46 protein-coding genes, 5 tRNA genes, 3 rRNA genes, 1 other RNA gene and 1 other annotated feature are annotated in these 55505 nt (G+C 37.7%); of the genes, 17 read left to right on the top strand and 38 right to left on the bottom strand.

What is annotated here, in order from left to right; translation table 11 throughout:
- The first annotated feature begins 26 nt into the window (after positions 1 to 26).
- Both HU235_RS01145 and HU235_RS01140 read left to right on the top strand, forming a co-directional pair.
- Positions 27 to 1576: ribosomal RNA gene (locus HU235_RS01145) — 16S ribosomal RNA — on the top strand.
- A gap of 280 nt (positions 1577 to 1856) precedes the next feature.
- Positions 1857 to 4788, top strand: a 23S ribosomal RNA gene (locus tag HU235_RS01140).
- Between the two features lie 121 nt (positions 4789 to 4909).
- Here HU235_RS01140 and HU235_RS01135 read toward each other — a convergent pair.
- The 8 genes from HU235_RS01135 to HU235_RS01100 all read right to left on the bottom strand — a co-directional run bounded on the left by HU235_RS01135 (position 4910) and on the right by HU235_RS01100 (position 13324).
- Positions 4910 to 6268, bottom strand: a complete 1359-nt coding sequence (locus HU235_RS01135) for an IS1182 family transposase (protein WP_174879140.1) — start codon at positions 6266 to 6268, stop codon at positions 4910 to 4912.
- Between the two features lie 306 nt (positions 6269 to 6574).
- Positions 6575 to 7741 carry a D-alanyl-lipoteichoic acid biosynthesis protein DltD gene (dltD, locus tag HU235_RS01130; protein ID WP_174879138.1) on the bottom strand — a complete coding sequence of 389 codons (1167 nt, stop codon included), beginning with the start codon at positions 7739 to 7741 and terminating at the stop codon, positions 6575 to 6577.
- Complete coding sequence (gene dltC / locus HU235_RS01125; RefSeq protein ID WP_095301639.1) at positions 7741 to 7977, bottom strand: D-alanine--poly(phosphoribitol) ligase subunit DltC; 237 nt, start codon at positions 7975 to 7977, stop codon at positions 7741 to 7743. Before dltC ends, dltD begins: the two co-directional genes overlap by 1 nt.
- Positions 7978 to 7995: 18 nt before the next feature.
- Positions 7996 to 9153 (bottom strand): D-alanyl-lipoteichoic acid biosynthesis protein DltB, encoded by a 1158-nt coding sequence (dltB, locus tag HU235_RS01120; RefSeq protein ID WP_095301640.1) that lies wholly within the window; start codon positions 9151 to 9153, stop codon positions 7996 to 7998.
- Positions 9150 to 10652 carry a D-alanine--poly(phosphoribitol) ligase subunit DltA gene (dltA, locus tag HU235_RS01115; protein ID WP_174879136.1) on the bottom strand — a complete coding sequence of 501 codons (1503 nt, stop codon included), beginning with the start codon at positions 10650 to 10652 and terminating at the stop codon, positions 9150 to 9152. The genes dltB and dltA overlap by 4 nt, the downstream gene beginning before the upstream one ends.
- 17 nt (positions 10653 to 10669) lie before the next feature.
- A complete protein-coding gene (locus tag HU235_RS01110) occupies positions 10670 to 10816 on the bottom strand; it encodes a teichoic acid D-Ala incorporation-associated protein DltX (RefSeq protein WP_095301642.1) in 147 nt (48 codons plus the stop codon).
- 14 nt (positions 10817 to 10830) lie between these two features.
- A complete protein-coding gene (locus HU235_RS01105; RefSeq protein WP_095301643.1) occupies positions 10831 to 11502 on the bottom strand; it encodes a response regulator transcription factor in 672 nt (223 codons plus the stop codon).
- A gap of 79 nt (positions 11503 to 11581) precedes the next feature.
- A complete protein-coding gene (locus HU235_RS01100) occupies positions 11582 to 13324 on the bottom strand; it encodes a sensor histidine kinase (protein ID WP_174879134.1) in 1743 nt (580 codons plus the stop codon).
- A gap of 854 nt (positions 13325 to 14178) precedes the next feature.
- Here HU235_RS01100 and HU235_RS01095 point away from each other — a divergent pair.
- Positions 14179 to 15360: a NupC/NupG family nucleoside CNT transporter gene (locus HU235_RS01095; RefSeq protein ID WP_174879133.1), complete on the top strand. Its 1182-nt coding sequence runs from the start codon at positions 14179 to 14181 to the stop codon at positions 15358 to 15360.
- A 75-nt stretch (positions 15361 to 15435) separates the two neighbouring features.
- Here the strand turns inward: HU235_RS01095 and rlmH are convergent, their stop codons facing one another.
- The 26 genes from rlmH to HU235_RS00965 form a co-directional block, all read right to left on the bottom strand.
- On the bottom strand, positions 15436 to 15915 hold the full coding sequence (gene rlmH / locus HU235_RS01090; RefSeq protein ID WP_174879132.1) for a 23S rRNA (pseudouridine(1915)-N(3))-methyltransferase RlmH: 480 nt from the start codon (positions 15913 to 15915) through the stop codon (positions 15436 to 15438).
- Between the two features lie 72 nt (positions 15916 to 15987).
- Positions 15988 to 16143 (bottom strand): CxxH/CxxC protein, encoded by a 156-nt coding sequence (locus HU235_RS01085; RefSeq protein WP_095302065.1) that lies wholly within the window; start codon positions 16141 to 16143, stop codon positions 15988 to 15990.
- Between the two features lie 185 nt (positions 16144 to 16328).
- The gene (locus tag HU235_RS01080; RefSeq protein ID WP_145582737.1) at positions 16329 to 17552 is read right to left on the bottom strand and encodes a S1C family serine protease; all 1224 of its coding nucleotides are present in this window, start codon (positions 17550 to 17552) and stop codon (positions 16329 to 16331) included.
- 256 nt (positions 17553 to 17808) lie between these two features.
- Complete coding sequence (locus tag HU235_RS01075) at positions 17809 to 18603, bottom strand: MBL fold metallo-hydrolase (protein WP_145582738.1); 795 nt, start codon at positions 18601 to 18603, stop codon at positions 17809 to 17811.
- A 1-nt stretch (position 18604) separates the two neighbouring features.
- The gene (locus HU235_RS01070) at positions 18605 to 19429 is read right to left on the bottom strand and encodes a two-component system regulatory protein YycI (RefSeq protein ID WP_174879130.1); all 825 of its coding nucleotides are present in this window, start codon (positions 19427 to 19429) and stop codon (positions 18605 to 18607) included.
- On the bottom strand, positions 19416 to 20750 hold the full coding sequence (locus tag HU235_RS01065; RefSeq protein ID WP_095302061.1) for a YycH family regulatory protein: 1335 nt from the start codon (positions 20748 to 20750) through the stop codon (positions 19416 to 19418). The genes HU235_RS01070 and HU235_RS01065 overlap by 14 nt, the downstream gene beginning before the upstream one ends.
- The gene (gene walK / locus HU235_RS01060) at positions 20747 to 22585 is read right to left on the bottom strand and encodes a cell wall metabolism sensor histidine kinase WalK (protein WP_095302060.1); all 1839 of its coding nucleotides are present in this window, start codon (positions 22583 to 22585) and stop codon (positions 20747 to 20749) included. Before walK ends, HU235_RS01065 begins: the two co-directional genes overlap by 4 nt.
- Positions 22586 to 22589: 4 nt before the next feature.
- Complete coding sequence (gene yycF / locus HU235_RS01055) at positions 22590 to 23294, bottom strand: response regulator YycF (RefSeq protein ID WP_095302059.1); 705 nt, start codon at positions 23292 to 23294, stop codon at positions 22590 to 22592.
- A gap of 203 nt (positions 23295 to 23497) precedes the next feature.
- Positions 23498 to 24943, bottom strand: coding sequence for a peptidoglycan DD-metalloendopeptidase family protein (locus HU235_RS01050; RefSeq protein ID WP_174879128.1), 1446 nt, complete (start codon positions 24941 to 24943; stop codon positions 23498 to 23500).
- Between the two features lie 305 nt (positions 24944 to 25248).
- Positions 25249 to 25321, bottom strand: a tRNA-Phe gene (locus HU235_RS01045).
- Between the two features lie 261 nt (positions 25322 to 25582).
- Positions 25583 to 25659: transfer RNA gene (locus tag HU235_RS01040), tRNA-Asp, on the bottom strand.
- Between the two features lie 23 nt (positions 25660 to 25682).
- Positions 25683 to 25754: transfer RNA gene (locus HU235_RS01035), tRNA-Glu, on the bottom strand.
- A 21-nt stretch (positions 25755 to 25775) separates the two neighbouring features.
- Positions 25776 to 25851, bottom strand: a tRNA-Lys gene (locus tag HU235_RS01030).
- A gap of 325 nt (positions 25852 to 26176) precedes the next feature.
- Positions 26177 to 27463: an adenylosuccinate synthase gene (locus HU235_RS01025; RefSeq protein ID WP_095302055.1), complete on the bottom strand. Its 1287-nt coding sequence runs from the start codon at positions 27461 to 27463 to the stop codon at positions 26177 to 26179.
- A gap of 295 nt (positions 27464 to 27758) precedes the next feature.
- The gene (dnaB, locus tag HU235_RS01020) at positions 27759 to 29120 is read right to left on the bottom strand and encodes a replicative DNA helicase (RefSeq protein WP_095302057.1); all 1362 of its coding nucleotides are present in this window, start codon (positions 29118 to 29120) and stop codon (positions 27759 to 27761) included.
- A 156-nt stretch (positions 29121 to 29276) separates the two neighbouring features.
- A complete protein-coding gene (gene rplI, locus HU235_RS01015) occupies positions 29277 to 29723 on the bottom strand; it encodes a 50S ribosomal protein L9 (protein WP_095302054.1) in 447 nt (148 codons plus the stop codon).
- Positions 29720 to 31696, bottom strand: coding sequence for a DHH family phosphoesterase (locus tag HU235_RS01010; RefSeq protein ID WP_174879126.1), 1977 nt, complete (start codon positions 31694 to 31696; stop codon positions 29720 to 29722). Before HU235_RS01010 ends, rplI begins: the two co-directional genes overlap by 4 nt.
- Before the next feature lie 39 nt (positions 31697 to 31735).
- Positions 31736 to 32668, bottom strand: a complete 933-nt coding sequence (locus HU235_RS01005) for a YybS family protein (protein WP_174879124.1) — start codon at positions 32666 to 32668, stop codon at positions 31736 to 31738.
- A 303-nt stretch (positions 32669 to 32971) separates the two neighbouring features.
- Entirely contained in the window at positions 32972 to 33211 is a 240-nt protein-coding gene (rpsR, locus tag HU235_RS01000) for a 30S ribosomal protein S18 (protein ID WP_046588211.1), read from the bottom strand.
- 35 nt (positions 33212 to 33246) lie between these two features.
- The gene (ssb, locus tag HU235_RS00995; RefSeq protein ID WP_095302051.1) at positions 33247 to 33768 is read right to left on the bottom strand and encodes a single-stranded DNA-binding protein; all 522 of its coding nucleotides are present in this window, start codon (positions 33766 to 33768) and stop codon (positions 33247 to 33249) included.
- A 44-nt stretch (positions 33769 to 33812) separates the two neighbouring features.
- Complete coding sequence (gene rpsF / locus HU235_RS00990) at positions 33813 to 34100, bottom strand: 30S ribosomal protein S6 (protein ID WP_095302056.1); 288 nt, start codon at positions 34098 to 34100, stop codon at positions 33813 to 33815.
- A 308-nt stretch (positions 34101 to 34408) separates the two neighbouring features.
- Entirely contained in the window at positions 34409 to 35509 is a 1101-nt protein-coding gene (gene ychF / locus HU235_RS00985; RefSeq protein WP_095302050.1) for a redox-regulated ATPase YchF, read from the bottom strand.
- Between the two features lie 300 nt (positions 35510 to 35809).
- Positions 35810 to 37816 carry a molybdopterin-dependent oxidoreductase gene (locus tag HU235_RS00980; protein WP_174879123.1) on the bottom strand — a complete coding sequence of 669 codons (2007 nt, stop codon included), beginning with the start codon at positions 37814 to 37816 and terminating at the stop codon, positions 35810 to 35812.
- A 20-nt stretch (positions 37817 to 37836) separates the two neighbouring features.
- On the bottom strand, positions 37837 to 38046 hold the full coding sequence (locus HU235_RS00975) for a DUF951 domain-containing protein (RefSeq protein ID WP_095302048.1): 210 nt from the start codon (positions 38044 to 38046) through the stop codon (positions 37837 to 37839).
- Between the two features lie 3 nt (positions 38047 to 38049).
- Positions 38050 to 38919 carry a mechanosensitive ion channel family protein gene (locus tag HU235_RS00970; protein WP_411828257.1) on the bottom strand — a complete coding sequence of 290 codons (870 nt, stop codon included), beginning with the start codon at positions 38917 to 38919 and terminating at the stop codon, positions 38050 to 38052.
- A gap of 111 nt (positions 38920 to 39030) precedes the next feature.
- The gene (locus HU235_RS00965) at positions 39031 to 39978 is read right to left on the bottom strand and encodes a YaaC family protein (RefSeq protein ID WP_174879121.1); all 948 of its coding nucleotides are present in this window, start codon (positions 39976 to 39978) and stop codon (positions 39031 to 39033) included.
- A gap of 120 nt (positions 39979 to 40098) precedes the next feature.
- Between HU235_RS00965 and guaB the strand changes: the two genes are divergently transcribed.
- From guaB to HU235_RS00935, 6 genes are all read left to right on the top strand, one after another.
- Complete coding sequence (guaB, locus tag HU235_RS00960; protein ID WP_174879120.1) at positions 40099 to 41562, top strand: IMP dehydrogenase; 1464 nt, start codon at positions 40099 to 40101, stop codon at positions 41560 to 41562.
- Positions 41563 to 41806: 244 nt separating this feature from the next.
- The gene (locus HU235_RS00955; protein ID WP_174879119.1) at positions 41807 to 43150 is read left to right on the top strand and encodes a D-alanyl-D-alanine carboxypeptidase family protein; all 1344 of its coding nucleotides are present in this window, start codon (positions 41807 to 41809) and stop codon (positions 43148 to 43150) included.
- Positions 43151 to 43345: 195 nt separating this feature from the next.
- Positions 43346 to 44233, top strand: coding sequence for a pyridoxal 5'-phosphate synthase lyase subunit PdxS (gene pdxS / locus HU235_RS00950; protein ID WP_095303213.1), 888 nt, complete (start codon positions 43346 to 43348; stop codon positions 44231 to 44233).
- An 18-nt stretch (positions 44234 to 44251) separates the two neighbouring features.
- Positions 44252 to 44827: a pyridoxal 5'-phosphate synthase glutaminase subunit PdxT gene (pdxT, locus tag HU235_RS00945; protein WP_095303214.1), complete on the top strand. Its 576-nt coding sequence runs from the start codon at positions 44252 to 44254 to the stop codon at positions 44825 to 44827.
- 62 nt (positions 44828 to 44889) lie between these two features.
- Positions 44890 to 45110 (top strand) — a binding site (T-box leader).
- A gap of 50 nt (positions 45111 to 45160) precedes the next feature.
- The gene (gene serS, locus HU235_RS00940) at positions 45161 to 46444 is read left to right on the top strand and encodes a serine--tRNA ligase (protein ID WP_174879117.1); all 1284 of its coding nucleotides are present in this window, start codon (positions 45161 to 45163) and stop codon (positions 46442 to 46444) included.
- Positions 46445 to 46612: 168 nt separating this feature from the next.
- A tRNA-Ser gene (locus HU235_RS00935) sits at positions 46613 to 46705 on the top strand.
- Between the two features lie 202 nt (positions 46706 to 46907).
- Here the strand turns inward: HU235_RS00935 and HU235_RS00930 are convergent.
- The 4 genes from HU235_RS00930 to HU235_RS00915 all read right to left on the bottom strand — a co-directional run bounded on the left by HU235_RS00930 (position 46908) and on the right by HU235_RS00915 (position 50361).
- Positions 46908 to 47579, bottom strand: coding sequence for a deoxynucleoside kinase (locus HU235_RS00930; RefSeq protein WP_174879116.1), 672 nt, complete (start codon positions 47577 to 47579; stop codon positions 46908 to 46910).
- A 14-nt stretch (positions 47580 to 47593) separates the two neighbouring features.
- Complete coding sequence (locus tag HU235_RS00925) at positions 47594 to 48217, bottom strand: deoxynucleoside kinase (RefSeq protein WP_145584891.1); 624 nt, start codon at positions 48215 to 48217, stop codon at positions 47594 to 47596.
- Positions 48218 to 48372: 155 nt separating this feature from the next.
- Positions 48373 to 49662, bottom strand: coding sequence for a glycoside hydrolase family 18 protein (locus tag HU235_RS00920; protein WP_174879114.1), 1290 nt, complete (start codon positions 49660 to 49662; stop codon positions 48373 to 48375).
- Positions 49663 to 49812: 150 nt separating this feature from the next.
- Positions 49813 to 50361, bottom strand: coding sequence for a cysteine hydrolase family protein (locus HU235_RS00915; RefSeq protein WP_174879113.1), 549 nt, complete (start codon positions 50359 to 50361; stop codon positions 49813 to 49815).
- Positions 50362 to 50582: 221 nt separating this feature from the next.
- Here HU235_RS00915 and tadA point away from each other — a divergent pair, with 221 nt between their 5' ends.
- The 8 genes from tadA to HU235_RS00875 form a co-directional block, all read left to right on the top strand.
- Positions 50583 to 51068 (top strand): tRNA adenosine(34) deaminase TadA, encoded by a 486-nt coding sequence (gene tadA / locus HU235_RS00910; RefSeq protein WP_174879111.1) that lies wholly within the window; start codon positions 50583 to 50585, stop codon positions 51066 to 51068.
- Between the two features lie 92 nt (positions 51069 to 51160).
- Positions 51161 to 51424, top strand: an RNA gene (ffs, locus tag HU235_RS00905) — signal recognition particle sRNA large type.
- A 182-nt stretch (positions 51425 to 51606) separates the two neighbouring features.
- The gene (dnaX, locus tag HU235_RS00900) at positions 51607 to 53298 is read left to right on the top strand and encodes a DNA polymerase III subunit gamma/tau (RefSeq protein WP_174879110.1); all 1692 of its coding nucleotides are present in this window, start codon (positions 51607 to 51609) and stop codon (positions 53296 to 53298) included.
- Positions 53299 to 53316: 18 nt separating this feature from the next.
- Complete coding sequence (locus tag HU235_RS00895) at positions 53317 to 53640, top strand: YbaB/EbfC family nucleoid-associated protein (RefSeq protein ID WP_145584898.1); 324 nt, start codon at positions 53317 to 53319, stop codon at positions 53638 to 53640.
- A gap of 14 nt (positions 53641 to 53654) precedes the next feature.
- Positions 53655 to 54251 carry a recombination mediator RecR gene (gene recR, locus HU235_RS00890; protein ID WP_095303222.1) on the top strand — a complete coding sequence of 199 codons (597 nt, stop codon included), beginning with the start codon at positions 53655 to 53657 and terminating at the stop codon, positions 54249 to 54251.
- Positions 54252 to 54271: 20 nt separating this feature from the next.
- The gene (locus HU235_RS00885; protein WP_095303223.1) at positions 54272 to 54493 is read left to right on the top strand and encodes a YaaL family protein; all 222 of its coding nucleotides are present in this window, start codon (positions 54272 to 54274) and stop codon (positions 54491 to 54493) included.
- 135 nt (positions 54494 to 54628) lie between these two features.
- Positions 54629 to 54895 (top strand): pro-sigmaK processing inhibitor BofA family protein, encoded by a 267-nt coding sequence (locus HU235_RS00880; protein ID WP_095303225.1) that lies wholly within the window; start codon positions 54629 to 54631, stop codon positions 54893 to 54895.
- 509 nt (positions 54896 to 55404) lie between these two features.
- Positions 55405 to 55505, top strand: a 16S ribosomal RNA gene (locus HU235_RS00875); the annotation flags it as partial.

The following is a 55505-nucleotide window of genomic DNA, read 5'->3' as shown; positions in this document are numbered from 1 at the left end:
AGTACACAATGAGCAAGTCAAACACTTTATTGGAGAGTTTGATCCTGGCTCAGGACGAACGCTGGCGGCGTGCCTAATACATGCAAGTCGAGCGAATCTGAGGGAGCTTGCTCCCAAAGATTAGCGGCGGACGGGTGAGTAACACGTGGGTAACCTGCCTGTAAGATTGGGATAACTCCGGGAAACCGGAGCTAATACCGGATAACATATCGAACCGCATGGTTCGATATTGAAAGATGGTTTCGGCTATCACTTACAGATGGACCCGCGGCGCATTAGCTAGTTGGTGAGGTAACGGCTCACCAAGGCGACGATGCGTAGCCGACCTGAGAGGGTGATCGGCCACACTGGGACTGAGACACGGCCCAGACTCCTACGGGAGGCAGCAGTAGGGAATCTTCCGCAATGGACGAAAGTCTGACGGAGCAACGCCGCGTGAGCGAAGAAGGCCTTCGGGTCGTAAAGCTCTGTTGTTAGGGAAGAACAAGTACGAGAGTAACTGCTCGTACCTTGACGGTACCTAACCAGAAAGCCACGGCTAACTACGTGCCAGCAGCCGCGGTAATACGTAGGTGGCAAGCGTTGTCCGGAATTATTGGGCGTAAAGCGCGCGCAGGCGGTTTCTTAAGTCTGATGTGAAAGCCCACGGCTCAACCGTGGAGGGTCATTGGAAACTGGGGAACTTGAGTGCAGAAGAGGAGAGTGGAATTCCACGTGTAGCGGTGAAATGCGTAGAGATGTGGAGGAACACCAGTGGCGAAGGCGACTCTCTGGTCTGTAACTGACGCTGAGGCGCGAAAGCGTGGGGAGCGAACAGGATTAGATACCCTGGTAGTCCACGCCGTAAACGATGAGTGCTAAGTGTTAGAGGGTTTCCGCCCTTTAGTGCTGCAGCAAACGCATTAAGCACTCCGCCTGGGGAGTACGGTCGCAAGACTGAAACTCAAAGGAATTGACGGGGGCCCGCACAAGCGGTGGAGCATGTGGTTTAATTCGAAGCAACGCGAAGAACCTTACCAGGTCTTGACATCCTTCGCTACTTCTAGAGATAGAAGGTTCCCCTTCGGGGGACGGAGTGACAGGTGGTGCATGGTTGTCGTCAGCTCGTGTCGTGAGATGTTGGGTTAAGTCCCGCAACGAGCGCAACCCTTGACCTTAGTTGCCAGCATTCAGTTGGGCACTCTAAGGTGACTGCCGGTGACAAACCGGAGGAAGGTGGGGATGACGTCAAATCATCATGCCCCTTATGACCTGGGCTACACACGTGCTACAATGGATGGTACAAAGGGCTGCAAGACTGCGAAGTCAAGCCAATCCCATAAAACCATTCTCAGTTCGGATTGCAGGCTGCAACTCGCCTGCATGAAGCCGGAATCGCTAGTAATCGCGGATCAGCATGCCGCGGTGAATACGTTCCCGGGCCTTGTACACACCGCCCGTCACACCACGAGAGTTTGTAACACCCGAAGTCGGTGGGGTAACCGTAAGGAGCCAGCCGCCTAAGGTGGGACAGATGATTGGGGTGAAGTCGTAACAAGGTAGCCGTATCGGAAGGTGCGGCTGGATCACCTCCTTTCTAAGGAAAATGAGGCACACTTGGTTTTTGTTTAGTTTTGAGAGATCATTCTTCTCTCTATGAAAATACTCATAGGATGAAAACATTCTGCATACGTTAGGTTCCTTTTTTAAAGGTACACCTGCTAAATGCGCCACGTCCTGTGGCAACGCATGTGTTAGCACATCCTGTGCGTCATGTTCCTTGAAAACTAGATAACGATAATATTCAAGTAATTCACTGAGTTTAAATGCTTAAATTAGTGATTCTCTTAATAATGAAAAGACATGAAAATGTCGAAGGTTAAGTTGTTAAGGGCGCACGGTGGATGCCTTGGCACTAGGAGCCGATGAAGGACGGTACTAACACCGATATGCTTCGGGGAGCTGTAAGTAAGCTTTGATCCGGAGATTTCCGAATGGGGGAACCCACTGCTCGTAATGGAGCAGTATTATTACCTGAATCAATAGGGTAATAAAGGTAGACCCGGGGAACTGAAACATCTAAGTACCCGGAGGAAGAGAAAGCAAACGCGATTTCCTGAGTAGCGGCGAGCGAAACGGAATTAGCCCAAACCAAGAGGCTTGCCTCTTGGGGTTGTAGGACACTCTATACGGAGTTACAAAGGAACGGAGTAAATGAAGAGGTCTGGAAAGGCCCGTCAAAGAAGGTAACAACCCTGTAGTTGAAACTTCGTTCCCTCCAGAGTGGATCCTGAGTACGGCGGGACACGTGAAATCCCGTCGGAAGCAGGGAGGACCATCTCCCAAGGCTAAATACTCCCTAGTGACCGATAGTGAACCAGTACCGTGAGGGAAAGGTGAAAAGCACCCCGGAAGGGGAGTGAAAGAGATCCTGAAACCGTGTGCCTACAAGTAGTCAAAGCCCGTTAATGGGTAATGGCGTGCCTTTTGTAGAATGAACCGGCGAGTTACGATCCCGTGCAAGGTTAAGTTGAAGAGACGGAGCCGCAGCGAAAGCGAGTCTGAATAGGGCGAAAGAGTACGTGGTCGTAGACCCGAAACCAGGTGATCTACCCATGTCCAGGGTGAAGTTCAGGTAACACTGAATGGAGGCCCGAACCCACGCACGTTGAAAAGTGCGGGGATGAGGTGTGGGTAGCGGAGAAATTCCAATCGAACTTGGAGATAGCTGGTTCTCTCCGAAATAGCTTTAGGGCTAGCCTTGAAATGAGAGTCTTGGAGGTAGAGCACTGATTGGACTAGGGGCCCCCATCGGGTTACCGAATTCAGTCAAACTCCGAATGCCAAAGACTTATATTCAGGAGTCAGACTGCGAGTGATAAGATCCGTAGTCAAGAGGGAAACAGCCCAGACCACCAGCTAAGGTCCCAAAGTATACGTTAAGTGGAAAAGGATGTGGAGTTGCTTAGACAACCAGGATGTTGGCTTAGAAGCAGCCACCATTTAAAGAGTGCGTAATAGCTCACTGGTCGAGTGACTCTGCGCCGAAAATGTACCGGGGCTAAACGTATCACCGAAGCTGTGGATTGTTCTTTCAGAACAATGGTAGGAGAGCGTTCTAAGGGCTGTGAAGCTAGACCGTAAGGACTAGTGGAGCGCTTAGAAGTGAGAATGCCGGTATGAGTAGCGAAAGATGGGTGAGAATCCCATCCACCGAATGCCTAAGGTTTCCTGAGGAAGGCTCGTCCGCTCAGGGTTAGTCGGGACCTAAGCCGAGGCCGAAAGGCGTAGGCGATGGACAACAGGTTGATATTCCTGTACCACCTCCTCACCATTTGAGCAATGGGGGGACGCAGAAGGATAGGGTAAGCGCGCTGTTGGATTAGCGCGTCCAAGCAGTTAGGCTGACAACGAGGCAAATCCCGTTGTTATCTAAGGCTGAGCTGTGATGGCGAGGGAACTATAGTACCGAAGTTCCTGATTCCACACTGCCAAGAAAAGCCTCTAGCGAGGTGAGAGGTGCCCGTACCGCAAACCGACACAGGTAGGCGAGGAGAGAATCCTAAGGTGAGCGAGAGAACTCTCGTTAAGGAACTCGGCAAAATGACCCCGTAACTTCGGGAGAAGGGGTGCTTTTTCAAGGTTTATCCTTGCGAAAAGCCGCAGTGAATAGGCCCAGGCGACTGTTTAGCAAAAACACAGGTCTCTGCGAAGCCGCAAGGCGAAGTATAGGGGCTGACGCCTGCCCGGTGCTGGAAGGTTAAGAGGAGAGGTTAGCGCAAGCGAAGCTTTGAATTGAAGCCCCAGTAAACGGCGGCCGTAACTATAACGGTCCTAAGGTAGCGAAATTCCTTGTCGGGTAAGTTCCGACCCGCACGAAAGGCGTAACGATCTGGGCACTGTCTCAACGAGAGACTCGGTGAAATTATAGTACCTGTGAAGATGCAGGTTACCCGCGACAGGACGGAAAGACCCCGTGGAGCTTTACTGTAGCCTGATATTGAATTTTGGTACAGCTTGTACAGGATAGGTAGGAGCCTTAGAAGCCGGAGCGCTAGCTTCGGTGGAGGCGTCGGTGGGATACTACCCTGGCTGTATTGAAATTCTAACCCGCACCTCTAATCGAGGTGGGAGACAGTGTCAGGTGGGCAGTTTGACTGGGGCGGTCGCCTCCTAAAATGTAACGGAGGCGCCCAAAGGTTCCCTCAGAATGGTTGGAAATCATTCGTAGAGTGTAAAGGCACAAGGGAGCTTGACTGCGAGACCTACAAGTCGAGCAGGGACGAAAGTCGGGCTTAGTGATCCGGTGGTTCCGCATGGAAGGGCCATCGCTCAACGGATAAAAGCTACCCCGGGGATAACAGGCTTATCTCCCCCAAGAGTCCACATCGACGGGGAGGTTTGGCACCTCGATGTCGGCTCATCGCATCCTGGGGCTGTAGTCGGTCCCAAGGGTTGGGCTGTTCGCCCATTAAAGCGGTACGCGAGCTGGGTTCAGAACGTCGTGAGACAGTTCGGTCCCTATCCGTCGTGGGCGTAGGAAATTTGAGAGGAGCTGTCCTTAGTACGAGAGGACCGGGATGGACGCACCGCTGGTGTACCAGTTGTCTTGCCAAAGGCATAGCTGGGTAGCTATGTGCGGAAGGGATAAGTGCTGAAAGCATCTAAGCATGAAGCCCCCCTCAAGATGAGATTTCCCATCACATTAGTGAGTAAGAACCCTGAAAGATGATCAGGTTGATAGGTCTGAGGTGGAAGCGTGGTGACACGTGGAGCTGACAGATACTAATCGTTCGAGGACTTAACCTAATCAGATTGAAGACAAAAGGCATTTGGGAAAGCTTTCTTTCCCAAATGCCTTTTTAATTTTTGATTTTCTTCTTAGAATCTATCTTAAAAATAAGTGTAAATTGCCTATTATTCATATTTTTTATGCCATTTTTGGACTTCCCCAAGTCCAATTGGCTAATTTCTTAAGATTTATTGCAGCAAAAGTTAGCATCGCCTGCATGGACAATTTTTTAAGTCCCCGTAGGGTTGTCCATCGCATACCATGCTTTTCTTTTGCATCTGCAAAGACTCGTTCAATGGATTCCTTTCGACGTGCATATATTTCTTTTACTTCTTGTTTATGACGAAGGTGTTCGGCTTCTTCTAAATAGTCTTCCCAGATATGGCGTTGGATTAACTTTTGATGATTTTGACTCTGAGTACACTGTTCTAGTAAAGGACACTTTGAACACTTCAAGGGATTGGATTTGTACTGCCGATATCCTTCCTTCGTGGTTGTTGTGTATGATAATATCTCTCCTTGCGGACAGATATAGCAATTATAGTGCTCATCATAAACGTATTCATGTTTACGGATGAACCCTTCCTTTGTTTTTGGTCGAGTATAAGGAAGTGCAGGAGTGATGCCATTCTCTATTAGAAAATTACAAATCGCAGGAGTCTTATAGGCCGCGTCAGCAGCAATAGCTAAAGGTTTCTTTACTTTATCCATTATTTTTTCTACTAATGGTTGAAGTATATGACTATCATGAATGTTTCCAGGCGTTACAATGGATCCTAACACAAAACCATTTCGGTCAGTAGCAGCATGAAAAGAATAAGCAAACTGTTTTGTTCTTTCATCTTTTACGTAGTACCCACTTTCAGGGTCAGTAGTACTTTCCTTAATTTCCTTTATCTCTTCCTTTTCAAACTTTTCAGGTGGAAAAGGCTTCTTTCCGTTATCAATACGGTCTTGATTTAATTCAGCCTGAAGTTTCGCTTCATAAGCTCGAGTTTCTTTTCTCACTGTTTTCTTTTCAAATTTACGTTTATTAGCACTAGCTTTAACATGAGTTGAATCAATAAATACATGATCTGCGCTCAATAAACCTTTATCTGTAATCTCTTTTAGAATCCGATAAAAGATTTGTTCAAATAAATCCGTTTCTTTAAAACGACGCTCATAATTCTTACCAAAGGTAGAGAAATGAGGAACTTCTGTATAAAAACCGAATCCCAAGAACCAGCGATATGCCACGTTTGTTTCAATTTCTTTAATGGTTTGCCTCATAGAACGAATACCAAATACATATTGAATAAATGTCATTTTAATCAATACAACAGGATCAATACTCGGACGGCCTAGTGTTGAATAGAGTTTTTCAACCAATGGATAAATGAAGGAGAAATCAATAGCAGATTCAATTTTACGCACCAAATGATCTTGTGGTACTAATTGGTCAATTGCGATAACTTCTAACTGATCTCTTTCAGTATTATTGTTTCTTGTCATCATTATCCATCACCTCTAAAATATCTATTAATAAATATTTTAAATAAAAAAAGACTGTATGCAAACTCGATTTTATCGAGTTTGTCTACAGTCTGAGGCATTGTTCCGAAGAACAATGCCTTTTTTAGATTAGAATATTGTTAGTTTAGAATGTACAAATGAAGGAACCTCATTTACTTATGAAGATTCACCTTAACGTTGGATAATGTAGAAAACAACCAAATGGGTAGCATGTTATCGTCACCATTTTATATTGTTAAGCAGTTTCTTTATAAAACTAGCTACTTTACTGGGATTAAAATTGCCTACCTAGTGTTTTTCAAGGAACTTCTGCATATCCTCATCTAAATAAACCCAGCCTTTCCAGCCGATATGAATCGTGTCACGCATAAAGTAAGGATCGTATTCATGGTCGGAATAATCGGCGTAGGTAAAGCCGCTATCATTAATTTGCTTCTTTATACGAGTGTAGTAGTCTTGCCGTCCTTTTTCCGTGAAGCCTGTGTAGTCATAATACGCCCCGTTCACTGGGATAATAACAAAAAGTGGTTTAGCCTCAGCTTCCTTAAGAATATGAAGCATCAGCTGGAAATCATCGTACTCAGGTGATTCTGCATAGGAATGTCCTTTGTTCTTTCCTTCCATACTCTTGATATAGTGCTTCTTATGATTATACACTTTGTCATCAATATAAAATTTGGAATGCTGTGTCCGTTTCTCGCCATAAGAATCAGCTTGTGCCTTCAGTTCTTCCCATGTCTTATCCTTCACTTCGTCTGACTGATGACGATTAGTTGGTTTATCTTTCAGAAGTGTGAAATACAGATCCTTTTTCTCAAGGATAGATATATATGCCTTTGCAGGAACTGATAAAGTATTAAACATAACCTTTTTGTCATTCAGGTAAGCATCGTAAAGCTGATAAAGTATCGGGTCGTTCTTGACCGCGTTATACGTCATCAAACGCTGCATTAATTTTCGTTTCACCTGCTCGTTAACTTCCTTATTGAAAGGAAGCTGGTACGCTTGCAGGGAGGAATAGTTTGGTGCAAAATGCTGCTCGTCTGTACCATGCTTTACAAACCATTGCGGCGATACGATGATGACCATTTGCTTATTCTTCAATTGATCGGCGTGTGTTGCAAAATTTACATCATGAATAATAGAGGTCATTCCGCCTTTTCCTATTAAATAAGGTGTAAAGGTAGCGTCATTCGTTTCGAAATAATTCGATGGATGGAATGGATCCCAGCGCGACAATTCAGAAGAACCATAGATTGGAACATACGTTGAACGTTTAAGCATTTCACTTTGCAAATAAGTTCCTTGGAACATATTTGGCTCCAGGCTTGTAGCCGATTCCGCCAAACGATCCGCTGGAACTAACTTAACCAGCCATGATACGGGTACGAATACGACCCCGGCAAACAAGACCAATGCAAGAATGATCGGTCCAAACAGATACTTCTTCTTCATTATTTCAGCTCATTCAGACGATCAACAATAGCATTTGGTGTATTCCATGTATCACGGTCGAATTCTGTAATCGGTACATTGATATCAAGCTGCTCATCGAATTGAACAAGTAATTCTACTGTCGCAAATGAATCAATCAGTCCTGCGTCGAATATATCCAAATCATGCTCTTCTTTCACAACATCATCTTCACAAACTTCTGCAATAATTTGTAGTACTTTCTCTTTAAAATTCATATTTATATTCCCCTTTTATTATTGAAATGGTTTGCCAGAAAACAGGTAAAAGCCGAAACAAACGACATGGAAAGTGATGACGATAGACACAAATGTCATTACTCTCCCTGTTGGCCAGCGTTTATGTTTTTTATTCCAGGTCTCGAAGAAATTAAATCCTACCATCATCAAGGCATGATATGCTCCATAAATGATGTACTGAATCGCTACTCCATGCCATATTCCCATCAGCAGGAACAGCAGGGCATAACCTAGATTCGAAACGAGCATTTTGTTCTGTATCCATTTTTTCTTCTTCATCAGAAAGACGAAGCGCATAAACACATAATCACGGAACCAGAACGACAGTGACATATGCCATCGATTCCAGAAATCCTTGATGTTTCGGCTGATGAATGGCTTATTAAAGTTCTCCGGTGATCGGATTCCCATTATATAACTGACTCCGACTGCAAACGCCGTATAGCCGGCAAAGTCAAAGAATAGATACAAGCTATAGCTGTACATGTATAACAGATGATAGCTAAACTTGCCATCTGCTATATAATCTAGATTCATAATGAAGTATGTATTGATGCTATAGCCAATTATAAATTTATACAAAAAACCAATGAAGATTTTATTAATCCCTTTATAAAGTAGTTCCTTGTACTCCTCAGGTGTCCAACACTTTTCTTCATCCTTCTGAAATCGACGGAAGCGATCAATTGGACCTGATGAAATTGTCGGGTAAAATAGCATAAAATTGACAAGCTGAAAAATTGAGAGCTGCTCCTTAATCAACCCATCTCTTGTTTCAATAATGATTTGGACAGCTCGAAATGTCAGATAGGATATTCCTAGAAAGCTTGCCCAGTTATCCACTGCCAATATCGGTAAAACCTTCGATAAAATCAAAGGTAGGATCGATAGAAAACTTATTACATAGAATACGAGGCTGCTATTCTTTGTCTGTCGATAAGTAATATAGCCTTTGACTAGTACAACCTGAAGGATGGTGAAGGCTACTAACGAGAAGAAGCCTGCGTTCCCTTCTGAAAATATAATAGCCAATACAACAATGGAGACGAACACATTGTAATACCGTAGGCGCTTGCCCATTGTGCCAAGAATCATCGTCGGCAGCAGCAAGATACCTAGAATAATAAAGAAAAGGAAAGAGCTATACGGGGTCATGCGAATACCTCTTCCTTCATTTTCTTACGGTCTGCTTTCCCATTCATCGTCATTGGAATAGCAGTATAATACGTGAACTTACGCGGAATCATATATGCCGGTAAGCGCAAAGCAAGGTCTTTTCGAATAGCAGCTGTCAGCTTGTACTCCTTATCAAAGCTATGCTCCGCTGGTACCACTGCCGCAATTAAGTATTCAATTTCCTCGTTTGGTGCATATGGGATAACAATAGCAGACTTAATATAATCAGACTGATTAAGGTGGAATTCAATCTCTTCCAGCTCCATCCGGTAACCATGCAGCTTGATTTGATAATCCAGCCTACCTTGGCAGTACACCAACCCGTCCTGAATAAAGCCGGCGTCTCCGGTACGATAGGCGTTCATTCCGTTTATAATGCCGAATGCATTTTCTGTCAGTAACGGTTCACCTAGGTAGCCTTTTGACACACTTGGCCCCGCAAGGATAAGCTCTCCTTTTTCACCTTCAGGCAACGGGTTACCCAATTCGTCCATAACGAAAATACGCATATCGGATTTTGGATAGCCAACCGGTAGCGCCTTCTCTTTAGCAAGCAATTCTTCCGTAATTTCAATCGAGGTCACAGCAACTGTTGCCTCTGTAGGCCCATAAGTATTGAAAATCCTTGCCCTTGGGAAACGTTCTTTCAGCTCTTTGGCCACGGCTAAAGGTAGTACTTCACCACAGAAAAGGAATACCTCTAGCTCAGGAAGCATTTTTTGATTAAAGTCGGGATTTGGGAAACACATTTGCACGAATGATGGCGTCGATGTCCATATTTGCAATGCAGAACGACTCAAGTTCTCAAACAAAAGCTTCGGCTTATTGATTACTTCTCTCTCCAATGTATGAATTGTACCCCCGCTCTGCAGTGCTGGATAAAAGTCCATCACAGACAAATCAAATGAAAAGGGTGCCTGATTCAAAAACACCTTTCCTAGATCTAGTGGAAAGTCACCTGTCATCCAATCGGTAAAAGATTGCAGATTTGCTGCGGTTATTTGAACGCCTTTTGGATTTCCAGTACTGCCGGATGTATAAATGATATAAAAGACTTCATCAGGCTTGACCCAGTATTCATTACCAATAAGCTCTTCTTGTTCCAGCTGCAGTGTCGGTACGTGTAAAACAGTGACATTATTAAAATCCAGCATGCTATCTGTTGTATTAATTACCAATCTTGCACCAGATTTTTCTACAATAAGACGCACTCGTTCCATTGGAATCGATGTATCTACCGGTATATAAGGGTGGCCAGCCTTTACACAGGCGAGGAACGATACCGGCATATCGGTTCCCATATGACCATACACAACGATTGGCGTCTGCCGCTCAAGCTGTGTGGCATGAATTAAGCTTGCTAGCCTGCTTGATCTATCCCAAAGCAATCTGTAATTTAGCACCTGATCCTCTGTACGAAATGCTGTCTGTTCCGGGTTTCTTGCTGCATGCTGTGCAATACGAGTTAAAAGTTTCATTCTATTATCTTCTCCATTTAAAAATCATTATAAATATAGTTGCCAGTATTCGCGGTATGGAAGCCGTACATCAAGAACAAGGTAATAAGGATTGCTAGATAAAAACAAGTATGTAAAGCAAAACGGACATAATTGTTCGTATAAAGCTGTTTGAGCTTATTCATCTTCTCTCTCCCTTTTATTCAAATTTATAGCCGGTTCCAATAACAGTCCGGATATGATGTGATTCACAGCTTAATTTAGCTCTCAGCTTTTTTATATGTGTATCAACAACTCGATTATCACCATCGAAGTCCAACCCCCATACGTGATTCAAAATTGTTTCGCGTGAAAGGACATTATTTTTATGATGAAGCAGAAACACCAATAATTCATATTCTTTTGGCGTCAAATCGACTTGTTGACCCTCAAGCTGAAGCTGATGGGACTTCGTATTAACAATTGCTTTCCCGAAGCTGATCATATGACCGGTCGGCATGTATTGTTCGGTTGCCCGTTTCATTAAAGAATTAGCACGTGCTACTAACACTCTTGGGCTGAATGGCTTGGTAACATAATCATCGGCTCCAAGTTCAAACCCTTGAATTTTATCATCGTCACTGGATTTTGCTGTCAACAGGATAATTGGTACACCAGACCTCATTCGAACCTGCTTTGTGACAGCAAATCCATCCATTTGCGGCATCATGATATCGAGAATGACTAAATCTGGATAAATGGCATCAAACCAGTCGATTGCACTGCGGCCATTATCCGTTTCATACACTTCCCAGCCGTCCTTTTTGAAATAATCGGCTACAACTTCTCGAATTCTCACTTCATCCTCGACAAGCAATACTTTCTTCCCCATCGTGAATCTTCCTTCCAATCTTTCAATATATTAACAAAGTTATATGTCTTTCATGTGTCCTAATAAGCAATTAGTCCCATTAATTGAAACGAACATAGAAACGCACACCATCAGGTATGTTTTCCGCTCCGTAATGAAATGCATGAAGATCAAGAATTTGCTGGACAATGGCCAATCCTAATCCTGTACCACCTGTCATTCTGCTCCGAGAAGATTCGGTCCGATAGAAACGTTTCCAGATCTTTTCTATCTGCTCTTCTGGTATTTGTGCGCCTTTGTTTTCAATTTTGAACACACTGCCTCCATTTTCCTGATCCAATTCGATTCGAATCGCAATGACAGAATCGGGCTTACTGTGCCTGATCGCATTAACTAGAAGATTTTTCATTACTCGTTCCATCCACTCATAATCCGCCAAAATATGCTGTTCATTCTTCGGCATGATTTCAATGACGACATTTTTCTCTTTTGCTATACAGAATAGTTTATCTGCCAAATCCTCTATCATTTCACTGAGAAGAAAAGATGTTTTTCTTAATTTAATTGCACCGTTTTCCAGCTTAGCCAAATCAAGCATATCTTTTATCAGGACTTCCATCTTTTCTGACTCCTCAATGATCACTTCTATATAGTGGTCATGCTTATCCGGACTGACCCCATCCTGAAGCCCCTCAGCGAAGCTTTTGACTATGCTAAGCGGTGTCTTCAATTCATGTGATGCATGCTCGAAAAACTCGCGCTGCTCCTTTTCCATCTGCACACGTTTTTCCATATCCTGCTTTAGCTTCCCATTCGCTTGTTTCAATTCATTTAAGGCAACATCTAGATTTTGCGCCATAACAAGCATATTGTTTGAAAGGCTCCCTAGCTCATCCTTCTGCTTAATTGGCTTCGCCGATGAGAAGTCTAGGTGCACCATTTTTTTTGCCATTTCATTCAGCTTAATCAGAGGTCTGCTAACAAGGCGGGAGAAGAATAACGACAGCAAAAGGATGAGAATGAAGCCTGCGATTCCGATATATACATAAAATATTTGAAGTGCTTCATTCGTATCTCTGATTTCCTGAAGAGATGTGACAGAGAACATATATTGCATTTCCCCGTCTTTCTTAAACGGCTCAATTAGTACTAAATTATGTTTTCCACTCCATGATTCCACCCAGTCCAGCTGCAGACTTTCCCCTTTGGAAAGCTGCTTTATCTGCGCCTCCTTAAGCGGGAACCATTCTAGCAGCGCATCATAGAGGATCCCTAGTCCTCTATTTATCATCCCAGCCTTAGGTAGCGAAATGCTTTTTACTTTCCCTTCGATTGTCACTTCATTCTCGACTGGATCTTCACCGACACTAAACTCATTCTTCGTAATAACTGATGGATAAATGACCGAAGGAACCGTAGCATCTGTTTCTCCTTGAACAATCAATGTATCTCCCTTTATGATGTTCAATGCTCGCAACTGTTTTCCGTAATTTGTGACAAGTAAGGAAAGCGGTACTTCTACAACTTTGCCATCTCCTGTTTCCAGCATGATGTTAAACGGATCCTTTACCAACTGAAAACCCTCTGCGTCTACAATCGTCAACGGGCTTTTGGTCTTCCTCATGTAAGAAAGTGTCTGTCTTGTCAATTCCTCTTCGCTCCAGGAATTGTTCTCATAACCCTCTGCTAATTGATGTATGTGCTTTGCTGCTTCCTTCGTTTTATGATGCTGATAAAAACGATCAAAGAATAATAGCTGAAATATCATTATCATGGCGTAAAACACCAAAAAGAATAAAGCTGTTACAGCGAATAATTTAACGGTGATGCCGCGTTTTCTCATGTTATACTCCTTTATTTCATACGACAGTTTATTAATAACTTAAGCTACGGGTATGTTTTTTGTGTGTCCATATACAGCCCTCCATATAGTAAACATTTTTTCAAAGTTGTGGAACCTTTTTTGTACCTAGGCATACCAAAAAGGAGGGGCAAAGCTAATCAGTATATGATTATACTTAAAAGACAATGTGCAATACTTTAGTGATATATCAGTTGATCGCATTGGAAAACAACCGCAGAAAAACAGACCAACTTGTTGACTATATTTGATGCACCATATCGTAAATATTTTTTCCTTTCCGATATATCCTTGCAAGAACATCTGTTAAACTATTGGCACAAACCTATTGCCTCGATAAAAACAATCTGCAAGAAACCTTGAGTCCGCTAAATTTCCTGTTTATCAAAAGGACTCTTACACGACAAAAAATTTTGTTGTTTGAAAAAGTTAAGTTAGTATGGAATAATTCAAACAAGGGGGAGATTGAACCACTCGCCACTTAGCACCATTACTAGTTATTTGAAGTGATCGATTACTATGAACACCTGCCTATCTTCCAATTATTAACTATGCAACAAGTTGATAATATGCAAAGCTTGCTACCGATTTCAGCAAAGCTAATTCTTGTTGAGCAGTTCAAGCTGCTTTTTTTTGGACAGAGACGAAACTTATACGCTTTAAAGATAAGATGAAGTTTACTCACAATCGATATTTTTCCTTAAATAAACTATGTCCGGTTCTTTTTTATTAAATATGGACAAAATATCTATTGCAATCAAAAGTAAAAAAGGGTATTATTCTGAGATAATTTATGTAAGCAGTCTCAAATTATTGAATTTATCAGGAGGTTCCATGTGCAATACGTTATTTCTTTTTTAGGTATTCTCGTTGTATTGTTTTTAGCTTGGTTGGCAAGTTCCAATCGTAAAGAAATAAAATTCATACCAATTATTACGATGATTATCATTCAAATTCTTTTATCCTTGTTACTGTTAAATACAGAATTTGGCTTAATCATCATCAAGGGAATTGCTGCTGTTTTTAACAAGCTTCTCGAATATGCAAGCGAAGGGATTACTTTCGTGTTTGGCGGCATAGCAAACGAGGGAGAGGCTCCATTCTTTTTAACGGTATTGCTTCCAATTGTATTTATTTCTGCATTAATTGGTATTCTACAGCATCTGAAAATCCTACCATTCCTTATGAAGGGAATTGGGTTGTTATTAAGTAAAGTGAATGGGATGGGTAAATTAGAATCATATAATGCAGTTGCCTCACTGATGGTCGGACAGTCAGAGGTTTTCATCACGTTAAAAAAACAACTCGGCATGCTTTCGAACCAGCGTTTGTATACTTTATGTGCTTCGGCAATGTCGACTGTATCAATGTCCATAGTTGGAGCATATATGACGATGCTAGAGCCAAAATATATTGTCACAGCTTTAGTTTTAAATTTATTTGGCGGTTTTATCATAGCAACTATTATTAATCCGTACGAAGTCGACCCAAGTGAGGATATATTAGAAATACAGGGGCAAGAAAAGCAATCGTTTTTTGAAATGCTCGGTGAGTATATTCTTGATGGTTTTAAGGTTGCAATTATCGTAGGTGCCATGTTAATTGGGTTCATTGCATTAATGGCGGGATTCAATCATGTATTTGAGTTATTATTTAATGTTTCTTTCCAGACGATTTTAGGTTATCTATTCGCTCCAATTGCTTTCATTATGGGAATACCTTTCTCGGAAGCAGTTAGTGCCGGATCAATTATGGCGACTAAACTATTGACCAATGAATTTGTGGCAATGTTGGATTTATCAGGAGGAAATTATCACTTTAGTGAACGAACAATGGGAATCCTTTCTGTATTCCTAGTTTCCTTCGCCAACTTCTCTTCTATTGGCATTATTGTCGGGGCTGTTAAAAGTCTGAATGAAAAGCAAGGAAATTCCGTAGCGCGTTTTGGATTGAAACTGTTATATGGCGCCACACTTGTAAGCATACTTTCAGGTATCATTGTTAGTTTCGTAATATAGTACAAGCTTGAAAACTAAAAACCACTAAAAAACGTTATGAATCAACGTTCTTAGTGGTTTTTTCTTTTACATCACTTACTTATGATACGGTTCCCCCCGATTAATCCGATAAGCCCGATACACCTGCTCTAATAATATAAGCCGCATTAGTTGGTGTGGGAAGGTCATTTTTGAGAAGGATAGTGTATCGTTGGCGCGGTTCATGACTTGTTTGCTAAGGCCTAGTGAACCGCCAATGATGAAGGCTATTTTACTTTTTCCGTATGTAGCGAGCTGGTCAAGCTCTTTGGCAAGCTGTTCGGAGGATTTCATCTTTCCATCGATTGCAAGGGCTATAACGTGTGTGTCGTCGTTTATCTTTGCTAATATTCTTTCTCCCTCTTTATCCTTTACCTGCTCCATTTCAATTTCGCTAAGATTTTCTGGTGCTTTTTCATCTGGTAATTCAATAACGTCTACCTTTGCGTATGTTGAAAGTCTTTTTAAATATTCATCGATACCAAGTTTTAAATATTTTTCTTTTAGCTTGCCTATCGTTATGATTGAAATATTCATATTTGTTCCCCATTTCCACCATCAAAAGTTATCCACATTTAGCTTCGTTTTATCCACACCATCCACCGAATATTAGTTCCCTACTATATATACTGCTGGGTTTGTACACAAATCACAACTTGTGGATAACTTTCTTGAATTATCTAATTTTTCAATCTCCGGTGCTAACTCTTTTTCGTCTACATACATATCAATTGCTAATTCTATATGTTCTTCACAGCTATACATGCTTAACTCCTCCTTATCCACATGTGGATGTTCATTATTTAGTTTTACCATTTTTTCTGTTTATCCACAAACCATATATTTCTTTTCATTTATCCACAAAGAAAGCTTGAGGCCGATGACAAGCGCTTTTCTACATTTATTAAATTTCGTAATTTACTAAACGCAAAAAAAAAAGAGGCTAACCTTTAGCCTCCAATCGAATGTTGCTCTCCTAATTTCATTTCTCCTGTCATCTTCTTACCTTCCCGATAAAAGGTAAATTTGACTGTATCACCAATTTTTTGCTCATATAATACTTTTCTTAACTCAATAATATCTTTAATTTCTTTACCAGCAAATTCTGTAATCACATCAAGCTCCTGCAAGCCAGCTTGACCTGCTGGGGAAATTGGATCAACACTCATAACGACGATTCCTGCTTCTACCTCTTTCGGAAGCTTTAATGTTTGTTCCACATGGTAACTAGAAACTTCATTTAATGATCTCATCCCAATTCCCATATAAGGACGTCTTACTTCACTGTACTTCTCTAAATCACTAATAATCGGTATTGCGTGATTAGACGGAATAGATAAGCCAATCCCTTCAACAGCAGCTTCAGCGATTTTCATTGAATTGATCCCAATTACTTGGCCATCCATATTAATCAACGCCCCTCCACTGTTACCAGGGTTTATTGCAGCATCTGTTTGTAAAACCTCTGCATTCCAATCTACTTGGCCATCACCGTTTTCATCAATTGGTATTGCTCTCTCTGTTCCTGAAATAATACCTTGTGTTACAGATCCTGAAAATTGTAACCCTAATGGATTTCCTATTGCAATGACAGGCTCACCTGGTTTTACTTTATCTGAATTACCAAACTCAGCAACCTTCGTTATCTGTTCACTGCTAACACGTAATACTGCTAAGTCTGTTAACTCATCACTACCTAATAATTCAGCAGGAATTCTAGTTCCATCACTTAAGCTAATTTCAATTTCTGAGGCGCCTGCAATAACATGGTGGTTCGTTACAATAAAGGCATTTTTACCTTCCTTTTTATAAATGACACCTGATCCGGTTCCAGCCTCACCTGTCTCGTTCCAGAAGCCCGCTTCTTGTAGATTTACGACACCTACAACTGCATCTGATACCTCGTCAACAATACCAGTAATTGCGGAATTTACCTCAACTGAGACATTTTTAACAGGACCTGTTGTCGTTTCACCCGTATCTTCCTGTTCGTCTTCACCTGTTATATCCATTTTATAGGGAAGAAAATCTAAATTTGATAAAGTGGGAATGGCAACAATGACGAGCAATCCTCCAAGTATTGCACCAACTAATCCTGCTAAAAACCATCCCCCGCGATTTCCCTTTTGTTTTTTAGGTTGATACTCTTCATAATCCTGATCATAATAGCCCATAACAGTCACTTCCTTTTGCTCTAGTTATGAATAGTCCTAATCACCATTATTCACTTGATCGCAAAAAATTAACCAAAACAATGCCTCTATGATAGGTGAATAAATGGATTATATGTAATGAAAATGATAAAATTCCATAGAAAATCTAATATGTATTAGGGATGAAATGATAAATGGAGTACTTAAGGTTCCTCATGAAATGACACTCATTACCTAGCATTTCATGAGTTTTCCCTACAGTATATTTTTCTCGTTGTTAAATTGCTACAAGTGGTGTCGGGGTTGTTGGATCTGTATCGTATAGCTCAAATTGCTCACCAGTTATAAAGCCCTTACTTGCTAAGGTTTGTTGGACGGACATTCGAGCTAAATCTTTCATATTATTATCCTTACTTAAGTGAGCTAAATAGATTCGTTTTGTCGCATCGCCAATACAATCAGACATGGCAATTGCTGCATCCTCATTTGAGACGTGACCTACATCGCTTAATATGCGTCGCTTTATGCTCCAAGGATAGTGACCCATTTGGAGCATTGAAACGTCATGATTACTTTCAAAAACAAACGCATCTGCATTATGAATGGTGCCCTTCATCCTATCGCTAACATAACCTGTATCAGTAATTAATGCTAGTTTTTTCCCTTGATGATGAAAGACAAAAAACATCGGTTCTGCTGCATCATGTGAAACTCCAAATGATTCAATATCCAATGATCCAAATGTTTTAACTGAGCCTGTCTGAAAAATGAATTTTTGCCCTGTTTCAATTTTTCCAATTAACCCATCCATCGCATTCCATGTTTTTTCATTTGCGTAAATTGGTAGCTTATATTTCCTAGCAAGTACTCCTAATCCTTTAATATGATCACTATGCTCATGTGTAACTAGAATTCCTGATAGTTTACTAATATCTTTTCCAATTTGCTCAAATAATTGTTGCATTTGCTTACCACTCAATCCTGCATCAACTAAAAAGGATTGATTTTCTGTTTCTACAAAAATAGCATTCCCCGTACTCCCGCTTGCAAGTACACTAAATTGCAAGCCCATATTATTCACTCCTAATCGATTTTTCTGCTGATTGTAATACTTCTCCCGCTAACGCGTTCACATAATAGTCTTTTCTCTCACCTTGGTCCGTTTCTACAATAAGATGCCAAGTTGGAGCTAAAATTTGCTGATTTGATAAAGGAATATTTGTGTAATATCCATAATCTACTTCAACAATTTTGCTATTCATCTGCAATAGATTTTTTGTATAAAGGACACCAATAGCTTCTAGTGGTGATACAGTAACTTCCTTCTCTTGTACTTCTTTTATATCCTCTAGCATAGATTGATTATACGAAACGATCTCATTTTTTTCATTCAAATTTAATATGACCATTGCAATATGTTCATCTAGCTCTTGAAATATTTTGTTGTCCTTATATTCCTGAATATAAATCATTGTATTTGATTTTTCATCTGAATACCAGTAATGATATAACTCACCGTACAATACATTATTTTTCACAAATTGATCCGCCTTGACCTCAGCATTAACATCAGGTAATGGAAATGGTTTGTCTAAATCCATATATAGTGTTGTAATGGAGCTTTCACCTATTGTGCTTCTTTGGCTTTGATCCTTAAGCTTAGCTATTTCTTCGGCTGTAAACTCCTTACTTTTAGCCGTAATATAAAACCCCTTTTCCTGAGATTCTGGAAGCTTTGAATAAGTAATTCCGGCTAGTTGCAAATCCTCTTCTGTCGTTGTTTCAACCATTGGCTCTACAATAGAGTCGCTCCGCATTTCATAAAAGGAGTAGGCTAAATAGAGATCTAATATGAGAAAAGCTAAAATAAAAATGGTTTTCGTTTTACTCCATTCCATTTGCATTTCCTCCAGATTGTACGATTTCGTCTTTAAATGTCTTTAATTTACCATTGTTCATTTCAATACACCATACTGGAGTAACGTTTACAATACCTTGGTTTTCTACATTTTCTAGTTGATAGGCAATATAGATATTACTTATATCTTCTTTGTCTATATCATTATTAGCTTTTAAGAGCTCTTCTACTTTTTTTCCTGACATTAACATAATTTCATTATTACTATTAATTTCAAAATCGATCCGGTATGAAGGTCTTTCATATGAAGCAGCTTCATTTTGACCCCATTTTTGAATGATCATCGTTTGAGGATACTCATCAAAAGGTATTACAGGGATTGAATGAATCTGCATAATATACGATATTTTATTTTCCTTATCATCTATATCAAATAACATATATTCATCTGTCCAACCGCCATGTTGATTTAAAAATTTAATACTTTGATCAACTAATGTGCTGGCTTCAAGAGGAACTGAATCATCAACAGCTGGATTTACATAATAAACTCTATGCTGTTCTGGATATATATCCAACAAACTAATAGCGTCCGTATAACTATTTTTACTAGTAATCGAGTCCTGTTTAATAACAGAACTATTGCTGAACAAAGCGTCTCTAAACCTTGAACCTGCTATCTCTTCTACTTTATATTGATGCTTCACCATTTTGGGTTCATTAACGGGTAAAAAGATTTCCTTTCCTTCACTTATATTGAAGGAATAATATTTTTCTAAATTATTTCTATCATTAAAAAGTTGCTTCACTTTCTGAGTAGCCTCACTATTGTTGTTTACAGATGATTCAACATACCTCATTTTATCATATGAAACAAAATAGACACTTTGAATACCACCGGTTTCACCGGCTTTTAAATAAATTCTGTCAAACTGAACATTCTCGGTATCTGCATCCCATTCTAACATCGTCTGGAATGTCTTCATTGGTATTTCATTTAAAAATCTTAACTCGATACTATTCTTTTGAATTTCCTTCAAATTTTCACCACTAGAAAAGGTTTCAACTCCACTTTCTAAATCACTATACTCCCAACTCTGCATTTTCATCCACAAATCATTTGAATGGCTAGCATCCATTGTGCTAAAGTGATTTTCACCATCATGAATAAATAATTGTTGTGGTTTTATAACTTCATAATATTTTTTTATTGTATTGGTTATCGGCATAACTTCATATACATCAGTTTCCTTCTTAGCATCAAATAATGTAGGTTGATATGTCCACATATTCCAGGTTAGTAGCAAACTGATGATAATTAACGCGGTCAAGATGGCACTTTTTACTGATTCCTTTTTCATTCCCACTCATCCTCTTGTTCCGGGTTATACGGTAAAGTAAAGTAAACTGTTGTTCCATGCCCTTCCTTACTTTTCGCCCAAATATCTCCTCCGTGAGCATAGACCATTTCCTTCGCAATCGCTAATCCTAAACCTGTACCACCTAATTTACGAGATCTTGCTTTATCCACCCGATAAAACCGGTCAAAAATCTTATTTTCACTACCTTTTGGTATTCCAACACCTTGATCTCTAATATAGATTTGTAGCTCTGTTGGTAGTACATCTATTGAGAACGTAATTTGTCCTCCTTCTGGAGAATACTTTAATGCATTCGAAATAATATTATCGAGAACTTGAGTAATCTTATCTGTATCAATATCAACAAACAAAGCCTCATTAGGAATTTTCCTTACAAAGTCTACATGCTGTGCCTTTGTCATTTCAAATCGATCAATTATTTTATTGAAAAAGTCACTGAAATTTACCAAATCTTTATTTAAACGATAGTCTGTCCGATCAAGCTTAGATAGCTGTAAAAGATCATTAACGAGACGAATCATTCGTTCTGTTTCAGTTTGAGTTACACTTAAAAATTGTGGAGCAATTTCCTCATCTTTCCATGCTCCATCAGCTAACGCCTCTAAATAACTTCGCATTGTTGTCAGAGGTGTACGTAACTCATGGGAAACATTCGCAACAAATTCCCTTCTCTCCTGCTCAATTTTTTCCTGCTCGGTTATGTCATATAAAACAACAATTACCCCATCAATTGCTCCCGATTCCTTCTGTATGGCGGAAAAGCTCGCTCGGAGAATGTAAGAGCGCTCCTTAGTATCTGTTTCTATAATAAGTGATTCTTGCTCATCAAGCATGCTTTCAAAACCATTATGATCCTCTAAACCTAATAATTCCGTAATATGGATATCTTTGATCGTTCCACGTGAAACATTTAGCATTTCAAGTGCAGGATTATTGATTAAAATAACCTTCCCAGTGCGATTTGTCGCAATAACCCCATCTGTCATATGTGCAATAACAGATGCAAGTTTTTTCCTTTCACCCTCGGTTGTAGCCTGTGCATCCTCCAGCTTCTCAGTTAAATAATTAAACGTATACGCAAGCTGTCCAATTTCATCTTCTCCATACACCTTAACTTTGCGGGAATAATTCCCATTTGCTAACTCAATTGCCTGTTTTCTCATATCAGTCATCGGTCTAGTTATCGTTCTAGCTAAAAATATTCCTAATGCAGCAGTAATAAACAAGGAAAGGCCAGTTCCAGTCGCAAAGATTTTATTAATAATCTTCATCTGAGAATAAACTTCTTCCATAGATGCAACAATATATACGGCACCACCATTAGATTCACTATTCGTGCTCTCCGAATTGATTGGAAATGCCATTTCAATGACTCGCTGATTATCATTATCCAGTCTAAGCTTATCGCCTATTAACGGATTTCCGAAAACAAGCGCTCTCTGTACTAACGCCTCTTTCGTCTTCTTATCAACAATATCTTTATCAGCCTTTGAAGTTGCGATCACAGTTTGTGTCTCATCGATAACTCGGACTTCATTTACTTCACCTGTCTCAGCAAAGTCATTTATAATCGAATCAATTTCAGTACCCGAGACTCCCTCATCTTCATATTCTTTAGTGCTCATTTCCTGCCCAATATTATAAACTAGTAAGCTAACTCGCTTTGACATCGAATCAATAAAATTAGTTTTTAACGAGCTTTCCAATTCCCTAATAAAATAAACTCCTATTATTTGCATGGCGATCATAATAAGTAAGACGTAAACTAACACAAACTTAAAATGAATCGAGTGGAAAAAACCAACCTTCTTCATATCTCTACTCCTCAGAGTTACGTAAGTAATAACCAACCCCACGTCTTGTTACAATCCATGTTGGGTGACTAGGGTTATCCTCTATTTTCTCTCGTAGACGTCTCACTGTAACATCAACCGTACGAACATCACCGAAATAATCATATCCCCACACTGTCTGTAAAAGATGTTCCCTTGTCATAACTTGTCCGATATGTTGTGCTAAGTAATGCAATAGTTCAAATTCGCGATGAGTTAATTCAATCGTTTCACCCCGTTTTGATACAACATATGCATCAGGGTGAATCACAAGTGAACCAATACTGATTTCATTAGTTGAAGCTTTCGTTTCATTACTATCATTCGCTTGCTGTCTTCTTAAATTAGCTTTTACTCGTGCAAGCAACTCTCGTGTGCTAAATGGCTTTGTAACATAATCATCTGCACCTAATTCAAGACCTAACACCTTATCAATTTCTGAATCCTTTGCAGTTAACATAATGATTGGCATATCGTATTTTTTCCTTATTTCACGACATACCTCCATTCCATCACGGTTCGGTAGCATAATATCTAATAAAAGAAGATCAGGCTTAATCTCCTCAACCATTTCCAATGCTTGATTTCCATCATATGCGCAATAAACGTTATATCCTTCTTTCTTTAGATTAAACTCTAAAATATCTGCGATTGGCTTTTCATCATCAACAACTAAAATTTTCTTATCCATTGTTTTCGCCCCTTTATCTCCGACTGTTCTATATGTTTAATGTACCATTTTCACAATTGATATTCATCTCTTTTACAAATATTAACGGTTATCTATCAAAAAAGTGATTGTTAAAATTGGATGCTTTTAGTATAAATCTACTCTGCTAAGTATTTCATAATAGCAAAGAGGTCTGACTCCTACAAAATGTCAGACCTCTAATCTTAATTTAAATAGTCCATCGGGTTTTTCAATGCACCATTTTCATAAACTTCAAAGTGAAGATGAGTTCCAGTTGAATTCCCTGTATTCCCCATGACACCTAATTTTTGACCTTGGGAAACAACCTGACCAGCAGATACTGCAATTGAATCTAAATGTGCATAGACTGTTTGCAATCCATTATTATGGTCAATGACAACCTTATTTCCATAACCACCGCTATACCCCGCCGATACGACCTTACCGTTGTCTGCAGCCTTAATTGTCAAATCGCTAGGTCTTGCAATATCAATACCTTTATGGAGCTTTCCCCATCTCTGTCCTAATCCGCTAGAAACATAACCTCCATTTGCAGGCCATTTTAGCGTTCCTGTACCTCTTGATGGTATAACCTTTGTACCCTTAACGATAATTTCTTTTACAGGCTCTTTAACAGATTGTTCGCTTGTGATCTCTCGTTTAACTTCAGTACCATTTTCTTTATAGATTAAGTAGTTTACTAGCTTCTCACCATTTTGGCCAACCTGAGTGATTTTCTGTTCACCCTTCGGCATTGTAGCGTCTTCTACCACTTCTGTTTCAAAAGATATTGTTTCCTTCTGCAAAGCTTCAATTTTCTCCGTCACATGAACAATTGGTGTTAACACTGTGACATTAAGAGTATCTCCCGGCTTGATTACTGAATCTTTATTTAATCCAGGATTTAACGTTAACAATTGCTCTAACGTTATTTGATGATCACTTGCGATACTACCTAATACGTCATCTTCCTGTACTTTATATATCTTTGTTTTCGGGATTCCTGTTTTTAATAAATTAATGCCTTGTTCAACAGTTAGGATTTTATCAGGTGAAACCTTTTTTACATCGAGTGATACATCTTCTGAAAACATAACATTTAATGTTCGAGACTTTCCTTCCTGTAGTGAACTAGGTTGTATATTTGCTTGCTCTCTTATTTTAAGTTCCTCTAATACACTATTGGATACAAATGATCGCTTATAGGCATTTAACACAGCTTCTGCATCTGAGCGGCTATTAAAGTTTGCTATGACTTGATTATTAATGATTAATTCTGTCGATTCAACAACTACATCTAACTCTTTATCAAGCTTTTCTAATGTGCTTTCGTTATTAAAAACCGGTCGAAACATTTGTTCAGGAATAACTTCTATATTCTCAAGGGTTAAATTCAGGTTAGAATACTCCCTTTTACTTTCCTGTAATTTCTCATTCTTAAGCTTTTCTATTTGTTCTTTATTATTAACAGTACCGATATATTCTTCATTTACATAGATGTGATAAACGGTTGATAAAGAAGATTCTGCAGATACATTACCCGCTCCAATTGTAAAAGCTACTGCTAATGCAGCTCCTACTATAATTGGTTTTAAATACTTCTTCCTGGGTAATACATCTCCTTTATCACCTCGAGATTGTATAAACAATTGTATTTCCTCCTACTCTTTCATACAAGACACTTATTTAAGTTTCTTACATTTGAGAGTTAGTTCATAAATCGACAAATATCTTATTTTCTTTAACTCTACTAATTTACCATAGAACCGAAACCGTTACCCGATAATCTGCCTATTTGTAATGGGATTGTATTATATCTAACATATTTTAGATTTATTTGTTATTAATTGTTAACATCGTAATCTTTGAAAGGATTGTCTGAAGTTTAAGGGGCTGCTATCAAAAAACGCGGCAAAAAATAAAAAGCACGACCTAATCGATCATGCTTTTAGAGTGGCTCGGGACGGAATCGAACCGCCGACACATGGATTTTCAGTCCATTGCTCTACCAACTGAGCTACCGAGCCATATTATAAAATGTAGTTTATTTCTAAAGTTCGTTTTACTTCTCACGTACTAATTATTTATTACTTACTTTGAATGTACTCTCTCTTTGACAACTAGTCCATCGCCCACATCTCAGAAGGACGATTCAAGATGCTGCTCGATGTGTGGCTCATGTAACGCTTCGTAGCCTATTCGGGCGTGCCCTACCAACTGAGCTACTGAGCCAGACCTTTGATTTAGTCGTTTATATGCACTTTAAAATGAATTATAGTATGTATTAATGGCGGTCCGGACGGGACTCGAACCCGCGACCTCCTGCGTGACAGGCAGGCATTCTAACCAACTGAACTACCGGACCAGACCTACTAATTTATTTTAAAGTGACCCGTACGGGATTCGAACCCGTGTTACCGCCGTGAAAGGGCGGTGTCTTAACCGCTTGACCAACGGGCCATTGTAACATGTTAATGAAAATGGTGAGCCATGAAGGACTCGAACCTTCGACCCTCTGATTAAAAGTCAGATGCTCTACCAACTGAGCTAATGGCTCATTTTTAAAAAATGAGTAGTATTATTTAATTTACCACTTGTCTCCGACGCCCAAATTTCAGTAGGCTTATTCAAGGAGCGGTTCAATTTGTGCGCTGATGTTATGCTTCGCAGCTTACTCGTTCGTGCTCTACCAACTGAGCTAATGGCTCATTTTAAAAAATGAGTAGTAACTTCTTTTCTGTTGTTTTAACAGGACGTTTTCTATAATAACATAGGTATTCATAAAATAACAATATCTTTTTTGAATTTTTTTTAATAGAAAAAGAGGCTGCCCTAGATATTAGGAAAAATCTTGTGACAACCTCTTTAGCTCACTCTGTTAATTAACTATATACACTGCGGATGACATTTGTTTGCGTTCTGTCTGGTCCTACAGAGAAGATTGATAAAGGAATTCCTGTTAATTGTGAAATACGTTCAACATAGTGTCTAGCGTTTTCTGGAAGTTCATTTAAGCTTTTAACGTTTGTAATATCCTCTGTCCAGCCTGGTAGCTCTTCATAGACTGGTTCACATTCTGAAAGTACTTTTAAGCTTGCAGGATATTCATTAATAATTTCACCCTTATGCTTATATGCTACACAAATTTTTAATGTTTCGATACCAGTTAAGACATCTACTGAGTTTAATGAAAGGTCTGTTAAGCCACTTACTCTTCTAGCATGGCGAACAACGACACTATCAAACCAACCGACACGACGTGGACGGCCTGTAGTTGTTCCATATTCACGACCTACTTCACGGATTTGGTCACCAATTTCATCCGTTAATTCTGTTGGGAATGGGCCATCGCCAACACGTGTTGTATATGCCTTTGATACACCTACAACATGGTTGATTTTTGTCGGTCCAACTCCAGAACCAATTGTTACTCCTCCTGCTACAGGATTAGAAGATGTAACAAATGGATATGTACCTTGGTCAATATCTAGCATAACGCCCTGTGCTCCTTCGAATAATACGCGACGTCCTTCATCTAACGCATCATTAAGCACAACTGATGTATCAACTACATATTGCTTAAATTGTTGTCCATATTCATAATATTCATCTAAAATTTCTTCTACAGTAAATCCTTCTACTTCATAAAACTTTTCTAAAAGACGGTTTTTCTCTTCTAATGCACGAGTCAATTTCTCCTCAAATACATCACGTTCAAGTAAATCGGAAATTCTGATTCCGACACGTGCTGCTTTGTCCATATATGCTGGGCCAATTCCCTTTTTCGTCGTCCCGATTTTATTTGCACCTTTTCGTTCTTCTTCTACCTCATCCAACTTTAGGTGATAAGGTAAAATAACATGTGCGCGATTGCTAATTCGTAAATTATCTGTTGTAATTCCACGCTCATGTAAATAAGCTAATTCAGCTACAAGAGCTTTCGGATCAACAACCATACCATTACCGATGACACTAATTTTATCTTTATAAAAAATACCAGATGGAATTAAGTGAAGCTTATACGTTTCTCCACCAAATTTAATTGTATGACCTGCATTATTTCCACCTTGATAACGAGCTATTACTTCTGCATTTTCTGAAAGGAAGTCGGTAATTTTCCCTTTCCCTTCATCTCCCCATTGTGTACCTACTACTACTACTGAAGACATTCCGTGCACCTCCGTAATTTCGCACTATTCAAACATGTTTATTTTATCAATGAGCTTTGCGAAAGTCAATGAAAATACGAACATTTTAAAATAAGCTGTTGAATTTGTTCGTAATTTGAGATTTTTCCTTATAACAGCATTTATTCCTTTTTTCTCTTCTTCTTCGTCATTAGTATGACCAAGATTCGATATACTAGTCTGTCATTGATATACAGAACGTATATTAAAAGCAAGGCTCTATTTAGCTTGCTTGCCTATTCAATTCCAAAAAAAAGAAGACCTTTTTCGGTCTCCTTTACGCTCCTGCTGGGACTCCAGCATCATCAAAACGCCGTTCCAGGTTTACGAACTTATTGTATTCTTTAACAAAGGCTAAAGAAACAGTACCAACTGGGCCATTACGTTGTTTTGCTATGATAATTTCAATAATATTTTTATTCTCTGATTCCTTGTCATAATAGTCATCACGGTATAAAAAGGCAACGATATCCGCATCCTGCTCAATACTTCCAGATTCACGAATATCAGACATCATTGGACGCTTATCTTGACGTTGCTCAACACCACGAGATAGCTGTGATAGCGCAATAACAGGAACCTTTAATTCACGTGCAAGTTCTTTTAACGTACGGGAAATTTCCGATACCTCTTGTTGACGGTTATCCGTACGGCCACTACCTTGAATTAATTGTAAATAGTCAATTAAAACCATCCCAAGTCCGCTCTCTTGTTTCAATCGTCTGCATTTAGCACGAATTTCACTGACGCGGATACCTGGTGTGTCATCTATATAAATACCAGAGTTTGAGAGACTTCCCATCGCCATTGTAAGCTTTCCCCAATCCTCAGGGGTCAACGATCCTGTTCTGAGTCTTTGTGCATCAATATTTCCCTCTGCACATAACATCCTCATTACAAGTTGGTCTGCTCCCATCTCAAGACTAAAGATTGCTACATTTTCATCAGTCTTTGTTGCAACATTTTGTGCAATATTTAAGGCAAATGCTGTTTTACCAACAGATGGTCTGGCTGCTACAATGATTAAATCATTTCGTTGGAAACCAGCTGTCATCTTATCTAATTCAGTAAATCCGGTTGGTATCCCAGTAATATCTCCTTTACGGTCATGTAGCAACTCGATATTATCATATGTTTGTACGAGAACATCTTTAATATTTTGGAAGGCACCCGCATTTTTACGTTGTGCAACCTCCATAATCGTTTTCTCTGCTTCATTTAAAAGGACCTCAACCTCGTCCTCACGCGTATAACCATCTTGTGCAATTGTCGTTGCTGTACGTATTAACCGACGCAATATAGATTTCTCTTCAACAATTTTCCCATAATATTCAATGTTAGCCGCAGTCGGAACAGAGTTAGCAAGGTCTGTTAAATAAGAAACACCGCCAACCTCTTCCAAAAGATTCGCATCTGCTAATTCAGCTGTGACAGTTACTAAATCAACAGGCTCACCTTTGTCTGATAACTCTAGCATTGCATTATATATTCTTTGGTGTGCTGCTCGGTAAAAATCTTCTGGAATTAAAAGCTCAGAAGCTAACGTTAAAGAGGAAGGCTGTAAAAATATAGCACCTAATACAGCTTGTTCTGCTTCAATATTTTGTGGTGGAATACGATCACCAAGTACCTCGTTTATGATGATCACCGTCCTTTAGTGTATTTATTGCTAATAGATTACTATCCTATAACTATGATTATATAAAACTCTTCAAGTATTAAGAATAAAAAAAAAGTGGTCAAGCTTCAAGACTAAATTTACTCTTTCCACAAAACCACAACCGCTTCCATATTATTACTGTTCTGTCACATGTACCTTTACTGTCGCAGAAACCTCTGGATGTAGTTTAACAGGTACATTTGTATATCCTAGTGAGCGAATCGCATCAGGCAATTCAATTTTACGCTTATCAAGCTTAATATTGTGGCTTTTTTTCAATTCATCAGCAATTTGCTTACTTGTAATTGAACCAAATAAACGTCCACCTTCACCGGATTTTGCTTTTAATTCAACAGTTAATTCTTCAAGAACTGTTTTAAGTTTTTTCATTTGCTCTAGCTCTTCGATTGCTTCTTTTTCTTGTTTTTTCTTTTGAGCATTTAAAGAGCTAACATTTGCATTCGTCGCCTCTACTGCAAGTCCTTGCTTAATAAGAAAGTTCTGTGCATATCCGTCTGCAACATTTTTTACTTCTCCCTTTTTTCCTTTTCCTTTTACATCTTTTAGAAATATAACTTTCATGATTTGGTTCCTCCTTCAAGATATTCATCAATAGCATTCTTTAACATATCGCTTGCATCGTCAATTGTAATATCCTGCAATTGTGTTGCCGCGTTTGTTAAATGTCCCCCGCCATTTAGTGCCTCCATGATAAGCTGCACATTAATTTCACCTAATGATCGGGCACTTATGCTAATGCTTGATTCACTTCTTCTTGCAATGACAAAGGATGCAACCACATTATTCATTGTGAGAAGTGTATCAGCTGTTTGTGCAAGAGTCACTTGTTCAAAATATGAATCATCCTTTGCGATTGCTATTGCAATGCCATTTTTATAGATCATTGTATTTTGAATAAGAGATGCTCTTCTAACATAATTTTCAATATCCTCTTTCATAAACTTATGGACAAGAACCGTATCTGCCCCTTTTCCCCTTAAGTATGAGGCTGCGTCAAATGTTCTTGATCCAGTACGTAAGGTAAAGCTTTTCGTATCAACTACAATCCCCGCTAATAGCGCTGTAGCTTCAATCATATTCATCTTTAACGGCTTTGGTTGATATTCTAACAGCTCGGTAACTAATTCAGCTGTAGAGGAAGCGTACGGCTCCATATAAACAAGTATAGGGTCCTTAATAAACTCTTCTCCACGTCTATGGTGGTCAATAACAATGACATGCTCGCTTATCGATAATAGCCTTTCATCAATTACTAACGATGGTTTATGCGTATCGAGGATGATTAGTAATGTTTCATCTGTCATTATCTCAAGAGCCTCATCGGGTGTTATAAACCAAGACCATAGTTCAGAATGTTGTTTCACTTCTTCCAACAGCTGAATGACTCCTGAATCAATGGCCTCTTCGTCTAAAACAATAAATCCCTCTTTCCCATTCGCTTGAGCTACCTTTAATATTCCAATTGATGAGCCGATTGCATCCATATCGGGAAATTTATGCCCCATAATCATCACTTTATCGCTTTCTGTGACAATTTCTTTAAGTGCATGAGAGATGACACGTGCTCGGACTCTTGTTCTTTTTTCCATCGGGTTTGTTTTGCCACCATAAAATTGGACTTTTCCATTTATTTGCTTAATGGCAACTTGATCTCCACCTCGTCCAAGAGCCAAATCTAACCCAGATTGTGCTAAATCTCCAAGCTCCTGCAAAGATGATACTCCTGTACCAATCCCGATACTTAAGGTTAATGAAACATTTTCAATTGTTGTCTTTTCCCTAACCTCATCTAGAATAGAAAACTTTGATTTTTCAAGTTTCGTTAAAATTTGTTCATTTAATACCGCTAAAAAACGTTCTGATGATACCCGTTTAATAAATACGCCAAAGTCCTTTGCCCATTTATTAAGAAGGGCCGTTACTTTGCTATTTATCGCACTTTTTGTCTGATCGTCCATCGCTTGAGTAATTTCATCATAATTATCTAAAAAGATATAGGCTAAAGCCGTTCGCTCATCCTCATATTGCTTTTCAATTTGAATTTGTTCTGTCACATCAACAAAATATAATAACCGCTCTTCTCGCTTGATGATAACCTTAAATTTTTGATCGTCTAATGTGATGACCGCTTCAGTTTCGGAATCTTGTTTAAATAACGGGAGCAATGAGTCATGAATCTCTAATAGATCCCTCCCAATTAAAGTATCTTCGTTCATAATAGACGTTATATATGGATTAGCCCATTCAATTCTGAAATCATCATCAATTAGCATAATTCCAATTGGCATTTCCATTAATGCCTCTTCACCGACTTTTTTTAGACGATAAGAAAGAGTACTTATATAGCTATCCATTTCCTTACGATATTCAAGTACTGACTTTCTGAGAAAGAAAAGTGCAATACATAAACAAACTGTTACAAGTATGCCTATAATCCAATTTAGGACAAAAAGAAATAGAACAGTTAATATTAAAATGCCTATAATTGCAATAAGAGAATAGCGAATCTGTGACTTTTCATAAAACATCGGCATTCGTTCTCATCAACTCCTCTCAAGCGGTGAATCCTCATTTCACTTTTTCGTTATTTTGTCACGGAGAGGGAAGCATAAATCAATTATACCTAAGATCCTCACAAGATAAAGGAATATTGGTATTAGAAACGATACAATTAATATGATCACTGGTATTCCTTTAGAAAGCCCTTTCTTGTTGGCATAGTAAAATAGAAACGAGTATCCTTGAATGATCAGTATAAACATTAAAATGTAATACAAGTTAACGATTGCAGTATAATAAAAGCTTTCTTGATTACCTGGAATCATCATTAAAATAGAAACCAATAAAAAGTACCAGATAACACTTGTAGGAAATTTTATATCTTTAAAATAAAAAATTGGCATTTCAAATTTTAATCGTTTTAAAATCGGCATCGAAATGTGATGGGTAATAAGTGCAAAAATAATACCTACCATGACAAAACAGCTAGGAAGAAGAGTGATGATTAATGTCAATGCTTCTTCAAATGCCTTGAATTGCTTTTCAACATCTAGATTTGGATTAATTTCTGAAACCATTGCCTTTGATTGCTCCATCGAGTCCTTTAACAGTTGGAAGAAATCCTTTACTATATCTATTTCTAACAAATAAATGCTCCCTACATAGACAATAATAAAGCCAACTGTATAGGCAATACTCCCCCCAATTATAGCACCTATCACTTGCTTCCTTCTATAAAATAACCCCATAACTAAACCGCTTAGTCCAAACATAAAGGCAATTAATATATTTGTAACGGCACCGAAAAAGATAGAAAGTAAGCTACCTGCTATTAATATAAAGATCGAGAGCGAGAGTCCATGCCTTATTGTAAACATCATAAAAGGTAATGGGAGAACAAATAGTAATATGGTCCCTAAAAAAGGTATGTATAGTGCTAGGAGCATTAAGATTAAAAAAAGTGCTAATAAAATAGCTCCCTCCGTTATCACATTAGCTCTTCTCAAAATATCACCTCTTTCTTGTCAATCTTATTAATGATCGGATCAAATATGTATACTTTCATTCCAATTAACAAATATAACGATTCAATTCAATCATTATAACCAAAAAACTCCCTTTATAATCTTACCAAAGCTATAATCTAAAATTCTAGAAAATGGGCTTGAAGTACATTTATGCGCTGTCCTTTGGAGTGATTTGAATTGAATATTTTCTGAAGCGATGTAGTCGGAGAATAGAGAATAGCATGTAGTTTAAATAAAAAAGCACAGAAAGGATGTTTCCTTTAACTGTGCCTTTATATAATCTTATTCACCAGAAACGTATGGTAATAAAGCCATTTGACGAGCACGTTTAATTGCTACAGTCAATTTACGTTGGTATTTTGCGCTAGTACCTGTTACACGACGAGGTAAGATTTTACCACGCTCAGATACGAATTTTTTTAATAAATCAACATCTTTGTAATCGATGTGAGTGATACCATTTGATGTGAAGAAACACACCTTACGACGTTTTGCACGTCCACCTTTGCGTCCGCCTGCCATTGTCTATTTCCTCCCTTCACGTTAATTTTTTATTATTAAAACGGTAAGTCATCATCAGATATATCAATAGGTTTTCCATCATTTGCGAATGGATCGTCATCAAAGCTTGTACGACCACCTTGATTACGTTGATTTTGATCTGAACCGAATGGGTTTTGATTACCAGAGTTACCTGGGTAGCCACCACCAAAGTTGTTGTTATTGTTGTTAAAGTTATTATTGTTGCCACCGCTCGCGCTTTTTGGTTCAAGGAATTGAACACTTTCAGCAACAACCTCAGTTACATATACACGTTTTCCTGTTTGGTCTTCATAACTACGTGATTGTAGTCGACCATCAACACCTGCTAAACTTCCCTTTTTAAGAAAGTTAGCAACATTTTCAGCTTGTTTACGCCAAATTACACAGTTAAGGAAGTCAGCTTCTCTTTCACCTTGTTGGTTTGTAAACGTGCGGTTTACAGCTAATGTAAATGTAGCAACAGCAACTCCACTTGGTGTGTAACGCAGATCTGGATCTTTTGTTAGCCTTCCGACTAGTACAACTCGATTCAACATCAGAACCATCCTTTTTTATATATCATCTATAACATTTATTATGATTAATCTTCTTTTTTAACAACGATGTGGCGAATAATGTCTTCACTGATTTTTGCTAAACGATCAAATTCTTGAACCGCAGCAGCTTCAGCGTTAACTTGAAGTAACATGTAGTAACCATCGCGGAAATCATTGATTTCATAAGCTAAACGACGTTTTCCCCACTCTTTAACCTCAGTTAATTCCGCACCATTATCAGATAAAACACTGTTGAAACGCTCAACTAAAGCCTTCTTAGCTTCATCTTCAATATTTGGACGGATGATGTACATAATTTCGTACTTTCTCATCATCTTACACCTCCTTTTGGACTAAACGGCCCACAAATGGGCAAGGAGCAATTAAAATAAATTACTCACAATTAGGAATTATAGCAAATAACATCGAAAAGCGCAAGCACCTCGATTAGACCCGACAAGCACAAGACGCATAGGAAATGAAGATGTTGTTTATCTACAATTCCTATGTGGCTTGTGACCTCGAGGGGCTTGGTGCTTGCGCTAGCATCTCGAAAAGCGCAAGCACCTTGATTAGACCCGAGAAGCTTAGATATAAAAAGGATTGAAGAGTTTTTTCTTCAATCCTTTTTGGTACATCCTTAAACGTTAAAACGGAAGTGAATAACATCTCCATCTTGAACTACATAGTCCTTACCTTCGAGGCGTACTTTTCCTGCTTCACGTGCTGCTCCCATAGTCTTTGCAGCTAATAAATCCTCATAGGATACAGTTTCAGCACGGATAAAGCCTCTTTCAAAATCGGTATGAATAATTCCCGCACATTGAGGTGCTTTCATTCCTTTTTTAAATGTCCAAGCGCGTACTTCTTGCTCACCTGCTGTAAAGTAAGTTGCTAAACCAAGAAGATGGTATGATGCTTTAATTAGTTGATCAAGACCAGATTCTTCAATTCCTAGCTCTTCTAGGAACATCTCCTTTTCTTCTCCTTCAAGCTCAGCAATTTCCGATTCTATTTTGGCACATACAACGATAACCTCTGCATTTTCACCAGCAGCAAATTCCCGAACCTGTTGAACATATTCATTACCAGAAGGATCTGCTACTTCTTCCTCACTTACATTTGCAACATATAAAATTGGTTTGATCGTTAATAAATGCAATTGTTTAACATATTTAAGCTGTTCTTCAGTAAATTCAAGTGAGCGTGCAGGCTTTTCGTTTTCAAATGCCTCTTTAAGTTTTACAAGAACTTCATGCTCAAAAACTGCAGTTTTATCCTTTTGCTTTGCCAATTTTGCTACACGATCAATTCGTTTATCGACCGTCTCTAAGTCAGCTAAAATAAGCTCAAGATTAATCGTTTCAATATCAGAAATTGGATCAACCTGACCTGATACGTGTGTAATATTCTCATCAGCAAAGCAACGAACAACATGACAAATTGCATCTACTTGGCGAATATGTGAAAGGAACTTGTTTCCTAAACCTTCCCCTTTGCTTGCACCTTTTACAATTCCAGCGATATCAGTAAATTCAAACGCAGTTGGTACTGTTTTTTTCGGTTTAACAAGCTCTGTTAACTTTTGAAGTCTCTCATCCGGTACCTCAACAATCCCTACATTAGGATCAATTGTACAAAATGGATAGTTTGCTGATTCTGCACCAGCTTGTGTTATTGCGTTAAATAATGTTGATTTTCCAACGTTAGGAAGACCTACAATCCCTGCAGTTAATGCCATATTCCCACTCCTCTATATTTATCCCGATTACCAGGCTTTACCTCGCTTCACATATGAAGGGGTTTAAAATTGACCGTTACATTCAACAAGTCTTTAGGACATAAATAATCGTGATGTCCCGATGATTTATGTCTCACAAATTGCTATAAAAAATCATTATTCTTATACTAACGGAATAAAACAATTTAATTCTACTGCAACAAATAAATGAATTATAATTGCAAAAGCTTTTTTACGATTTCTATCTAATCTCCAACAATTATAGAGAGAAATACTATAAAAGACAAGCAGCTCATCATTCTAGTTTACCTTTACGATATTGACTAAGCAATCATATAAAACACTGCCTAAACCATTATCTGAATTTTCATCAGGGGTAAGTTGATTTACTGAGCCACCAAATTGTTGCCACTGGCCTTCATCCACATTAATTGTCTTAGGATGTGCTTTTTTCATAATTTTTGCAGTTCCTGTGAGCTTTCCCCTATCATTGAAAATCATAACCTCATCACCTTCATCGATCCGCTTCTCACTAGCAATATCCTCAGAAAGTTCAATTTTTACAGACTGTAAACCTTCGATTAAATGATAATGCTGGGAATGATTTGAACGTAAAGGATGGATAGATAAAAGCTGATATGGGTACTTACTTGCTAATGCAGGATTACTAAGCTTTGATTCTTTTGGAAGAATATATTGTGGCTTACCATTCATCCCTTTTTCTTCCGCGTACGAGGATGTAAATTCAAATTTACCACTTGGAGTTAGAAAATCTCCTGAGTTCCAAGGCACATCGTAGACAGGAAGTGGAAGTCTTTTTTCCTTTTTCAGACGTTCTAACGTAATTCCATGCTCCTTTAACAACGATAATCCCATTTCTAAAAACTCATCAATTGAATAATCAAATACCTCCCCAAAGCCTAGGCGCTCTGCCAGCTGCGTCCAAATCCAAAGATCTGATTTCGCCTCACCTGGTGGTTCAACCAATTTTGCTCCATAGTTCACATAGTGATGGTACATAGAGGCATAATAAATATCCTCTTCTTCAAAGACAGTTGTGGTAGGTAATACATAATCTGCTACTTTGGCTGTATCTGTTAAAAAATGATCAACAACAACTAAAGTATTTACAGATGAAAAGGCTTGTCTCACTTTATTAGTATTCGGGACTTGAGTAAGTGGATTTCCGCAAGTGACAAAAATCATTTTAATTTCGGGATTTTTGGCCTTTATTATTTTTTCTCCTTGTTCCATCATTGTAAACTCTCTTATAACAGCGTTTTGTTCTAATGATGCTAATTCACTATGCGCAAATTTTTGACCTACTTGTAAATTCCCAAAGTTAGCACCACCTCCGGGAATTCCAATATTTCCACTCACGGCAACTAGTGCATCAATTAGACGAATCGTATTTCCACCATTCGCATATCTTTGCATACCAAGGCCGATATAAGTAGATGTTGGTCCATCATAGTAGACCTCAGCTAATTGCTTTAGGTCTTCATAAGAGATTTCAGTATTCGTCACGATTTCATCAAAAGAAAATTGGTTAAGTAAATCGATTAAATCAGCAAAGCCTACCGTATGATTTTCGATAAAGGAAAGGTCTTGCATATTTTCACTAATTAAATATTTCATAATACCGATTGCTAATAAGCCGTCCATACCAGGCTTTATTGAAATATACTTATGAGCTATTTTTGCTGTCGCATTATAGATCGGATCAATAACTATAATTTTCGCTCCACTTTTCTTCACTTCTTGTAACGCCTGAAACAAATGCATATTTGTTCTCGCTACATTTCTTCCCCAAATGACAACATGCTTACTATTTTTAATGTCCTCTGGTGAATGACTGTAGGAATTTCCAAAGTCCCATGTTTGAGCTTCAATACCTGAACCCCAGCAAATACTACCAACTAATTGGGTTACTCCTCCAAAATGACGAAAGAAGCGTTTATCTAAGTTTTTTAATAGACCATTATTCGAATAATCATGACTATGCAATACCGCTGTTGGTCCGAATTCATTACGAATATTATCCATTTTCTCTGCTATTTCATTTAGAGCTTGTTCCCACGAAATTTCTTGAAAGACACCGTTCACTTTTTTCAATGGAACTGTTAATCTCTCTGGTGAGTTTGTTTTCGTTTCTAGCATTCTTCCTCTACCACAGATTTTCCCCTTTGTAATAGGGTGTTCCTTATCTCCGTCTACCTTTATGACCTTCTGATTTTCAACTGTAACATCAAAGCCACAGCTATCCCAACAGTTTAAAGGGCAGGATGATTTAAATACTTGCTTCATATCTATTGCCCCCCATTTGCTTACTCTTCATTTGTTTCAATATGCTTTACTAAAACTTTTTTCATTTTTCTAGCAAACTCTCGTCGTGGGATTAGTACGCTATGCTGACACCCCTCACACTTAATTCTTACATCCATTCCCATTCGGATGATTTTCCAACGGTTTGTACCACATGGGTGCTGTTTTTTCATCTCAACAACATCATATAACCCAAATTCCTTTTCTTGCATCGTTTACCCTCCACTTACTTGATCTTTTCTATTAACCATGACCATTCTTGGATATGGTATATCAAAGCCATGTTCTGCTAAGCGAATTTTTATATCCTTACGTAACAATCTAGCAATATGAAAATGTTTCATCGGCTCCGTTTCACAGGTTACTCTTAATACAGCCTCTGAAGCCCCAAACATTTGAATGCCTAGCAATTCTGGTGGTGTGACGATATTTTCATATTTATCAGTTACTTCTATTAACAACTCTTGAATAACACGCTCTGCTTCCTCAATATCTGTTTCAAGTGATACATTAATATCGACAACTGCAACACTATTATGAATCGAAAAATTCGTTACCTCTACAATACTTCCATTTGGAATAATATGAAGCTCGCCCGTCCAGGTTTTAACCTTTGTTGTTCGTAGCCCAATTTCCTCAACAGTCCCTTCAAAGGTACCAATTCTTATCGTATCACCTACCGAAAACTGGTCTTCAAAGATAATAAAGAAACCAGTAATAATGTCCTTAACAAGGCTTTGCGCACCAAATCCGACAGCTAATCCAACGATTCCAGCACCTGCAAGCAATGCTCCGACATTAAATCCAAATGTCTCTAAAATCATGATTATGGCAATGAAATAAATAACATAGGTTAAGATATTTTCTAATAATTTTGCAAGTGTATTTTCTCTTCTTTCAGAAATACGAATTGGAGATTTCCCGCGGAATAAAAACACCTTATTTATTGCAAGCTTCCCTACTCGTATGACAAGCTTCCGAAGAGATTCGCCGCTTATCGCAAGCCGAAATCCGAACACGGAAGTTAAGCTCTCTGCGCCGATGGTAGTTGGGGGACTCCCCCTGTGAGAGTAGGACGTTGCCAGGTAAGATGGAAAGGATCAGTAGAAATACTGGTCTTTTTTTGTTGAGAAATATGGTTTGAAAAATATAAGTAAATAAATAATTTGAAAGAGGAAGCTTTAATTTGGAAAAGATTAAAGCATGTCCTCTAAAAAATTTATAATATAAAAAGGAATTTTCTTTTTAGCTATTTCCATGTAACGTAGTATAAATGGATAATCATTATTTGGTGCAGTTAAAAGAAGATCATACCACCATTCTGTTTCATAACGGGATATCATGCTTAAATTATATAGCAATAAATAATGAACGAGGATTTCAGGTAAGTTTAAAAATGCATCTTTTGTTGAGGGAAGGTAATAGCAGTCATCCTCAAGACAATACAAAAATGGATTTAGGTTATATTTAAAAACGGAATTTTTATTTATTGTTACTACACTATCTTTGGTATTTGGCAAATGCTCAAAAGCGTAATTTTCACATAAAATTTCTGCCAATCGTTTAGAAGATATATGAAAGTGATTTGAAATATCCTCTGTTATGACAAATTCATGTTGGGAAGAGTTTATTTTTAAGAAAAGCTCCTTTTCAAGATGGAATTGATATACTTCATTCATTTCGGGTATTTGTCTTAATAATAAGTCCATTGAGTATTTTTCTATTTCTAAATGCTTGATGTTATATAGTTTAGTAGCGATATGAGGAAATAATCCATTACGTTGAACTTTAACCTCATCATTTAAAAACAAATAGTGCTGCTTTTTACGTTTCCTACTAGAAACACCATGTGAAAGCACGGTTGAGCTTGATGGGTATTCTGGGTCAAGTATTAATAAACAAGCTTTAATTAATTGGGACAAACCATAGAATAGCAACATAGGTTGTATCGCGTGGGGAGATTGATTCGCCTGCATAAAGAAATTTTCACCGTGCTTAAGAAAATAAACAAATCTGTAACAGTTATCATATGAAAGTTGATTTGAATTGTTTATGTGTAAATGTTGGTAAATGTTGTCTAGCCTTTTTTGAATCGTTTGTGTTGATTGATATGATAGTAAGCGTTCCCAATATTGTTGTGTCATGAATTTACACTCCATTTAATAATATTCTAAATATTTAAATTCTTTTCTCCTTCCTTGACAGTCGTGTTTACTGTTGTTAATCTACTAATAATATTTTGCCGAAAAAAGGGGGATTTACTTATGTGGGAACAAAAATTTTCTAAAGAAGGTTTAACTTTTGATGATGTATTATTGGTACCAGCAAAATCTGAAATATTACCTAGGGATGTAGATTTAAGTGTACAGCTTACCCCTACCTTAAAATTGAATATTCCAATTATTAGTGCGGGTATGGATACTGTAACTGAAGCAGAGCTTGCTATTGCGATAGCGAGACAAGGTGGTCTTGGTGTAATCCATAAAAATATGTCCATTGAGCAACAGGCTGAGCAGGTAGATAAAGTCAAACGTTCTGAACGAGGAGTAATTACTGATCCCTTTTACTTAACTCCAGAACATCAAGTTTATGACGCTGAACATTTAATGGGGAAATATCGTATTTCTGGTGTTCCTATTGTAAACAACCCTGAAGAACAGAAGTTAGTTGGTATTATTACTAACCGTGATATGCGATTCATTCAAGATTTTTCAATTAAAATTAGTGATGTGATGACAAAGGATAATCTTGTCACAGCAGGAGTAAATACAACTTTGAAAGATGCAGAAAGTATCCTTCAAAAGCATAAAATTGAAAAATTACCTCTTGTCGATGAAACTGGTGCTTTAAAAGGATTAATTACAATTAAAGATATTGAAAAAGTCATTGAATTTCCAAATTCAGCTAAGGATGCACATGGTCGACTTATTGTTGCAGCAGCTGTTGGTGTAACTGCTGACACAATGGTACGGGTAGAAAAGCTAGTTGAGAAAAATGTTGATGCAATCGTTGTTGATACAGCACATGGACATTCAAAAGGCGTTTTAGAGACAGTGAAAAAAATACGTACTGAATACCCAAATTTAAATATTATCGCAGGAAACGTTGCAACTGCTGAAGCAACAAAGGCACTTATTGAAGCAGGTGCCAATGTTGTAAAGGTTGGAATAGGGCCTGGTTCTATTTGTACAACAAGGGTTGTAGCTGGTGTTGGTGTTCCGCAAATTACAGCTGTTTATGATTGTGCTACAGAAGCTAGAAAACACGGAATTGCAATCATTGCAGATGGAGGAATTAAGTACTCAGGAGATATGGTTAAAGCACTTGCAGCAGGCGGCCATGCAGTTATGCTTGGTAGCTTATTGGCAGGTACTTCTGAAAGCCCAGGAGAGACAGAAATTTATCAAGGTAGACGTTTTAAAGTATATCGTGGAATGGGTTCAATCGCTGCAATGGAAAAAGGAAGTAAGGATCGTTATTTCCAAGAGGATAATAGGAAATTTGTTCCAGAAGGTATTGAAGGAAGAACACCATATAAAGGACCGTTATCTGAAACGATTTACCAATTAGTTGGCGGTATCCGTTCAGGAATGGGCTACTGTGGTACTAAAAATCTTCAAGAATTAAGAGAAAATACTCAGTTTATCCGAATGACTGGTGCAGGCTTAAAAGAAAGTCACCCACATGATGTTCAAATTACGAAAGAAGCTCCAAACTATTCATTATAAAAGGAAATAAGTGAGACGTTCGTCTCACTTATTTTTTTAGTTAAAAGCAAATATGATAAAAATGACAGAATTATAACAATTGACAGAGTGTTGCACACTGTCTATTTTTTTTACTCTATATATGTTAAAATCGATCATGTTGTTTCTAAAACGTAAAGAGAATCAAAATGAATAGTTTACCCAATTTCATTAAAAATAATGAGATATTTATATATAAATAAAAATTAAATTAGGAGGCACTAAATTGAACAATAAACGTACTAAATTTATCGTTTTTCTCTTTTTGTTCACATTAATTGTTACGGCTATTTCTCCACTTAGAACTGCAAGTGCTGCAGAAAATTCAATTGATGTTAATGCTAGCTCAGCAATCATTATTGAGGAAAGTACAGGAACAATCCTTTATGGTAAAAATATTGATGAGAAATTACCAGTTGCTAGTATGGCAAAGGTAATGACAGAGTATTTAGTATTAGAGGCTGTAAAAGAGGGACGAATTAAGTGGGAGCAAACATATACACCAAGTGAGTATGTATATAAAATTTCTCAAAACAAAGAGTATTCAAATGTCCCATTAAGACAGGATGGTTCATATACTGTTAAAGAATTATATGAAGCGATGGCTATCTATTCAGCAAATGGAGCAGCTATTGGATTAGCTGAAATTATTTCAGGAACAGAAACAAATTTCATTAAGCTTATGAATGAGAAAGCAAAAGAGCTTGGCTTAACGAATTATGAATTTGTTAATGCAACTGGATTAGAAAATGGAGACCTAATGGGAATGCACCCAGAAGGTACAAGCCCAGATGCTGAAAACAAATTATCAGCACGTGATATGGCATTATTATCACAAAAGCTTATTCAGGATTTTCCGGAAGTTATAGAAACAGCTAGTATTGCGAAAAAGACCTTTAAAGAGGGAACTGAAATGTTGAACTGGAACTGGATGTTACCAGATTCAACCATTAAAGGTTATGAATATGAAGGTGTAGATGGATTAAAAACAGGTTCTACTAATAAAGCTGGTTCATGTTTTACGGCAACAGCAACAAAAAATGGAATGCGTGTAGTAGCGGTTGTAATGAATGCAAAGGGTGAGAACTTACATTCAGCGAGATTTTTAGAAATGGAAAAAATGTTAAATTATGGATTTAATAATTTTGCTGTAAAAGAAATCTTTCCAGCAAAATATCAAGTTGAAAAGCAATCAAGTTTACCAGTAGTAAAAGGTAAGGAAAAAAGCGTATCAATTCAAACAAAGGATCCATTAACATTAGTAATCCGAAATGGTGATGAAAAGGCATATAAAGCCAAATTTAATATTAATAAAGAGAAATTAACAAAAAACGGTGAACTGACTGCTCCTTTGAAAAAGGGTGAAAAGGTTGGAACCATGACTGTTAGTTATACAGGGAATGGCGAGGCATTAAGTTTTATTCAAGAAGGGAAACAACCACAAGTAGATGTTGTTACAGAGGTTGCGGTTGAAAAAGCAAATTGGTTTGTTCTATCTATGAGAGCTATAGGAAGCTTTTTTAGCGGCTTATGGGGAACAATAACAGATACAGTAAAAGGTTGGTTCTAAGAGAAGGCTCCTAATGAAAGGAGCCTTTTTACTATATTTCTTTTAAATAATCTATTATTTTTGAATTGTTTTACTAATTCTATTTATTTTGATAGGATTTTTATAAAAGTTAGGATAAAATATAGCGTAGATGAATTTTATAAATCTCTATTACAAATCCTATTTAAAGGAAATTACATAAGGGGGACAAACAGAATGAGTAATACAACTGGTACTGATCGCGTAAAACGTGGTATGGCTGAAATGCAAAAAGGCGGCGTTATTATGGACGTTGTGAACGCTGAGCAGGCGAAAATTGCAGAGGAGGCAGGTGCTGTAGCCGTAATGGCATTAGAACGTGTCCCTGCTGATATTAGAGCTGCTGGTGGCGTTGCTAGAATGGCTGATCCGACAATTGTTGAGGAAGTAATGAATGCAGTATCTATTCCAGTAATGGCAAAAGCACGTATTGGGCATATTGTTGAAGCGCGTGTTCTTGAGGCGATGGGAGTAGATTATATTGACGAAAGTGAAGTATTAACTCCAGCTGATGAGGAATTTCATCTATTGAAAAGTGATTTCACTGTACCATTTGTCTGTGGTTGCCGTGATTTAGGTGAAGCAACTCGTCGTATCGCAGAAGGTGCTTCAATGCTACGTACAAAAGGTGAGCCGGGTACAGGAAACATTGTTGAGGCTGTTCGTCATATGCGTAAAGTAAATGCACAAATCCGTAAAGTAGTCGCAATGAGTGAAGATGAATTAATGACTGAAGCTAAAAATCTTGGAGCACCATTTGAATTGCTTCTTCAAATTAAAAAAGAAGGCAAACTGCCAGTTGTTAACTTTGCAGCAGGTGGCGTTGCAACTCCTGCAGATGCTGCATTAATGATGCAATTAGGCGCAGATGGGGTATTCGTAGGTTCAGGTATTTTTAAATCAGAGAACCCAGCAAAATTTGCTCGTTCAATCGTTGAAGCAACTACACATTACCAAGACTATGAATTAATCGCTAAGCTTTCAAAAGGACTTGGATCTGCTATGCAAGGTATTGAAATTTCAAGCCTATTACCAGAGCATAGAATGCAAGAGCGTGGATGGTAATTAAAAGGAGTTTTATTCATGTTAAAAATAGGTGTTTTAGGTTTACAAGGGGCTGTTAGGGAGCATATCCAGTCAATTGAAGCATGTGGTGCTGAAGGGATTGTCATCAAACAAGTGAATCAGCTTGAAGAAGTAGATGGCTTAATCATTCCCGGTGGAGAGAGTACGACAATGCGTCGGTTAATTGATAAATACGATTTTATGGACCCATTAAAAGAATTTGCAGCTGCAGGAAAGCCGATGTTTGGTACATGTGCAGGCTTAATTTTACTTGCAAAAAATCTCGTTGGGTATAATGAATCCCATTTGGGCTTGCTTGATGTAACAGTTGAACGCAATTCCTTTGGACGCCAAAAGGACAGTTTTGAGGCTGAGCTGACAATAACCGGTGTTGGTGAGAATTTTGTAGGAGTATTTATTCGAGCTCCACATATTGTGGAAGTAGGAGAAGATGTTGAAATTCTATCGAAACATAATGGACGAATTGTTGCGGCGCGCCAGGGGCAATTTTTAGGATGTTCTTTCCATCCAGAATTAACAGATGATCACCGTATGACACAATTATTTATTAATATGGTGAAAGAATCCAAATAAATGTATAAAATTGTTGCGTGTGCTACACACTTGTAGTAAGTTATGATTACGATAGTAAATATGTTAACGTGATGATAGGAACTAGTAGCAGGATGTTCTATCTTAAGAGAGCTGATGGTCGGTGTGAATCAGTGATAGATGCTTGTGAATCCATCCTTGAATGAAATACTGAACGAGTAAAGCTTTTAGTAAGTATTTCCGGTAAAAGGCCGTTATCAAATAAGTGAAAGGTACAATTGTATCTTTAACTAGGGTGGCAACGCGGGTAACTCTCGTCCCTTTTGGGATGGGGGTTTTTTGTATTTTTATCATTATTTTTAAAGGAGAATAGGTATGTTAGATATTAAATATTTACGTAATAACCTTGAGGAAGTAAAAGAAAAGTTATCAAAGCGTGGAGAAGATTTAACTGACTTCGGAAAGTTTGAAGACTTAGATAAGAAAAGAAGAGAATTAATTTCTGAAACTGAAGAATTAAAAAGTAAAAGAAATGATGTTTCTTCTCAAATTGCCCAGCTGAAAAGGGAAAAGAAAGACGCTGATCAATTAATTATTGAGATGAAAGAAGTAGGAGAAAAAATAAAAGGATTAGATGAAGAACTGCGTGAGGTAGAGAAGGAATTAGAGGTTCTATTACTTTCTATCCCTAATATTCCACATGAAAGTGTACCAGTAGGTGATACAGAGGATGATAATGTGGAGGTACGAAAGTGGGGGGAACTTCCTGAGTTTTCATTTGAGCCAAAACCTCATTGGGATATTGCAGATGAATTAGAAATACTAGATTTTGAAAGAGCTGCAAAAGTTACAGGAAGTCGATTTGTTTTTTACAAAGGCTTAGGTGCAAGATTAGAGAGAGCTTTGTTTAATTTTATGCTTGATTTGCATGTCGATGAACACGGATATACAGAGATTTTCCCACCATTCATTGTCAATCGTGATAGTATGACAGGAACTGGACAGCTACCTAAATTTGAAGAGGATGCTTTTAAAATTGCTGGAGAAGATTATTTCTTAGTACCAACTGCAGAGGTTCCTGTAACGAATCTACATCGTGAGGAAATTCTATCAGTAGAACAGTTGCCTATCAAATATGTGGCGTTTAGCACAAACTTCCGCTCAGAGGCAGGATCTGCCGGAAGAGATACGAGAGGTTTAATTCGCCAACATCAATTCAATAAAGTAGAACTAGTTCGTTTTGTAAAACCAGAGGATTCTTATGCTGAGCTTGAGAAGCTAACAGGACACGCTGAAAAGGTCTTGCAATTATTAGAGCTTCCTTATCGTGTTATGAGTATGTGTACAGCTGACCTAGGCTTTACTGCAGCTAAAAAATATGACATTGAGGTATGGATTCCAAGCTATGGTACGTACCGTGAAATTTCTTCATGTAGTAATTTCGAATCATTCCAGGCAAGACGTGCTAATATTCGCTTTAGACGCGATCCGAAGGCAAAGGTTGAACATGTTCATACATTAAATGGCTCTGGCTTAGCGATCGGAAGAACAGTAGCAGCTATATTGGAAAATTATCAACAGGAAGATGGATCTGTGGTGATTCCTAAAGTATTAAGACCTTACATGGGAAATAAAGAGAGAATTAGTGTTACGGACTAAGGAAGAAAATGAAATACTAGGGGAGAAATTTCTCCTCTAGTTTCATGTATATGTCGAAAAAAATGCGGAAAAGCTTTTATAAGAAGCGTTCAACTTTTTTGATAAAAAATATTAAAATAACTGTTGACTTCTTATTTAATGTTATGTTATAGTAAATCTTGTCGATACGGAGGAATACCCAAGTCCGGCTGAAGGGATCGGTCTTGAAAACCGACAGGGGTGTCAAAGCCCGCGGGGGTTCGAATCCCCCTTCCTCCTCCATAATTTAAAATTAAAACCATATTTAGCGCATAAAATATGGTAGATTGTATAAAAATCATTACGGTATTGTAGTGATTTTTTTTTATTGTTTTTTGCTGAGCCAGTTATTTTTAGGAATCAATTATATTTTAAGTTAAAATAAAGCTAGGGGATAGTAGATTTTCTAATTTTAGAAAAGGTACTATCCCCTAGCTTTTATTATTTATAATCTTTTGTATTTGTTGGCTTGATTGATAAAATAACCTATTCTCTCGATAATTGGTTCAATTGATTGCTTGTCTGACATAATGTCATAATCATTTATATTAATTCTCATTACCGGACATGTGTTAAAGTTGTTAATCCAATTTTCATAACGACTATACATTTCTTCCCAATAAGAAACAGGTGTTTGTTGTTCCATAGGACGTCCACGAAGCTTAATTCTTTCTAATATATCCTCTAAACTACCTTCAAGGAAAATGAGTAAATCAGGACGTGGAAAATATGGCGTCATGACCATTGCCTCAAACAAATTTGTATATGTTTCATAGTCAACTTCGGACATTGTTCCTTTCTCATAATGCATTTTAGCGAAGATCCCTGTATCTTCATAAATTGAGCGATCTTGAATAAATCCCCCACCATATTCAAAAATTCTCTTTTGCTCCTTAAATCGTTCAGCTAGAAAATAGATTTGTAAGTGAAAGCTCCACCGTTCAAAATCAGCATAAAATTTATCTAAATAAGGGTTTGTATCAACTTTTTCAAAGGAAGTCTTGAAACCGAGTGCATCAGAAAGAGCGTTTGTCATCGTTGATTTACCGACCCCAACAGTACCTGCAATTGTGATAACGGAATTGCTAGGAATATTGTATTTTTCTCGTAAATTCATAGTAGCTTACTCCTTTAATAAAGATGTTTTTCCAGTATTTTTATAATTTTTGCAAGGTCTGCTTTATTTTTGACAAAATCAAAGGAATCACCATCAATTTTAATAACTGGTATTGTTGGGTTTTCCTCTTGCCACTTCGAAATGGAGACCTCATAATCCTCTGATAACTGCTTAAGATAGGCTGGATCCATATTCCGCTCAAACTCCCTATCTCTTTTAGCGATACGAGAAAGTAAAGTATCCAAACTTGCATGTAAATAGATAATAAGATTAGGTTTTGGCATATCTTCTGTTAAGATATGATATATTTTCAAGTACTTATCATACTGTGTCCCTTTTAATGTTCTTTTTGCAAAAATTAAATTTTTAAAAATGTGGTAATCAGCTACAACAGCTTTGTTTGCTTGAAGATAGTGGCTATTAATATCTTCAAGTTGCTTGTAACGATTACAGAGGAAAAACATTTCAGTTTGAAAACTCCATTCTTCAATATTTGTGTAAAATTTACCTAGAAAGGGATTTTCCTCAACGATTTCTTTTAATAAATGAAAATGAAAATGATCTGCGATTGCCTTTGATAGAGATGTTTTTCCGACACCTATAGGCCCCTCTATAGTAATAAAGGGAGTATTCATGATGGAACCTCCTTAATAGTACGTAAAAAAATGACAAAGTCCATTTTACCACAGCTTTCATTTATTTTTATATTGTTTTGCTAAATGATGATAATTCCCATTAGTAGTAATTTCCGTAAAAAAAGAACTGATGAGATATCAGCTCTAAAATTAATGATCTATGATTTTTTCTCTATTTGAAAATTATCATTAAGGAGCAACCAGTTCTGTGGAAAGGATAAACCTAGTTTCCAATAGCTTATTCCACGTAAATCAAGCTCTTTAATTAAATCAAATTTAGCCTGGATGGATCTTGCATCCTCGAACCAAACCTTATGTTCTTTCTGATTTTCATCTGTGTAGTTAAAGTGTGGTGCTTGAGCATCTTCATCATATTGGATAACTGCATTATGAGTGGCAGCTAATTGAATCGCCTGTTGAGGACTTACTGCTTTTGCATATTGACCTCCTTGGACAAAGGGTAAAGTCCAATCATAGCCATATAAATTTTGCCCCATCATAATTTTTCGGCTTGGCATTTCCGTTCGAGCATATTCTAAAACTTCTCTTACTTGCGGAATAGGTGAAACAGGCATAGGCGGACCTCCGCTATATCCCCATTCATATGTCATGATAACAACAAAGTCAACAATCTCCCCGTGTGCACGATAATCATGTGCTTCATACCAACGGCCTTTTTGTTCTGCGCTTGTTTTTGGTGCAAGAGCAGTTGAAAGGAACCAGCCTTCTTGATTAAAGCGGTTTTTTGCTTTTCTTAAGAATCGATTATATGCTTCACGATCTTGAGGTCGTAAATATTCCATATCAAAGTGAATATCACGGAATCCATACCTCCTTGCTGTTTGTACGATATTTTCTAATAATCTATTTTGAATTTCAGTATTTGTTAGAATGATTCTGCCTAATTCGTCACTAAATTGGTCATTTTCAAGGTTAGTGATCGCCATCATTAAAGTTACATTATGTTGTCTAGCGATTTGTGGTAGATTGTTAAGTGGAGGCTCTCTTAATGACCCATCTCTTTGTATTTGAAAACTAAAGGGACCAAGGTATGTTAAGTATGGAGCAGCTTCACGTGCAGCTTGCACTAAATTAGCAGAAACACTCGTTCCTCTTGGTTCGATATATGCATTTGATTCAACAGCTCTTTTTTCAGTTTCAGGAATATAGATTCTAAGTCCAATAGTAAGTGGGCGCTCTAAGGAGATTTGGTTTATTCTAGCTAATTCCTGTGCTGAAACTCCAAAACGTTGTCCGATGGAATATAAAGTATCCCCTTGTTGCACCCAATAAAAGCGACCTCTAATTGGAATGACAATAGCTTGCCCAACGACCAATTGATTAGGATTTTGAATTTCATTTGTCTGAATAATTTCCGCTGCGGTTGTATTGTACGCCTGCGCAATACCATTTAAGCTTTGCCCTCTTGTAACAATATGTATTTGCATGTACTGCCTCCTCATTAAAAAATAAGAAAATCGAAAGCTTCTAACATAGCTTCAGTGCCTAAATGGCCTTTCTTGGCTATCATAAGGCTACTAAAGTCATTTTCACTTTTCTTTTGTTACTACATCATATGTAAGAAAAAGAGGCACATGTTAAATTAATTTTATATTTTCGCTTTTTGGAATGGGTGCTTTTAAAATATTTTTCATCATGACTAAAGCATATTTGTTATCCTCTTCATTATTTGAAGCACAGCAATCACTTGGAATAATTAAATTATAGTCCCTCATATACGCATCATTAGCTGTAAATAACACACATATATTCCCGGCTATCCCAGTAATAATTAAATTGCGAATATCTAATGTCTTTAGCAAAGTATTAAGTGCTGTTTCATAAAAGGCAGAGTGTTTCGGTTTAATTAAAAAATAATCATCTTTATCCGGATAAATTAAATCAATGATTTTTTCACTTAATGGATTTTTACACGTTTCGGCTATTTTTACAAAATCAGCTTGCCATAAGGAATAGTGGTCATTAATATAAATGATTGGATGACCATTTCTTTTCATTTTATACTTTAATTTCATAATATTATGTGAAATAGTTACTGCCTGTTTTGATAAAATTGGTCCATGTTTGAATTGAAAGTCATTTATCATATCAATGATTAGTAATGCGTGTTTTTGATTAATTTCCATGTGTATTCTCCTTATTTAAAGGTAATGGTAATATATCTGATTGATTTATATATGTGTGAGTCTAAAGGTATGGAATCGTTAAGATAAAGCAGAAATAGTCAATTCGGGTTCATTTTTGTTTCCTATTCTTTTACTTATCGTGAGAATTCATACAGTAAGGTTTGAAGTTCATTTTAAGTTATGATTGTATATAACTATTTTTAGATGTAAGGGGATTATCTATGGAAAATGACGTTTTTTATATGAACAAGGCTATTGAAGCAGCAAAAAAGGCAAGAGAGATTGGAGAAGTTCCTATTGGTGCTGTTATAGTTGTAAATGGAGAAATTGTCTCGACAGCTTATAATCTTCGAGAAAAGGATCAACGTTCGATTGCACATGCTGAAATATTAGCAATTGATCAAGCTTGTAAAGCATTGGGAACATGGCGTTTAGAGGATGCTACTTTGTATGTGACATTAGAGCCTTGTGCAATGTGTGCTGGGGCAATAGTTCTATCGAGGGTAAAACGGGTTGTATATGGTGCTAAAGATCCTAAGGGAGGATGTGCTGGTTCATTAATGAATCTCTTAGATGAAAAACGGTTTAATCATCAAGTGGAGCTAGCTACCGGAGTTGAAGAGGACATTTGTAGCTCTTTATTAAGTGACTTTTTCAAAGAACTTCGAACTCAAAAAAACTCGATAAACAAAGGTAGAAAAAATTAACATCTGTAATCCATTGCATTTTGTTAAATAAGGTTATATACTAGTACATGCGTCAAACTAAATTGGCGTAATTAAATATGGTATCAATTTTGCCGTGCTAAGCGGGGAGGTAGCGGTGCCCTGTACTCGCAATCCGCTCTAGCGAGGCCGAATCCCTTCTGGAGGTTAGTGTACTGTAGGGCTGCCTCAAGTAAGTGGTGTTGACGCCTGGGTCCTGCGCAATGGGAATCCATGAACCATGTCAGGTCCGGAAGGAAGCAGCATTAAGTGGAAGCTCCCATGTGCCGCAGGGTTGCCTGGGTCGAGCTAACTGCTTGAGTAACGCCTATGGTTGCTAATCGAAGGAAGGTGCACGGCAGTTAATTTTTAAATAACGACTCACTCTATATAGGGTGAGTTTTTGTTTTATTCAAGTATTGTAGGGAAAATACATTGATAAAGGTACTAGAAATCAGGTAAGAAAATTAAGTAAACAACCTTTGTAAATCAAAGGATGGTTGTTATAATAAAGTTGAAGAATGAGAAGGGGGACGTTTTTGTGGGATACCAAGCATTATATCGTGTTTATAGGCCACAAATTTTTCATGATGTGGTTGGACAAGAACATATCACTAAAACGTTACAAAATGCCCTATTACATAATAAATTCTCTCATGCATACTTATTTTCTGGACCAAGAGGGACGGGGAAAACGAGTGCTGCTAAAATATTTGCGAAGGCGGTAAATTGTGAGAAGGCTCCAATTGCAGAGCCATGTAACGAATGTGATGCTTGTAGAGGAATAACCAATGGTTCAATACCTGATGTTATAGAAATCGATGCAGCCTCTAATAATGGTGTCGATGAAATCCGTGATATACGAGATAAGGTGAAATACGCACCTTCTTCTGTTCCATATAAGGTATATATCGTCGATGAGGTCCATATGTTATCAATTGGAGCCTTTAATGCGTTATTAAAAACCCTTGAAGAACCACCTAAACATGTTATCTTCATTTTAGCTACGACTGAGCCACATAAAATCCCGTTAACGATTATATCTAGATGTCAGCGGTTTGATTTTCGACGAATTACTTCATCAGCTATTGTAGGGAGAATGAAGGAAATTGTAGCTAATCAGCAAATCGAAGTCCAAGAAGAAGCGTTGAACGTAATTGCAAGAGCTTCAGACGGCGGGATGCGAGATGCTCTTAGTTTATTAGATCAGGCTATTTCCTATAGCGATGAACAAGTAAAAGTTGAAGAAGCGTTACTTATAACAGGATCGGTATCGCAAGGATTTATTGGAGGGATTGCAGAGGCAATTCACGAAAAGGATGTAACTTCTGCTCTTCAATCGTTAGATCAATTAATGTATCAGGGTAAGGATCCATCACGATTTATAGAGGACTTTATCTTCTATTATCGGGATATGCTATTATACCAAACAGCTCCGACCTTAGAGGATGTATTAGAACGAGTAAATGTTGATGAACAGTTTATTCGCTTATCGAAAACAATTTCAACAAATGAGATATATGAAACAATAGAAATATTGAGTAAGAGTCAGCAAGAAATGAAATTTACAAACCATCCTCGTATATTTTTAGAAGTAGCATTAGTAAAGCTTTGCCAGCAAACAACACATGCTTCTAATGAGGGACACGGTGAGGAATTTCAAGCTCTTCTTAACAAAGTTGATAGTCTACAAACAGAATTAAATCGTCTAAAGCAAGAAGGAATTACAACTCAATCACATCAAACTGCACCACAGGAAACGAAACACCGTTCGATGAAAAGCGGCTATAAGACTCCTGAAGGAAGAATTCAAGAGATACTAAAAGTAGCAACTAGAAAAGATCTTGAAGTAATAAAAAGTAAATGGGGAGATTTATTAGAGCTATTAAGAAGGCAAAATAAAGTTTCCCATGCAGCTTTACTAAATGATAGTGAACCTGTTGCAGCTTCTGAAACAGCATTTGTTTTAAAATTTAAATTTGAAATTCATTGTAAGATGGTTGCGGAGAATAACAACAATGTAAGAACGAATTTAGAAATGATTTTACGAGAAATTACCGGAAAATCGATGGAAATGGTTGGCGTTCCCGAACAGGATTGGGGTAAAATAAGAAAGGAATTCCTAAAAGGGAAACAGGATGAAACAAACTCTCAGCAAGATGAGGAGGAAGATCCTTTAATTGCTGAGGCGATGAAACTAGTAGGTAATGAATTGGTTGAAATAAAAGAATAATGGAGGAATGTAAAAATGATGCGTGGCGGAATGGGAAATATGCAAAAAATGATGAAGCAAATGCAAAAAATGCAAAAGGATATGGCGAAGGCTCAAGAAGAACTTGCTGAAAAAACGGTAGAAGGTACAGCAGGCGGTGGAATGGTTACTGTCATTGTTAATGGACAAAAGGAGCTTGTCGAAGTATCTATTAAGGAAGAGGTTGTAGATCCTGAAGATATCGAAATGCTTCAAGATTTAGTTTTAGCAGCAACAAATGATGCGTTGAAGAAGATTGACGACTTAACAAATGAGACAATGGGTCAATTTACAAAAGGAATGAATTTGCCAGGGATGTTTTAGTAGGAGGATGAAGTATGCATTATCCTGAACCAATATCAAAGCTAATTGATAGCTTTATGAAATTGCCAGGAATCGGTCCGAAAACGGCCGTTCGACTGGCTTTTTTTGTCTTGAATATGAAAGAAGATGTAGTGTTAGACTTTGCCAAGGCGTTAGTGAACGCAAAAAGAAACCTAACTTATTGTTCGGTTTGTGGACATATTACTGACCAAGACCCTTGTTACATTTGTGATGATGACAGACGTGATAAGAGTATTGTTTGTGTTGTGCAGGATCCGAAAGATGTCATTGCTATGGAAAAAATGAAAGAATATAACGGACTTTACCATGTATTACACGGTTCAATATCTCCAATGGATGGAATTGGGCCAGAGGATATAAAAATACCCGAATTATTAAAAAGACTCCATGATGACATAATAAAAGAGGTAATATTAGCAACAAACCCTAATATTGAAGGGGAAGCAACTGCTATGTACATTTCAAGGCTATTAAAGCCTACTGGTATAAAAATCACAAGAATAGCACATGGTTTACCAGTTGGCGGGGATTTGGAATATGCGGACGAAGTAACACTATCGAAGGCCTTGGAAGGAAGAAGAGAATTGTAAAGAACTTGAGGAGGACTACTATGCTTTTTCGCCGAAAAGGGTGGTTACGCACTCAATATGATCAGCAATTATTACATGATTTGCTCGAAATGAAAAAGGAGTGGAATCGTCAAAAGCAGCTTGTTGATAAAAGTTTTGAACCGTCAGGACATATTCTTTATGAGTTAAAGGTTGCTGAAGCGAAGTACTTTTTTTTATTAAAGGTAGCAAAAAGTCGTAATTTAAAAATAGGAAAAGTTTAACACATTTAATTTTTTTATAATGGTAGTTAGATTAAAAGGATAAATATCTTCATAAAACTTAAAAATAGCTTGGTCTATTTTCCCACTCTTTTCATAACTATTTAATAAAGGAGTATTGAAAGAGAGTGGATGAAGATGGACCCTATAGTTGTTTTTTCTGTCCTTGGCGGGATAGTACTGTTGCTTTTGTTTGGAGGTGCACCTGTTCGTCCGTTAAGATGGGTAGGACAAGTTTTTATTAAAGTTATAATAGGAGCACTTTTACTATTTTTCGTTAATGCATTTGGTACGAGCTTTGACTTGCATATTCCTATAAATTTAATTACATCAAGTATTTCCGGATTATTAGGTATACCGGGATTAGTTGCATTGATCATTATAAAAATGATGATAATTGGTTGAGACTGTTTCAAAAGGGTCTGACTCCTTACCAAACACTAATATATGGAATGTAATAATTTCTATATATTGTGTTTGCGGGGTTAGGCCCTTTGTTTTGTAGTTAAAAAGAGCATTGAGTATAAATGATTACCAGTATATATCCTTTTTCTTTTCTTAATGTCCTATATTGACATCAGTCATAAAGGGAAGCCTAGAAATTGTTTGAAGCAAATTTATGTTTATATCGAAACGATATAGATTAATTAAAGCTCTTTTATTAATTCCGATAAAAATGTTGACATATATTTTAGGAGGTGTTATATTATTATTCGTTGTCGTTAAGAATAGATGATTAACGATGAAACAAAAAATGTTTGACAGGTTAATTCAAACATGTTATTATATTAAAGTCGCTTCTTGATGAAACGATAAAAAAGTTCTTTGAAAACTAAACAAAACCAAGCGTGCCAACGTTAATTTCGATTAACACAAATCGTACTATTAAGTACACAATGAGCAAGTCAAACACTTTATTGGAGAGTTTGATCCTGGCTCAGGACGAACGCTGGCGGCGTGCCTAATACATGCAAGTCGAGCGAATCTGAGGGAGCTTGCTCCCAAAGATTAGCGG

The organism is Metabacillus niabensis (assembly GCF_902829255.1).
In the GTDB taxonomy this organism is placed as follows: Bacteria; Bacillota; Bacilli; order Bacillales; family Bacillaceae; genus Metabacillus; species Metabacillus niabensis.
This window is presented reverse-complemented; position numbering and strand designations above follow the sequence as displayed.

Coding starts and splice junctions, on each gene's coding strand:
- HU235_RS01135 (WP_174879140.1), bottom strand. CDS start 6,268: ATGATGACAAGAAACAATAATACTGAAAGAGATCAGTTAGAAGTTATC.
- dltD (WP_174879138.1), bottom strand. CDS start 7,741: ATGAAGAAGAAGTATCTGTTTGGACCGATCATTCTTGCATTGGTCTTG.
- dltC (WP_095301639.1), bottom strand. CDS start 7,977: ATGAATTTTAAAGAGAAAGTACTACAAATTATTGCAGAAGTTTGTGAA.
- dltB (WP_095301640.1), bottom strand. CDS start 9,153: ATGACCCCGTATAGCTCTTTCCTTTTCTTTATTATTCTAGGTATCTTG.
- dltA (WP_174879136.1), bottom strand. CDS start 10,652: ATGAAACTTTTAACTCGTATTGCACAGCATGCAGCAAGAAACCCGGAA.
- HU235_RS01110 (WP_095301642.1), bottom strand. CDS start 10,816: ATGAATAAGCTCAAACAGCTTTATACGAACAATTATGTCCGTTTTGCT.
- HU235_RS01105 (WP_095301643.1), bottom strand. CDS start 11,502: ATGGGGAAGAAAGTATTGCTTGTCGAGGATGAAGTGAGAATTCGAGAA.
- HU235_RS01100 (WP_174879134.1), bottom strand. CDS start 13,324: ATGAGAAAACGCGGCATCACCGTTAAATTATTCGCTGTAACAGCTTTA.
- rlmH (WP_174879132.1), bottom strand. CDS start 15,915: ATGAATATTTCAATCATAACGATAGGCAAGCTAAAAGAAAAATATTTA.
- HU235_RS01085 (WP_095302065.1), bottom strand. CDS start 16,143: ATGTATAGCTGTGAAGAACATATAGAATTAGCAATTGATATGTATGTA.
- HU235_RS01080 (WP_145582737.1), bottom strand. CDS start 17,552: ATGGGCTATTATGATCAGGATTATGAAGAGTATCAACCTAAAAAACAA.
- HU235_RS01075 (WP_145582738.1), bottom strand. CDS start 18,603: ATGGGCTTGCAATTTAGTGTACTTGCAAGCGGGAGTACGGGGAATGCT.
- HU235_RS01070 (WP_174879130.1), bottom strand. CDS start 19,429: ATGGAATGGAGTAAAACGAAAACCATTTTTATTTTAGCTTTTCTCATA.
- HU235_RS01065 (WP_095302061.1), bottom strand. CDS start 20,750: ATGAAAAAGGAATCAGTAAAAAGTGCCATCTTGACCGCGTTAATTATC.
- walK (WP_095302060.1), bottom strand. CDS start 22,585: ATGAAGAAGGTTGGTTTTTTCCACTCGATTCATTTTAAGTTTGTGTTA.
- yycF (WP_095302059.1), bottom strand. CDS start 23,294: ATGGATAAGAAAATTTTAGTTGTTGATGATGAAAAGCCAATCGCAGAT.
- HU235_RS01025 (WP_095302055.1), bottom strand. CDS start 27,463: ATGTCTTCAGTAGTAGTAGTAGGTACACAATGGGGAGATGAAGGGAAA.
- rplI (WP_095302054.1), bottom strand. CDS start 29,723: ATGAAAGTTATATTTCTAAAAGATGTAAAAGGAAAAGGAAAAAAGGGA.
- HU235_RS01010 (WP_174879126.1), bottom strand. CDS start 31,696: ATGCCGATGTTTTATGAAAAGTCACAGATTCGCTATTCTCTTATTGCA.
- rpsR (WP_046588211.1), bottom strand. CDS start 33,211: ATGGCAGGCGGACGCAAAGGTGGACGTGCAAAACGTCGTAAGGTGTGT.
- ssb (WP_095302051.1), bottom strand. CDS start 33,768: ATGTTGAATCGAGTTGTACTAGTCGGAAGGCTAACAAAAGATCCAGAT.
- rpsF (WP_095302056.1), bottom strand. CDS start 34,100: ATGAGAAAGTACGAAATTATGTACATCATCCGTCCAAATATTGAAGAT.
- ychF (WP_095302050.1), bottom strand. CDS start 35,509: ATGGCATTAACTGCAGGGATTGTAGGTCTTCCTAACGTTGGAAAATCA.
- HU235_RS00980 (WP_174879123.1), bottom strand. CDS start 37,816: ATGAAGCAAGTATTTAAATCATCCTGCCCTTTAAACTGTTGGGATAGC.
- HU235_RS00975 (WP_095302048.1), bottom strand. CDS start 38,046: ATGCAAGAAAAGGAATTTGGGTTATATGATGTTGTTGAGATGAAAAAA.
- HU235_RS00965 (WP_174879121.1), bottom strand. CDS start 39,978: ATGACACAACAATATTGGGAACGCTTACTATCATATCAATCAACACAA.
- guaB (WP_174879120.1), top strand. CDS start 40,099: ATGTGGGAACAAAAATTTTCTAAAGAAGGTTTAACTTTTGATGATGTA.
- pdxS (WP_095303213.1), top strand. CDS start 43,346: ATGAGTAATACAACTGGTACTGATCGCGTAAAACGTGGTATGGCTGAA.
- pdxT (WP_095303214.1), top strand. CDS start 44,252: ATGTTAAAAATAGGTGTTTTAGGTTTACAAGGGGCTGTTAGGGAGCAT.
- serS (WP_174879117.1), top strand. CDS start 45,161: ATGTTAGATATTAAATATTTACGTAATAACCTTGAGGAAGTAAAAGAA.
- HU235_RS00930 (WP_174879116.1), bottom strand. CDS start 47,579: ATGAATTTACGAGAAAAATACAATATTCCTAGCAATTCCGTTATCACA.
- HU235_RS00920 (WP_174879114.1), bottom strand. CDS start 49,662: ATGCAAATACATATTGTTACAAGAGGGCAAAGCTTAAATGGTATTGCG.
- HU235_RS00915 (WP_174879113.1), bottom strand. CDS start 50,361: ATGGAAATTAATCAAAAACACGCATTACTAATCATTGATATGATAAAT.
- tadA (WP_174879111.1), top strand. CDS start 50,583: ATGGAAAATGACGTTTTTTATATGAACAAGGCTATTGAAGCAGCAAAA.
- HU235_RS00895 (WP_145584898.1), top strand. CDS start 53,317: ATGCGTGGCGGAATGGGAAATATGCAAAAAATGATGAAGCAAATGCAA.
- recR (WP_095303222.1), top strand. CDS start 53,655: ATGCATTATCCTGAACCAATATCAAAGCTAATTGATAGCTTTATGAAA.
- HU235_RS00885 (WP_095303223.1), top strand. CDS start 54,272: ATGCTTTTTCGCCGAAAAGGGTGGTTACGCACTCAATATGATCAGCAA.
- HU235_RS00880 (WP_095303225.1), top strand. CDS start 54,629: ATGGACCCTATAGTTGTTTTTTCTGTCCTTGGCGGGATAGTACTGTTG.